Origin of the sequence: Streptomyces natalensis ATCC 27448 (genome assembly GCF_000935125.1) — a bacterium.
Taxonomy (GTDB): domain Bacteria; phylum Actinomycetota; class Actinomycetes; order Streptomycetales; family Streptomycetaceae; genus Streptomyces; species Streptomyces natalensis.
Window position 1 is genome coordinate 1 of record NZ_JRKI01000010.1, and the last position, 57671, is coordinate 57671.

Below are 57671 nucleotides of genomic sequence, written 5' to 3' on the forward strand. Positions count from 1 at the left end.
AGCGCCTGCACCAGATCGGCGGTGTGGCGCTCGTTCTCCGCGTCGCGGCCGTCGGTGTGCACCACGATCCGCCGGGCCAAAAACGCCATGCCCTCGGCCGAGACGGACATGCCCATCGGAGTCAGGGCGTAGATCACAGTGCGGCCCGGATCGGGGGCGGCCATCGCTCCCATGACGGCAGCGGCGGCCGGCAGTGCCCACAGACCGGCGCGGACGATGCGCGGGGAGGACTGTCCCAGCATGGTCAAGCCGAGCAGGACCAGGGCGAGCACGGCGGTGGCGCCCTCACCGGCGGCGAGCGCCCCGAGTGCGGTGCCCTTGCCGTAGGCGTGGCCGATGTTGCTGTACGTGCCGATCCCGCCGAACACGCCCGTGGCCAGCATCGGCACGAACGCGGCCGTCAGGACCCCGATCTGTACCCGGGTCAGTTTGGTGCTGGTCATCGGGCACCCCCGGCGGTGAGCAGGGCGGCGAGGATGAGCAGGGCGCCGCCGGTCAGGGTGAGGTCGACCGCACGGCGCAGGCACGTGAACTTGGCGACCGCGACCCGGGACAGTCCGGCGATGTCGGCGGCCAGATCCCGGGCAACGGCGGCACCGATCTCCTCCGCCGTGAGGGTGGCCCACAGCGGGAAACCGTGCCGGCCACGCAGGTTCGGCCGCACCGACCACAGCAACAGACCGGCCGCCGCAACCAGCACTGCCATGCCGAGCCCGCCCACCACATAGGCGGGCAGGTTCATCGGCAGGTCACGGGCGACCGTCCAGGCGCTGGCGAGTACCGCGCCGACGAACGCCAGCAACAGACCCGTCTTGGTGTCCGTCCGCGCGATCTCCGCTTTCACCTCGGCGTGCGCTGCGGGCAGAGCAGTGTCTACGTGGCTCATGCCTCGGTCTCCTCGGGCTCGTAGACCATGCCCAGGTGCCACAAGTGGCCGCTTGCCAGCTGGAGTTGACCGAGCAGTTCCGACAGGGCCAGGCGTGCATCCAGGAGCGCCAGTTCGGCACCGCGGGCGTGTTCTTCGGGCGCGGTGCCGTCGTCCGGGTCAAGCACACCGGCATCCAGGTCGCGGAACACGCGACCGCTCATGTGCTCGGTCGCCTGGAGTAGCCGCCCGCACATCTCCACCAGGGCGATCACGGCGTGGCTGACCTCGGGCGTGCTGTCGTACCCGCCAGCCATGGCGGCGTGGTTGTGCCGGCGCACTGCTTCGGATGCTGCCTGCATGTGCGCGGCGGGGGTCTTCTTGACGCTCATGCGGCCAGCTCCTTCGAGGTGCCGGTCAGCCGGTAGCGACGGTCGGCAGCCGCATGAGCCGAACGGCAAGCCGTGCACGGGGCCTGGTTCCGCCGCTGGTGGCGGCGGTATCCCCGGTCCGTGCCGCAGCTCGCAGGCTCAGGCTGGTGCTTGGCCTTGGCCGGCCGGGCAAGGCGGTGGGGGAGCCGCAGGTGGCGGGCGATCACGTTCAGGGCGACACCGTGGTCGGCGAGGATCCGTGCGGCCATGAGCTTCTCGTCCGCGGTCATCCCGGCCGGCGGCATGTCGTTGACGGCGCGCTCCACCGCGATCAGATCAACTCCACCGCGGTAGGTCTGTGTCGTGGAGACGTGGACGTACGAATCCAGGACGGGCCTGGAAGTAAGGTCGGACATGGGTCGTGCTCCTCTCGAATGGAACGGCCCGACAGCGGCCCCGGGGTGCGATCCCGGGGCCGCGTGCCGTTGTGGAAGCGGGTTAGAGGGAGCCGCCGGGCTGATGCTGGGGCAGCGGCGGCATCTGGTCGGTGGTGTCCGGTGCCCGGTCGTGCCGGGGCTCGGGCTCGCTCACCGGGCGCTGCCCTGGAGTTCGGCGGCGCGGGCGGCCGCGGCTTCGGCCGCGGCGGCGGCGCGCATGGCTTCCTCGATGCGCTGCTGGGCGAGCGCGTCGGCGGCCTGCTGCTCGGGGTTGCCGTCCATCACCGCGCACCCCCCGCCAGGGCGCGGCGCAGGGCCTTGCCGTTGTCCGGGGCGGAGTCGGCGGGGTGTGCCGTCGGCGTGTGGGGTGTCATGCTGTGGGCGATCACAGGTGTTCCTCCTACGGGTGCCTGTGGCGTGCGCCGTCCGGTTGCCCCCGGGCGGCGCTTTCGCCGTTGCGTCCGGCTGTGCCGGAGTGCCCCGGCCGGGAGTCGAACCCGGCCTTCGACCATCGGGGCGGAGAAACGACCGGTCAGCGGTGGCACGTACGGGCGTGCTTCTCCGCCCACGTGGTGACACGGAATCGCTCACTGCGGCCCGGCTCGTAGACATTGAGCGCGGCCACGTGCGCACGGCATCCCTTGCAGATCGCGTCGATGTCGATCCGGCCGTAGAAATCACGGTCCTCGTGGATCTCGACAGGGTGGCCGTTCTTGGTAGTCGCAACGGTCTTCTTCACGAAGCGCTCCTCAAGGTGTGGGCTCGGGAACATCCCGGCTCCCCTCAGCCCCGCCCGTACGGCAGAAAGCCGGACGGGCGGAGGAGGCAGCCGGCCGCAGCGCAAGCGCTCTGCGGAGCCAGGTAGAGGCGGATCGGAAGTGGTGCAAGCGCCGCCGGCCGATCCGTCACGGCGGCGCCGGGCTATGTCGTCGGTTCACACCGACCTCCCGCAGAGAGCAGGGACACGGCTTTCACCGGTGCGCCGTTGCCACGGAGCACCGATCCCGAGCCGGGGAAATCGGGTGCGTCATCGTCGCTGCTCTGACGCCAGCAGGGCGGCTGCACGGGGTGGCACCCGAAGGTGTTTTCCAGAGCCGGTGCAGTTGGCATGTAGTGCCGCCGACGACATGACCCGGTCGTCTCGGGGGCGATCTGTCTCATCTCGCCACATGCATAGGGCCTGCGCTGTGCTTCCCCACACCCAGACCGGGTGGCGCCTGCCAAGCGCATAGGGGAGAAACGACGTTCATCACGGTGGTTCGCCCCCGGTTGCACCGATGCTTCGGTGGCCTAGACGCCTGCCGCGACCGCCGCTTCCGCGTCAGCCCCGCATGATCACTATTCAGGTAACAACCAACAGCCGTTTCCTTCGGCCCCCTGTCACCGGGGCCTCTGGGCGGTGACATGGTGGTACCTCTGGTCCTTCTGGCCTTGCTGGTACCAACCAGTTGCCAAGATGCTGCACCCGCGAGGTGTGACACGTCAAGCACTTTGGTTCAGCTCGTACCAACCAGTGGTTCAAGCGGGGCATCATGGAGGCATGGCGACTCGTTCAGATCCCCTGTATGTCCAGCTGGCGGACTCTCTTCGCGCGAAGATCGAGAGCGGCGAATACCCGCCCGGTAGCAAGCTCCCCAGTGAGCGGAAGCTCATGGAGCTGCACGACGCCTCTCGCAACACCGTGCGACTGGGTCTCAAACGACTCGTTGCTGAGGGGCTGATCTTCCCCAGTCAGGGGAGGGCCTACATGGTTCACCGTAAAGACGTGTTGATTTACAACGCGTCGCGCTCGGAGGACCAGAACAGGCGATTGGCAGCTGGTGTCGATGCGTGGGTCCAAGACATCCGCGAGCAGGGCCGCACGCCCAGTCAAAAAATCTCCGTCAGCATCGAAAAATCAGATGCAGCAATTGCGGAGAAACTCGCTATCGATCCTGGTGATTTGGTCCTGGTGCGGCGCAGGCTGCGGTTCGTTGACGATCACCCTTGGTCGACTGAGGACTCCTACTACTCTCACGACCTCGTTAAGAACACTCCTATCGCCGAACCGGCGGACATTGCAGAGGGTGTAATCGCCTTCATGGCTTCTATGGGGCATGTTCAGGTTCGATACGTCGACGACGTATCCGCAGCCATGCCGAACCCGAAGCAGGCCGATGAACTGGCAGTCGAGGCGGGCGTTCCGCTGCTGGTCAGGACGCGCGTGGGGTACACCGAAGAGGGTCCGGTCCGGGTGACGGTCACCGCCATGCCGACGGACCGCCATGTCCTCCGCTACGAGCTGGGAGCGGGTAAGCCCAATGTCTAATGGCCTCACTATTCGACCTGCTGTTGCTGGCGAAGAGGATGTCATTGCCTCGATGTGGAGCGAGGCGGCGCAGTGGCTGCACTCCAGAGGAATCAACCAGTGGCAGTATCCGGCAAACGTGGAAAAAATCTCCCGAGATATTGAACATGGAAACGCCTACATATTGGTCGACGTCGCCGATTACCTAGGGACGATCACAGTAGATGAATTCGCCGATCCCGAGTTTTGGTGCCCCGATGATTGCCCCGATGATGCCCTGTATGCGCATCGAGTGATTACTCGCCCCGCAGCTAGAGGGCTTTCATTGGGAGCTGTGATGCTCAACTGGGCTTCACAGAAAGCCGAGAAAGCCGGGAAGCGCTGGCTCCGTGTCGACGCGTGGAAGACAAACGACGACCTTGGCCGCTACTACGAGGCGCAGGGGTTCAAACGGGTCCGGACCGTAGACCTACCGCACCGCCGGTCAGGCGCTCTCTACCAGCGGAGAGCTGGCACAACCGCATAGCGGACGGGCGACTCGCAGCCTTGCGGGCGAGGTGTGGACGTGCGTGCGCGTCCTCCCCGCGGTACTTGGCGGCGACTAATTCCGGGCAGGTCACCGCCCGCCGCGGCATCGGGCCCCTTGACTCGCCGATGCCGCGGGCAGAGTCTCGGGGCAGTCAGACTGCGGGAGGAAGACCATGCCCCACCCCGACGAGATCAATGGCTACGACCTCATGAACGAGGAGGTTGTCAGCGCGCCCGAGCCCGAGCCCGACGAACAAGACGATGGGGACCGCGGGGAATGATCGAGCGCGACGAACATGGGCGACGCTGGTTCGTGCCGTACATCGCCCAGCCGCACAAACCCGCACCCCCCGCCGAGCTTCACTGCCCCGACCACCCCGAGACACGTTTGCTTCGTATCCTGGGGCGAGCATGGACATGCCCCGACTGCGTACGTGCGCAGAGCAAGGCAGGGCCCGCAGAGGGGCCGCAGTAGCGCCATGGCGGGGCCGTCTGTGGGCCGTCCGAGGACAGCCGACAGCAACCAACGACGACCAACGACAACCGCCCGACTGCTGGTCAGAGGGTCCCCGGGTAAAGTTTTCTAAGGTACGAAGGATCATGCATCACTCCCTGCGCAACAAGAAGCAGGAATGGGAGGAGTACCGCTCCGAGGTCACCGCCTTCGAGCTGCGCAAGATGCTGCCCGTGCTCTGAGCCACCGAGAGGCCGCACCCATGGCACTACCCGCTCCCCAGGGACGGCGGAGCAGTACCTTCAGCCGGCTGCTGAGGCACGGGTTCACCGACCCCTCGGCGGCCGCCCGGCTGCTCGACACCCCCGAGTTCTCCCCCGTACGCGACGACTCGGTGCTACTGGAGGCACTGGGCGGCACCGCCGACCCCGACCTGGCGCTGCTGGGGCTGGCCCGGCTGGTGGAGGCCCAGAGCCCGGAGGGGCAGCAGAAACTGCTGAGCACCCTGGTCGCGGCCAAACCGCTGCGCGACCGGCTGCTGGGGGTGATGGGCGCGTCCGAGGCGCTCGCCGACCACCTCGCCCGGCACCCGGGCGACTGGCGTTCGCTGGTCACCTACGAATCGGTGGATCTGCACCCCACCACCCCCGAGTTCGAGCAGGCGCTCGCCGAGGGCATCTGGGGGGAGCGGGGCGAGGGCCGCTCGCGCGCCGATGCGCTGCGCGTCGCCTACCGCCGCAGCCTGCTGGGGATCGTGGCCCGCGATGTGTGCGGGACGACCGATGTCGCCGAGGCCGCGGCGGAGCTGGCGGATCTGGCCACCGCGACCGTACGGGCCGCCCTCCAGATCTCCTACGAGGAGGCGCCCGGCGACGCCGCGGTCTCCCGGCTGGCCGTCATCGCCATGGGCAAATGCGGCGCCCGCGAGCTCAATTACGTCTCCGACGTGGACGTCGTCTTCGTGGCCGAGGCCAAGGAAGGCGTCGAGGAGGCCAAGGCCCTCCAGGCCGCAACCCGGCTCGCCTCCCGCATGATGCGGCTGTGCTCGGACGTCACCGTCGAGGGCACCATCTGGCCGGTGGACGCCAATCTGCGCCCCGAGGGCCGCAACGGCCCGCTGGTCCGCACCCTCTCCAGCCATCTCGCCTACTACCAGCGCTGGGCCAAGACCTGGGAGTTCCAGGCCCTGCTCAAGGCCCGCCCGATGGCCGGCGATCTGGACCTCGGCCAGGCGTATGTCGATGCGGTGGAGCCGATGGTCTGGCAGGCCGCCGAGCGCGAGAACTTCGTCGCCGATGTGCGCCAGATGCGCCTGCGGGTGGTCGAGAACATCCCCGCCGACCGCGTCGAACGCGAGCTCAAACTCGGCCCGGGCGGCCTGCGCGACGTCGAATTCGCCGTCCAGCTTCTCCAGTTGGTCCACGGCCGCAGCGATCCCACCCTGCGCGGCCCCGGCACCCTCGACGCGCTCGCCGCACTGGCGGCCGGCGGCTACGTCGGACGCCAGGACGCCGCCGCCCTGGACACCGCCTACCGCTTCCTGCGGGCGCTGGAACACCGCATCCAGCTCTTCCGGATGCGGCGCACCCATCTGATGCCCGAGGAAGAAACGGATCTGCGGCGCCTGGCCCGCTCATTGGGCTTGTTCACCGAGCCCGTTGACACCCTCCGTAAGGAGTGGAAGTGGCACGCCAGAGAAGTGCGCCGACTGCATGAGAAGCTCTTCTACCGTCCCCTGCTCGATGCCGTCGCCCATCTGGAGCCCGGCGAGACCCGGCTGTCGGCACAGGCCGCAGGTCACCGCCTGGAGGCCCTCGGGTACGCCGATCCGGCCGCCGCGCTGCGCCACTTGGAGGCGCTGGCATCCGGCGTGACCCGTAAGGCCGCGATCCAGCGGACGCTGCTGCCCGTTCTGCTCGGCTGGTTCGCGGACTCCGCCGACCCGGACGCCGGACTGCTCAACTTCCGCAAGGTGTCGGACGCACTCGGCAAGACGCCGTGGTACCTGCGGCTGCTGCGCGACGAGGGCGCCGCCGCCGAGAACCTCGCCCGGGTGCTCTCCGCCGGGCGGCTCGCCCCCGACCTGCTGCTGCGGGCCCCGGAAGCGGTGGCCCTGCTCGGCGCCACCGACGGACTCAAACCACGCGGCAGGGCCGCCCTGGAACAGGAGGTGCTGGCCGCCGTCGGCCGCGCGGAGGGCGCCGAGGCGGCGGTCGCGGTCGCCCGCGGGGTGCGCCGCCGGGAGCTGTTCCGCACCGCCGCCGCCGACGTGATCCGCGCATACGGCACCGAAGGCCGGCCGGCCGAGGAGGACCACGGCCATGCCATCGACGCCGTGGGCTTCGCCGTCTCCGACCTCAACGCCGCCACCCTCGCCGGCGCGCTGCGCGCCGCGGTCCGCGAACAGTGGGGCGACACCCTGCCCACCCGCTTCACGGTCATCGGCATGGGCCGCTTCGGCGGCCACGAGCTGAGCTACGGCTCGGACGCCGATGTGCTGTTCGTCCACGAACCGCGCGACGGCGCCGACGACCACGAGGCCGCCAAGGCCGCCTTCGCCATCGCCAACGAGATGCGCCGGCTGCTCCAACTCCCCTCCGCCGACCCACCGTTGCCCATAGACGCGGATCTGCGTCCGGAGGGCCGCTCGGGCCCCCTGGTGCGCACCCTGAATTCGTACGCCGCCTACTACCGCCGCTGGTCGCTGGTCTGGGAGGCCCAGGCGCTGCTGCGGGCCGAACCGGTCGCCGGCGACGAGGACCTCGGCCGCCGCTTCATCGAGCTGATCGATCCGCTGCGCTATCCGGCCGAGGGCCTGGGCGAGGACGCGGTCCGCGAGATCCGCCGCCTCAAGGCCCGTATGGAAGCCGAGCGGCTGCCGCGCGGCGCCGATCCGACCACCCACGCCAAGCTGGGGCGCGGCGGCCTGAGCGATGTCGAATGGACCGTTCAGCTGCTCCAGATGCGCCACGGCTGGGAGGTCCCCGGGCTGCGCACGCCCCGCACCCGCGAGGCGCTGGCCGCGGCGCACGCCGCCGGACTGATCGGCACCGAGGACGCCCAGATCCTCGACGAGGCATGGGTGCTGGCGGCGCGGGTGCGCAATGCCGTGATGCTGGTCCGCGGCCGCCCCGGCGACACCTTCCCCGCCGACGGGCGGGAACTGGCCGCCGTCGGCCGCTACCTCGGCTACGAGGAGGGCCACGTCGGCGAGATGCTCGACGACTACCGCCGCACGACGCGCCGCGCGCGGGCGGTGGTGGAGGAGCTGTTCTACGAGGGCTGAGCGCGCGCCTACGAAGGCCGAGATGGGTCTACGCGGGCCGACACGGGTCTACGCGGGCCGAGGCGCGGCCGGCCGGGGCGCATCGCCGCCCCCTCCGCGACCTCCCACAGCGGGTCCGGCGCCGACAGATATCGAGACAGGGACCGGGCCCCGGACGGGCCGGCCCCGGTTCCGCGCCGCATACCTATCCGGGCCGCGGTGGGTCATTCGGGTGACGGGGGTGAGGGGCGGCGGGTGCGGCGGGCGCGGCCTCGGCCCGTCTGGACGACGGTGCGCTCTCAGCCCGTCTGCCCGACGGGTGCGCCCTCAGCCCACCCGCGCCAGATTCGCCTCCGGCGCCGCCGCATACCGCGCCAGATGGCTCGGCAGCCTCCCGTACCAGCCCATCGCCACCGTGAACCCGAAGGACAGACACAGCACCCCGCCGACCGCGTCCAGCCAGAAGTGATTGGCGGTGGAGACGATGACCAGCAGCGTCACGGTGGGGTAGAGCAGGGCCACGATCCGCACCCACAGCGGCTTGGCCAGCATCGCGACGGTGATCCCGCACCACAGCGACCAGCCGATGTGCATCGAGGGCATCGCGGCGTACTGGTTGGACATCGAGGCGAGATTGCCGGACGCCATCGAGCCCCAGGTGTCGTGCTCGACCACGGTGTCGACGAAGCCGCCGCCGGACATCAGCCGCGGCGGCGCCAGCGGATAGAAGTAGTAGCCGACCAACGCGACCCCGGTGGTCGCGAAAAGCGCCAGCCGGGCCGCGGCATAGCGGCCCGGATGCCAGTGATAGAGCCAGACCAGCACGCCGATCGTCACGATGAAGTGCAGCGTCGCGTAGTAGTAGTTCATCGACACGATCAGCCACGTCACCGAATTCACCGCGTGGTTGACAGTGTGCTCCACGGCGATTCCCAGCGCATGCTCCGCCTGCCAGACCCAGTCGGCGTTCCGCAGCGCCTTCGCCTTCTGTTCCGGGACCGCATTTCGAATGAGCGAATACGTCCAGTAACTGACCGCGATCAAGAGGATCTCGAACCAGAGACGGGGCGTCCGAGGTGTGCGCAGCCGGGCCCATCGGCAGCCGTCCGACGGGCGGTCCGCGCTCCCCCCAGGGGTTTGCGGGGTGGCGGGCCGACCTTCCAAAGTCCTCACATTCGCATCACCCATAGGCAGACAGTCTGCCAGAAACGGGCATGTCGCCGATCATCCTTCGGTCGGTTATCCGAGGGTCCGTATCCCTTTCGAGAGGGATACGGACCCTCGTACCGCAGCGGGAAAAATCCCGGAAGAATTCAGCGGATCCCCGATACCCGTCTCACGGTGTCAGGAGGTATCGAGGCATACGGACAGGAGGTATCAAGACGTACGGACCGGCCGCGGAATTCCCGCCACCCTGGACGCCGACTTGGGCGCCGAAGCGGTCGATCCGCGCACCACCAGCTCCGGATGGAAAACGAACTCGCTGTGCGGAGCGGGCGTCCCGCCGATCTCCTCCAGCAGCGCGCGCACCGCCGCCTGCCCCATCGCCGTCACCGGCTGCCGGATCGTGGTCAGCGGCGGATCGGTGAACGCGATCAGCGGGGAGTCGTCGAAGCCGACCACGGACATCTCGTTCGGCACGTCCAGCCGCCGCTGCCGCGCCGCCCGGATCGCCCCCAGCGCCATCATGTCGCTGGCGCACACGATCGCCGTCACCCCGCGGTCGATCAGCGCGGTGGCCGCGGCCTGCCCGCCCTCCAGGGTGAACAGCGAATGCTGGATGAGCGGCCCCAGCTCGGCCGGGCTCATGTCCAGCCGGTCCCGCATGCTGCGGACGAACCCCTCGATCTTCCGCTGCACGGGCACGAACCGCTCGGGCCCCAGCGCCAGCCCGATCCGCTGATGGCCGAGCGCCGTGAGGTGGGTGACCGCCAGATCCACCGCGGCCCGGTCGTCGGGGGAGACGAACGGCGCCTGCACCCGGTCGGAGAAGCCGTTGATGAGGACGAACGGCACCCCCCGGCCGCGCAGCTGCGCATAACGCTCCATATCGGCCGAGGTGTCGGCGTGCAGCCCGGAGACGAAGATGATGCCGGCCACGCCGCGCTCCACCAGCATCTCGGTCAGCTCGTCCTCCGTCGAGCCGCCCGGCGTCTGCGTGGCGAGCACCGGCGTATAGCCCTGCCGCGTCAGCGCCTGCCCGATGACCTGGGCGAAGGCCGGGAAGATGGGGTTTTCCAGCTCGGGTGTGATCAGCCCGACCAGGCCCGCGCTGCGCTGCCGCAGCCGTACCGGGCGCTCATAGCCCAGCACGTCGAGGGCGGCGAGCACCAACTGGCGGGTGGTGGCGGAGACACCGGGTTTTCCGTTCAGTACCCGGCTGACGGTGGCCTCGCTGACACCCGCCTGTGCTGCGATATCGGAGAGCCGGGCGGTCATGGGATGGGACTGTACCGGGCGCATGTCAGATTGCCCACCAGGTGCAGGTGTCACCGGGGACGACGGCCGAGGCGCCGTCGATGGTGACGGGGGCGCTGGAGAGCAGCGGCTGCCCCGGCAGCGGGAGTTCGGCCGGGCGGCCGAGAGTGTTGACCGTGCAGAGCACTCCGGGCCGGCGGAAGGCCAGCACCCCCTCGGGCGCGGGCTGCCAGGTCATCTCGCCGTCGCCCAGGCCCGGCAGTCTGCGGCGCAGATCGAGCGCGGTGCGGTAGAGCTCCAGGGTGGAGGACGGGTCACCGGTCTGTGCCTCGACGGTCAGCAGCCGCCAGTCGGCGGGCTGCGGCAGCCAGCTCCCGCCGGGCCCGAAGCCGTACGGGGGCAGATCGCCGGACCAGGGCAGCGGCACCCGGCAGCCGTCGCGGAACCCGTCCTGCCCGTTGGCGCGGAAGAACGAGGGGTCCTGGCGGACCTCGTCGGGCAGATCGAGGACTTCCGGGAGGCCCAGTTCCTCGCCCTGGTAGAGGTAGGCGGATCCGGGGAGGGCGAGCATCAGCAGGGCGGCGGCACGGGCCCGGTCGAGGCCGCCGCCCAGGCGGGTGCGGTGGCGTACGACATCGTGGTTGGACAGCACCCAGGTGGCCGGGGCACCGACCGGGCGCACCGAATCGAGGGACTCGTCGATGACGGTGCGGAGCGAGGCCGTATCCCAACTCGCCTGGAGATAGTGGAAGTTGAACGCCTGGTGCAGTTCGTCGGGGCGGACGTAGAGGGCGAGGCGTTCGGCGCTGGGGGCCCAGGCTTCGGCGACGGCGATCACCTCCTTGCCGCAGGCGTCCCCGTATCCGTCCAGCAGGCGCCGCCAGGAGCGGTGGATGGCATGCACCCCGTCCTGGTCGAAGAACGGCAGGACCTGGCTGCCGATGAGCTGGGCCTGTTCGCCGCGGCCGATGTCGGGCAGACCGGGCGCCTTGACCATGCCGTGGGCGACGTCGACCCGGAAGCCGTCGACGCCCAGGTCCAGCCAGAAGCGCAGGATGGCCGCGAATTCGGCGTGGACGTCGGGGTTGTCCCAGTTCAGATCGGGCTGTTCGGGGGCGAAGAGATGGAGGTACCAGTCGCCGCGGTCGGTACGGGTCCAGGCCGGGCCGCCGAAGATCGACTCCCAGTCGTTCGGCGGCAGCTCGCCGCGCTCGCCCTTGCCGGGCCGGAACACATAGCGCTTCCGGGCCAGTTCGGGGTCCTGGAACCACGGGTGCTGGTCGGAGGTGTGATTGGGGACGACATCGACGATCACCCGCAGGCCCGCGTCATGGGCGGCGCCGATCAGGTCCCGGGCATCCTCCAGATTGCCGAAGAGCGGGTCGACGGCGCGGTAGTCGGCGACGTCGTAGCCGCCGTCGGCCTGGGGCGAGGCGTAGAACGGCGTCAGCCAGACGGCGTCCACGCCCAGCGCCTTGAGATACGGCACCTTGGCGCAGGCGCCGCGCAGATCGCCGATGCCGTCGCCGTCGCTGTCGGCGAACGAGCGGACGTAGACCTGATAGATGACGGCGTCCCGCCACCATCCGGAACCCCGGCCTGGTGCGGTGGTCTGGGGTGCGAGGCCGGGGGAAGTGAGCTCCTGGGTCATCTGCGTCCCTGTGGGGTCATGAGGTGAAGGGGCGTGGTGTCTTCACTGACGTGTCTTCACTGACGTGTCTTCACTGACGTGTCTTCACGGACTCAACGCTCGGGTGGGCCCCGGGTGACGGGGACCGGGGAGTCCCAAGGGTGCCGTTCCGGCCAACCGGTTGCAATTTCTTCCAGTCTCCTTGCAAGGATTTTCCGCAAGGTCTTTCGGTTTGTTTGCAGCGCTGTTACGTTCCTGACCGCCATCTACGGCGATCCCCAAAGGAGTTCACATGCGGCGTGGCATACCCGGCATACGTGGCATCACCGCAACCGCGCTGGTAGCGGGCCTGGCGCTGACGGCAAGCGGATGCGGCGGGAGCGACGGCAACGGCTCGGCCAACAGCGGCGGCGAACTGTCCGGAACCGTTACCTTCTGGGACACCTCCAACGACGCCGAGAAGGCGACCTACCGCAAGCTTGCCGAAGGCTTTCAGAAAGAACACCCCAAGGTCCACGTTCAGTATGTGAACGTTCCCTTCGGCGACGCCAACGCCAAGTTCAAGAACGCCGCCGGCGGCAACTCCGGCGCCCCCGACGTGATGCGCACCGATGTCGCCTGGGTCGCCGACTTCGCCAACCTCGGCTACCTCGCCCCGCTCGACGGCACCCCCGCCCTCGACAAGACCGCCGACTACCTCCCGCAGGCTGTCGGGTCCACGAAGTTCAAGGGCAAGACCTACGCCGCACCCCAGGTCATCGACACCCTCGCCCTCTTCTACAACAAGAAGCTCCTCAAGGACGCCGGCGTCCCCGTTCCCAAGACCTTCGCCGAACTCAAGGCCGCCGCCAAGAAAATCAAGGACAAGACCGGCGCCACCGCCCTCTACCTGCGCGGCGACGACCCCTACTGGTTCCTGCCCTACCTCTACGGCGAGGGCGGCAACACCATCGACGCCCACTCGAAGACCGTGAAGATCGACAACGCCGCCGGCGTGAAGGCCTTCGCCGCCATCAAGGACCTGGTCGACTCCAAGGCCGCCATCACCGACGCCACCGACGGCCAGGAAAACCAGCTCACCGCCCTCAAGGACGGCAAGGTCGCGATGGCCGTCGACGGCCCCTGGGACATCGAGGGCGCCCGCGCCGGCCAGGCCTTCAAGGACAAGAAGAACCTCGGCGTCGCCCCCGTACCCGGCGGCAGCACCGCGCAAGGATCACCGCAAGGCGGCTGGGACCTTTCCGTATACGCCGGCAGCAAGAACCTGCAAGCCGCTTACGCCTTCGTGAAATACATGAGCTCGGCCAAGGTGCAGCAGGAAACCACCGACAAACTCAGCCTGCTGCCCACCCGCAAGTCCGTGTACCAGATCCCGGCCGTCAAGCAGAACGAGATGGTCACGTTCTTCAAGCCCGCCGTCGACCGCGCCGTACAGCGCCCCTGGATCGCCGAGGGCAACTCCCTCTTCGAACCCATCAAGGTCCAGATGAACAAGGTGCTCACCGGCAGCGCCACACCCGAACAGGCCGCCAAGACGACCGGTGCCGCCTACCGAAAGCTGCTCAAGGACTACAAGTGACCCTCGCCGCAGCGCAACGGGGGAGGGTGCGCCGGGCCCTGGGCACCCACTGGTACGCCTGGACGATGGTCGCCCCGGTCGTCCTCGTCATCGGGGTGATCATCGGATTCCCGCTGGTCCGGGGCGTCTTCCTCTCCCTCACCGACGCCAACGAGGCCAACGTCCAGCGGGACATCGGCGTCAACCACATCCCCGCCACCTACAAGTTCACCGGCCTCGACAACTACACCGCGATCCTCTCCGACGACGTCTTCTGGAACCGCCTCGGCTGGACCGTCCTGTGGACCGTCGCCTGCGTCTCACTGACCTTTCTGCTCGGCCTGACGCTCGCCACCATGCTCAACCGCACGCTCCGCGGCCGCACCTTCTACCGCCTCGCCCTCATCCTGCCCTGGGCCGTCCCCGCCTTCATCTCCGTCTTCACCTGGCGGATGCTCTACAACGAAAAGAGCGGCCTGCTCAACAAACTGCTCGCCGGCGGCGGCATCGACGCCATCCCGTGGCTCAACGACCCGACCTGGGCGAAACTTTCGGTCATCGCCGTCAACGTCTGGCTGGGCGTGCCGTTCATGCTGGTCACGCTGCTCGGCGGGCTCCAGTCCATCCCCGGCGAGCTGTACGAGGCCGCCGAAATGGACGGTGCGAACCCCTGGCAGCGCTTCCGGAACATCACCATGCCGGGGCTGCGGTCCGTCAGCAGCACGGTGATCCTGCTCTCCACCATCTGGACCTTCAACATGTTCCCGGTGATCTTCCTGCTCACCAGGGGCGGCCCCGGCGACGCCACCGAAATCCTGGTGACCTACGCCTACCGGCTCTCCTTCGTCGACAGCCCCCGCAACTTCTCCGAGTCCGCGGCCTGGGGCGTCCTGATCCTCGTCCTGCTCTCGGCCGTCGCGGTCGTCTACCGCCGGGCGCTGCGCAAGCAGGGAGAGGTGTGGTGACCATGTCCCGTAAACGCCATCAACGGCATCCCCTGGCCTCCGTGGGGCTGCACCTCGCGCTCGCCCTCGCCGCCGTCATCGCCGTCTTCCCGCCCTTCTGGCTGCTGGTGACGTCCTTCAAACCCCAGAACGACGCCTTCACCACCGGCCTCCTCTCCCACCCCACCCTCGCCAACTACACCCACGTCCTGGCCGACACCGCATTCCTCACGTGGTTCGGGAACTCCGTCGTCATCGTCGGACTGACCACCGTCCTCGGCGTCTTCCTCTCCGCCACCACCGGCTACGCCGTCAGCCGCTTCCGCTTCCCCGGGATGCGCCCGCTGATGTGGCTGCTGCTGCTCACCCAGATGTTCCCGGTGGCCGTGCTGATCGTGCCGCTCTACAACCTGATGGCGACCCTCGGCCTGCTCAACCAGCCCGCCGGACTCGTCATCACCTACCTCACCATCGCGGTCCCCTTCTGCGCCTGGATGATGAAGGGCTTCTTCGACACCATCCCCGTGGAGATCGACGAGGCCGGACGCGTCGACGGCCTCAACCCCTTCGGCACCTTCTGGCGCCTGGTCCTGCCGCTGGCCCGCCCCGGCCTGGCCGTCACCGGCTTCTACACCTTCGTCACCGCCTGGGCCGAAGTCGCCTACGCCTCCGCCTTCATGACCGGCGAGGACAACCTCACCCTCGCCGGCGGCCTCCAGACCTTCGTCAACCAGTACACCAACGACTGGGGATCGATGACCGCAGCCGCCGTGATCATCGCCGTACCGGCCGCGCTCGTCTTCGCGTTCGCCCAGCGCCACCTCGTCGCCGGACTGACCGCCGGCACCACCAAGGGATGACATGACCACTCAGCACAACCCCTCCGGCCCCGGATGGTGGCACGACGCGGTGATCTACCAGGTCTATCCGCGCAGCTTCGCCGACGGCAACGGCGACGGCATGGGCGACCTGGCCGGCATCCGCAGCCGCCTGCCCTACCTGCGCGACCTGGGCGTGGACGCCGTCTGGCTCAGCCCCTTCTACGCCTCCCCGCAGGCCGACGGCGGCTACGACGTCGCCGACTACCGCGCCATCGACCCGATGTTCGGCACGCTGCCCGACGCCGAGGCCGTGATCGCCGACGCCCATGACCTGGGCTTGCGCATCATCGTCGACATCGTCCCCAATCACTGCTCCGACCAGCACGAATGGTTCCGCCGGGCGGTGGCCGAGGGCCCCGGTTCGACCGCCCGCGAGCGCTTCCACTTCCGCAAGGGGCGCGGCCAGAACGGCGAACTGCCGCCCAACGACTGGGAGTCCATCTTCGGCGGCCCCGCCTGGACCCGCCTGTCCGACGGCGAGTGGTACCTGCACCTCTTCGCCCCCGAACAGCCCGACTTCAACTGGGAACACCCCGCCGTCCAGGACGAGTTCCGCTCCATCCTGCGCTTCTGGCTGGACCTGGGCGTCGACGGCTTCCGGGTCGACGTCGCCCACGGCCTCGTCAAGGCTCCCGGCCTGCCCGACATGGGCCACGGCGAACAGCTCAAACTTCTCGGCAATCAGGTCCTGCCCTTCTTCGACCAGGACGGCGTGCACGCCGTCTACCGCGCCTGGCGCGCCGTCCTGGAGGAATACGCGGGGGATCGCATCGCGGTCGCGGAGGCATGGGCCCCCACCACCGCGCGCACCGCCCTGTACGTCCGCCCCGACGAGCTGCACCAGGCATTCAACTTCCACTACCTCAACACCAGTTGGGACGCGGACCGGCTCCGCACCGTCATCGACGAGTCCCTCGATTCGGTGCGCCCGGTCGGTGCCCCGGCCACCTGGGTGCTGTCCAACCACGATGTCGTACGCCACCGCACCCGCCTGGGCGGCGGCCTCGACCGGGCCCGTGCAGCCGCCCTGCTGATGCTCGCCCTCCCCGGATCCGCCTACCTCTACCAGGGCGAGGAACTGGGCCTCCCGGAAGTCCTCGATCTGCCCGACGAGGTCCGCCAGGACCCCTCGTTCTTCCGCGCCAACGGACAGGACGGCCTGCGCGACGGCTGCCGCGTACCCCTTCCCTGGTCCGGCGACGCGGCCCCCTACGGCTTCGGTACCGCCGACCCCTGGCTGCCGCAGCCCGCCGACTGGGCGCCGCTCACCGTCGAGGCGCAGACCGGCGACCCCGACTCCACCCTGGAGCTCTACCGCACCGCCCTCGCCCTGCGCCGCGCCCACCCCGGCCTCGGCGCGGGCGACGCGGTCGAATGGCTCGACGCCCCCGACGGCGTACTGGCCTTCCGGCGCCCCGGCGGCCTCGTCTGCACGGCCAACACCACCGAGGCGGCGGTGACGCTGCCCGAACGGTCCGGCCGCCGCATGCTCATCTCATCGCTGTCATCATTGCCTTCCCTGCCTTCCCTGCCTTCCTCGCCTTCCTCATCGCCGTCGCTCTCCGACTCCTCTTCGCCTTCGCCCGCTGACCTTTCTTACTTGTCGAACACCGACAGTGACGAATTGGTTGCACAAGGCCGCGTGTTGGTTGCACAAGGCGGCGCGTTGGTTGCACAAGGCTGCGTGATTCCGGCCGACACCACCATCTGGTGGGAGGAGTGACCCTGCCGACACCCCGCCCCACCCCGCGCCTCGCCGACATCGCCGCCCAGGCGCGGGTCAGCGAAGCCACCGCCAGCCGCGTCCTCAACGGCAAGGCGGGCGTCGCGGCGACCACCCGCCACCGCGTGCTCGCCGCCCTCGACGTCCTCGGCTACGAACGCCCCGTACGGCTCCAACGCCGCAGCGCGGGCCTGGTCGGCCTCGTCATCCCCGAACTCACCAACCCGATCTTCCCGGCCTTCGCCCAGATCATCGAGCAGTCCCTGGCCGGCCACGGCTACACCCCCGTCCTCTGCACCCAGATGCCCGGCGGCGCCACCGAGGACGAACTCGTCGAGCAGTTAGAGGAACGCGGCGTCACCGGCATCGTCTTCCTCTCCGGCCTGCACGCCGACACCGCCGCCGACCCGTCCCGCTACACCCGCCTGACCTCGCGAGGAGTCCCCTACGTCCTGATCAACGGCTACAACGACCGCATCGACGCGCCCTTCGTCTCCCCCGACGACCGCGCCGCGGCCCGGATGGCCGTACGCCACCTGGCCGAGCTGGGCCACACCCGGATCGGCCTCGCCGTAGGACCCGCCCGCTACGTCCCCTCGCGCCGCAAGGCCGAGGGCTTCGCGGCGGCGCTGGAGGAGTCGTTCGGCCTGTCGAGGGGGCAGGCCGAACGACGCATCCGGCACACCCTGTTCAGCGTCGAGGGCGGCCACGCGGCCGCCACCGCGCTCATCGACGACGGCTGTACGGGCCTGGTCTGCGGCAGCGACCTGATGGCGCTCGGCGCCGTCCGCGCGGCCCGGCAGCGCGGCCTCGACGTTCCCGCCCACCTCTCCGTCGTCGGCTTCGACGACTCGCCCCTCATCGCCTTCACCGACCCACCGCTGACCACGGTGCGCCAGCCGGTCCAGGCGATGGCGACGGCGGCGGTCGGCGCGCTGGTCGAGGAGATCCAGGGGAATCCCGTACGAGGTCCCGTACGCGATCCGCTACGGCATCCGGCACAGCGCAACCCGGCGCCAACACAGCGCACCGAATTCGTCTTCCAGCCGGAGCTGGTCGTACGCGGTTCGACCGGGCCGGTGCGCACTTAGGGCCTGTCCGATGGTCAGACGGCGGGCAGCCCGTAGAACCGGTCCGAGTGGGTGGCGAGGAGCCGGCGCCCCGCCGCCGTGATGTGCCACTGCCCGTCGTCGTGGACACCGTCGTTGTACGTCCAACGGAGCTTGCCCGTACGGGCGTCGAGGGCATAGACGCCGCCGGTGGCGAAGTACGTTGCGCCGTAGAGCACGTCCCCGACCTGCACGAATTCCAGGGGGACGGACCGCTGGCCGAGGTCGTCGGACTTCCACAACTTCTTGCCGGAGGCCGCGTCGACCGCCCACACGCCGTCTTGGTAGACCGAGGTGTAAAGGGTGTTGCCCACGAGAGTCAGCGGAGACTGGAAGGGGTTGCGGTGACCGCTGGGCAGTGACCACCGCGGGGCGCCCGTCTTGAGGTCGAACGCGCGCATCGCCGGACCGCCGATGATGACCTTGTCGCGGTACATCGTGGGCCGCGCCGCGCTGTCGTCCCCCACCGGCTTCGTCCACAGCTGCTCGCCGCTCCCGGCGTCGCGCACCGTGACGTTGTTCTGGTCGTCGGCGTAGACGACATGCCGCCCGTCGGTGGCCGCCGCGACGTCCCAGTCGCCGGCTCCCTTCGTACGTGGCTTCCGCCACAGCACCTGGCGGGTCTTGATGTCCACCGCGGCGATCACGGTGGGGTTCTTCGCGTCTTCGGCGACGACGGTGGCGATGACGAAGACCCTCCGCCCGTCGGCGGCGATCGGGCGCGGGTTGTCGTACTTGCCGCCCAGCCTGCTGCGCCACGCCTCCTTGCCCGTGGCCGGATCGAGACCGACGAAGTCGCCGTCGTACTTGCTGCTGGTGAAGAACAGCAGCCCGGCGGCGTGCACCAGCGGCGCACCGGGCGTCGTCAGATCGGGCACCGACCACTTCTGCCGCCCGGTCGCCACGTCGTGGGCGACGAGCGGGTCACCGCTGGCGATCAGCAGGTTGCCGATCACCATCGGCGGGATCTCGTAGTTCAGGCTGAGGGACTTCGCCTGCGCGTGCCACAGGGTCTTCGGGCTCGTCCCGGCGGGCGGGGTGGTGAAGTCCGCGGGATCGATCGGCTCGTCCTGGTGCTGGTTGTCCCGGTGCCGTGTGTGGTGTGTCGGCCCGCCGCCGAGCCCCTGCAAGGCCCAGGCCGCTCCGCCCCCGGCGGCGACCACCGCGGCCCCCGCCCCCAGCGCGAGGAACCTGCGACGTGACGTGCCGGGTTCCTCCCGTTTCACGGCCTCCGGACGGGTCGGCTCGTGGGCGGCACCCTGATCGAGAGCCGTGGGAGTGCGCACAGCCGCCGCCCGCCCGTCCCGCAGCGGCGTGTCCAGGTCCAGGATGCGCGCCGCATGCTGGGCGATGGACGAGGCGACCGGCCCCGGCAGCCAGCCGTCCAGCGCCGCCGCAACGCCGTCCGGGGCCAGCTCGGCGACCAGCCGCTCGGCAGTGGGCCGCGCCTGCGGATCCTTGGCCAGACACTCCCGGACGAGCACACGCAAGCCCTCCGGTACGCCCGACAAGTCCGGTTCCGCGTGGACGACTTGGTACAGCATGCCGGCCGCCGATCCCGAACCGAACGGCTGGCGCCCGCTCACGGCGTACGCCAGCACGACCCCGAGCGAGAACACATCGCCCTGCGGCCCGGCCACCTCCCCAGTGGCTTGTTCCGGCGGGATGAACCCCGGCGAGCCGACCACGACGCCGGTACTCGTCAGCCGCTCGCCGTCGACCGCCCGCGCGATACCGAAGTCGATGACGCGCGGCCCGTCGGCGGCCAGCAGCACATTCGACGGCTTGAGATCGCGGTGCACCAGCCCCGCCGCGTGGATCCCGGTGAGCGCCGCCGCGAGACCGGCCCCCAGCGGGCGTACGGACGTCTCGGGCAGCGGGCCGTGCCGGTCGATCACGTCGTCGAGGGCCGGACCGAGCACGTAGGCGGTGGCCAGCCAGGGCAGCGCGGCCTCGGTGTCGGCGTCCACGACCGCGGCGGTGTACGGCCCGGACACCGCGCGGGCGATGCTCACCTCGTGCCGGAAACGGCGCCGGAAGCCGGCGTCCTCGGCGAGTTCGGGCCGTACGACCTTGACGGCGAAGGTGCGCCCGCCGGACGTGCGCGCCAGGTAGACCCGGCCCATCCCGCCCGCCCCGAGCCGCGCCATCAGGCGGTAGTTCCCCAGGCTCTGCGGATCATCCGCCTGCAACGGCTGCATGGCACCCCCCGTACGGACCCCTACAAGTCGTGGGCAGCGTACGTGACAAAGGCCGCCCAGGACGCGGCAGGTACCGCCAGCTGCGGGCCGTCCTTGTCCTTGGAGTCGCGGATGTGGATGGTGGTGGACGGGCAGGTGGCCACCTCGACGCAGTCGTCGCCGGAGCCGCCGCTGTAGCTGGACTTGCGCCAGGAGAGGGCGACTTCTACGCAGTCTCCTGAGCCGCCGCTGCTGTAGCTGCTCTTGAACCAGGCCAGTTCGTCGGTGCTCATAGGGCTCCTCGCATCTGCCGCAACAGGCTCACAGAGTCTTCAGAGGTGAGAGCCTGGGATTGCATCCTGGCATACCGCATCTGGAGCATGCTGACCACTTTCGAGTCGGAGGTGAGCACGCCGCTCTCCTGCCCCTCGCAGTAGGCGAACCACTCGTTCTCCGGTGTCTCCAGCAATCGAATAGGCCCGTCTAGCCCGGCGTGCCTCTCGCGCACCAGCGGCATGATCTGAAGGTCTATATTCGGCTGCTGGGCGAGGTCGAGGACGTGGTCGATGAGTTCACGGGTCACCTCAGTCCCGCCTGTGCGGCGCAGGAACAGGTGCTCTTCGAGGATGAAGCTGTACGCGGTGTTCGGCCGCTCCCGCAGCAGGTTCTGCCGCTCTGCCCGCGCCGTCCACTGGACCTCAATCTGGTCCTTGTCCAGGAGCGGTAGCTGGTTCGTGAACAGCGTCCGCGCATACGCCTCCGTCTGCAACAGTCCTGGAATCAGGCGGCATTCGAACGTGTAGAGGACGGTCGCGGCCTCCTCCAGGCTCGCCCACGCCTGGAACCACGAGGCCAGTCCGGGCTTCTTCGACAACCGCTTGGCCGCCTTCCGTAGTACTCCGAGGGCGTCCAACACCTCCTCCGACCGGTCGATGAATGTCTTCGACGGCAGCATCCGCCCCTGCTCCACCGAACCGATGTAGTCCGACGAGTACCGGATCTCCGGCGCCAGGGCCTCCTGCGTAAATCCCCGGCTCTCGCGGAACCCTTGATAGACGGCACCGAACGTCCGGAGGCTGTCGGAGCGTTCGTGGTCTGCGGTCATACGCGCTACCCCCGAGGGTCGTTGTCGGCAGTCCCCGCAAGTCCCCCATGCTTACGGGCCGTTACCGTCCGCGTCCACCCTCCGGGCTCGTAGTCTTCCAGGACTACGAGTTGCCTCCCTGGTCACCGGTGTCGCGGAACCCGACATTCGAGCCATGTACGCCGACACCGACACCGATATCGACACCGGCTCCCTCACCGTACGTATGTTCAGTCAGCGGTTCAGTGCCACTCCCCGGGGCGCCCGCCTCGCCCGGCATCTCGCCGTCCATCAACTCGACGTCTGGGGCTTCCCGTACGGGAGTGAGGTGTCCGAAACCGCCGCCCTGATCGTCGGTGAACTCGCCGCCAACGCCGCCACTCACGGCCGCGTCCCCGGGCGGGACTTCGAGCTGCGGCTCACCCGGCTGCTGGGTTCCGCCCGCCCCGGCATCCTGCACATCGCGGTCGCCGACACCCGTACGGAGCTGCGCCCGCCAGTCCCGGGGGCCGTCGAACTCCCGCCTCCGGACAGCGAATTCGGGCGCGGGCTCGTCCTCGTCGCCGCGCTCTCCGCCTGCTGGCGGGTGGAGGAGCGGCCGCCGGTCGGGAAGGTCGTGGTCGCCGAACTGTTTCTGGAAGGCCGGTCCGGGCGGCCGGGCGCGTAGGGCCCGGGAAGACGAGGGGCCTCCGGCCGGCCGGACCGGCTGTCCCAGCAACTTAACACCCTTGCAATATCTTTCGTAAGGTCTTGCAGGTATCGGGCAACGCGACTAGAACCATCACCCATGTCCTCCACCCACCTCCGCTTCCGGCCGCGCCGGCGTCTGGCCGCCGCCCTCGCCCTGGGCGCGGCGGCCTTGCTCCTCACCTCCTCGCTGCAACCGGCACACGCCGCCCCACCGGACCCGGACAAGGCGGAGGCGCAGTGGATCGACCGCGACACCGTCGTCTGGAAGGGTGCCGAACGGGCCCCGGCGCAGCTGGAGTTCGGCGACGGGGGGCCGACGCACCGCATTCGCCTGACGCCCGGCACCCTCACCCCGGCCGAGCGGGCCGCCTTCCCCCATCTGCAAAACCTTCCCGCCTTCACCGTCGACCCGCGCGACCGCGGTCTGGCCCGCAACGCCTTGCGCAATCGCCTGGTCGCCACCCAGCAACGCGCGACGGACGCGGCCGCGGCCCCCGCCACGGCCCCTGCCACCACCGGCGTCCAGATACCCGGCGTACTGGACGACCTGTACGGGCGCGCCGCCCAACACGCCAGCCTGGGACCGACGTTCGACGGCAGCCACCGACCCACCCTCTCCGTCTGGGCGCCCACCGCCCGTACCGTCGCCCTCGAACTGGACGGCCGTACGGTCCCGATGCACCGCGACGACACCACCGGGGTTTGGCGCGCACAGGGCTCGCGGGACTGGCTCGGCAAGGCGTACCGCTATGTCGTACGGGTCTGGGCGCCCAGCGTCCACGCTTTCGTCACCAACAAGGTCACCGACCCGTACTCCACCGCGCTGACCGCCGACTCGGCCCGCAGTCTTGTGGTGGACCTTGCAGATCCCCGCCTCGCTCCCCAGGGCTGGTCGCGGCTGAAGAAACCCGCTGCGGTCCCGTTGCGCAAGGCCCGCATCCAGGAGCTGCACATCCGCGACTTCTCGATCGCGGACCGCACCTCCCGCCACCCGGGCCAGTACCTCGCCTTCACCGACACCCACTCGGACGGCATGCGCCATCTGAAATCCCTTGCAGCGGCCGGAACGTCCTACGTCCACTTGCTGCCGGCCTTCGACTTCGCCACCGTTCCCGAACGCCGCGCCGATCAGCAAGATCCTGCGCAACAACCCGACTGCAAGCTTGCCGCAATGCCTTCCGACTCCGACCGGCAGCAGGAATGCGTTGGCAAGACGGCCGCCCGGGACGCGTACAACTGGGGCTACGACCCGCTCCACTACACCGTGCCCGAGGGCTCGTACGCCTCCGATCCGAAGGGTCCGCGCCGTACCGTGGAATTCCGGCGCATGGTGCAGGGGCTGAACGGGGCCGTGCTGCGTACGGTCATGGACGTCGTCTACAACCACACGGCGGCGAGCGGCCAGGACCCGAAGTCGGTCCTCGACCGGATCGTGCCGGGCTACTACCAGCGGCTGCTGGACGACGGCAGCGTGGCCAACTCCACCTGCTGCTCCAACACCGCGCCCGAGCACACCATGATGGGCAAGCTGGTGGTCGACTCCGTCGTCACCTGGGCCAAGCAGTACAAGGTCGACGGCTTCCGCTTCGACCTCATGGGACACCACCCCAAGGCCAACATCCTGGCCGTACGCAAGGCCCTCGACGCCCTGACCCCGGCCCGCGACGGTGTGGACGGCAAGGCGGTCATCCTCTACGGCGAGGGCTGGAACTTCGGCGAGGTCGCCGACGACGCCCGGTTCGTCCAGGCCACCCAGCGCAATATGGCGGGCACCGGCATCGCCACCTTCAGCGACCGCGCCCGCGACGCGGTCCGCGGCGGCTCCCCGTTCGACCCCGACCCGCGGGCCCAGGGCTTCGCCTCCGGCCTCTTCACCGACCCCAACTCCTCGTCCGCGAACGGGAATCCGTCCGACCAGCGCGCCCGCCTCCTCCACTACCAGGACCTCATCAAACTCGGCCTGACCGGGAATCTCGCCGACTACACCTTCACCGACACCTCCGGGCGCCGGGTCAAGGGTTCCGAGGTCGACTACAACGGCGCGCCCGCCGGATACGCCGCCGCCCCGGGCGACGCCCTCGCGTACGCCGACGCGCACGACAACGAAACCCTCTACGACGCCCTGGCCTACAAGCTCCCGCCCGGCACCTCACCCGCCGCCCGCGCCCGTATGCAGGTCGTCGCCCTGGCCACCACCGCCCTCTCCCAGGGCCCGTCCCTCTCCCAGGCGGGCACCGACCTCCTGCGCTCCAAGTCCCTGGACCGCAACTCCTTCGACAGCGGCGACTGGTTCAACGCCATCCACTGGGGCTGCACCACCGGCACAGGCGACGCCACCGGCGCCGAAAGCGGAGACGGCAACGGCTTCGGGCGCGGCCTGCCCCCGGCCGCCGACAACAAGGACAAGTGGCCCTACGCCAAGCCCCTCCTCGCCGACCCGGCCCTCCGCCCCTCCTGCGCCACCATGACCGCCACCTCCGCCGCCTACCGCGACCTCCTCCGTATCCACGCCACCGAACCGGCCTTCGGCCTCCCCACCACCGCCGACGTCCGGTCCGCCCTCTCCTTCCCCCTCTCCGGTACGGACGAGACCCCCGGCGTCATCACCATGCGCCTCGGCCGCCTCGTCGTGATCTTCAATGCCACCCCGCACCGCCAGACCCAGCGCCTGCCCTCCCTCGCGGGCACGTCGTACGCCCTCCACCCCGTCCAGGCCCACGGCGCCGACCCGGTCGTCAAGTCGTCGACGTACCAGGCGAGTTCGGGCACCTTCACTGTCCCGGCCCGTACGGTCGCCGTCTTCACCCGGCACGTGTGAGGGTGCTGTTCCCGCCCGCGCCGAGGCCCGCGGCTACTAGCGGCCCGCCGGAGCCAGCCGCTTCTCCAGCAGCGTCACGCCGTAGCGGCTGCCGTCCGGGCCCACCTTGGACGGGTGCTCGCCGACGACCGTGTAGCCCGCGTCCTCGTAGTACGTCCGCAGGCGCGGGTTGCTCGATACGCAGTCCAGTCGGCAGCGCTCGCGGCCCGCTTGTGTGATGCGCTGTTCGGCCTGGTCGAGGAGCGCGCGCCCGGTGCCGGGCGGAGCGGATGCGCGGTCCACCATCAGCCGGTGCACGTATCCGGCCACGGGGGGCTGTTCGCCCCATGCGGGGAGGTCCTCCCACCACAGTTCGAAGCCGCCGACGGTGCGGTCCGCCGTCTCCGCGAGCCAGACCTCGCCCGCCTCGCGCTCCGTTATCCGGCGCCGGAAGTGCTCCGCGTCCTTCTCGCCCGGTTTCCACTGGACGATCCCGTTGTCCTGCATCCAGCGGGCCGCGTCGTCGTAGAGGGCGACCAGGGCGGGCAGGTCGAGGGTGGCGTCGGCGAGCCGGTAAGTGATCATGGTCATGGGGGAATTGTGGCTCACGGGTCGTCGAAATGCCGGGCCGGCCTTTCGGCGACCACGCGTCACACCGGCTGTGGCAGTTCCATCAGCCGGGCCACCAGCTCCGCGAACATGCCGTTCTCCGGCTCGTCCGCCAGCATCCGGCGGAGCACGTCCGCCATGGTCTCGTCGTAGGCGGCGCTCACCGCCGCCAGCGCCGCGAAGTCGTGCACCAGCTGCCGTTCCAGCTCCTCGCGCGGCATCTGCCGGCCGTCCAGCCACAGCAGGGCGGTGGTCTCGGCGAGCGAGATCCACGAGCGGACCACCAGGGTCAGCCGCGGCGGCGGGTCGGCGACGCCGAGATGGGCGAGGATCTGGTCGTGTGCGGCCTGCCGTACGCCGTCTATCAAGGCGCCCGTCCGGCTCTTCGAACCGGTCACCGGGCCGCCCCGCATCAGGGCGGAGAAGCCGGGGCCGTGCTCGTCGACGAAGTCGAAGAAGCGCTCCATGACCCGCAGGAGGCGGGCGCCGAGCGGGCCTTCGTGCGGTTCGACGAAGCGGGCCGACAGTTCGTCGGCGGCGCGCCGCAGTGCGGCCTCGTACAGCTGCTGTTTGCCCGGGAAGTAGTGGTAGACCAGCGGCCGCGATATCCCGGCCGCCTCGGCGATCTCGTCTATCGAGACATCCTCGGGAGAACGATGGCTGAAGAGGTCGAGTGCGACGCCGATGAGCTGCTCGCGCCGCTCCTCGACGCCCATCCTGCGGCGCGCCCCGGTCGTCATGGCCACCACCCTAACGACCCGGGGCGCCCCGCGGTATCACGGCCGGTAGCAGCGGAGACCTGCCGGGACGGCCAGGGCTTGTCCCGGAGGCGGCTGCGGCTCGTCCTAGAGATCGAGGACCAGGCGCCCGCCCTCCCGCGCCCGTGAGACGCAGATCAGCAGCGAGTCGTCCCGCTCGGCGTCCGTCAGCAGCCCGTCGCGGTGCTCCACCTCACCGGCCAGCACCCGTTGTTGGCAGGTGCCGCAGAAGCCCTGTTCGCAGCTGTACGGGAGGTCCGGCAGCGCCTGGTCGCGGATTGCGCGCAGCGCGCTGGTGCCGGCGGGCACGGTGATTGTCCGGCCGGTGCGGCGCAGTTCCACCTCGAACGGGGCGTTCTCGGCGGTGGGGGAGGGGGTGGCGGGAGCGAACCGTTCGGTGTGCAGGGTCAGGCCCTCGGGGGCGTCGGGGAGGAGCGCGGCCACCGCGTCCATCAGGGGCTCGGGGCCGCAGCAGTAGACGGCGGCGTGCGGGGGCGCGCCGGCGAGCAGGGCCGCCAGATCGGGCCGCCCCTCCTCGTCCTCGGCGACCACGGTGACCCGGTCCGCCCCGGCGCCCGCCAGTTTCTCGATCTCCGCCAGGAACGGCATCGAGGCCCGCGACCGTCCGCCGTACAGCAGCCGCCAGGGGATCCCCTCCCGCTCGGCCTGGCGCACCATCGGCAGGATCGGGGTGATGCCGATGCCGCCCGCGATGAACACATAGGCGTGGCTGTCCCGGAGGGGGAAGCGGTTGCGGGGTCCGCGGACCGTCACCTCCGTCCCCTCGTGCAGCAGCTCGTGTGCTTCCTGCGAGCCGCCGCGGCCGTCCTCGATCAGCCGGACGGCGATGGTGTACGAGCCGGGCGTCGCGGGCGATCCGCACAGCGAGTACTGGCGGACCGTCCCCGACGGCAGCACCAGATCGAGATGCGCGCCGGGCTCCCAGTCCGGGAGGTCCGCGCCCTCCAGGCGCAGCCGTATCACGCCCGCGGCTTCCGCCACGCGCTCCACGACCGTCAACCGGTGGGCACGGGCGCCTGCTTGGGCCTCCCGGCCCTGGCCGGATATGGGGTGGTCGAGGGCGGGCATCGGCCACAGAGGGGAGCCCTTGATGCGGCCGCGCAGGGCCCGGCGGGCGGCCAGGGCGGCCGCGGTGACGACGAGGACGGTGCGGAGGCGGGGTGCGTGCGGGATGCGGGGCATTCAGGAACCTCCCTTCGTGCGGGCCTCGGCCGCCGTCGCGGCGGGGGAGCCGGCGAGATAGGCGATGGCCTGTGTGGTGCTGCCGTGCTGGGACGGGTGGTAGGCGCGGCTGAGGTACTGCGGGATGGACCGGGCCATGTCCCCCGCGGTCGGCAGCACGCCCTGCCGCCCGGCGCGGACGAACTCCTTGAAGCTCGCCTTTCCGTCGAGCAGGGTCGGGTCGTTCTCCATGAAGAAGCGGACGCCTCTCTGCCAGAGAAACACCAGCGCGGCGAAAGCGGTTGCCCAGGTCCGTACGCGCCGCCGGTAGCCGCCGTCGAGATGGACGAAGAGATCGAAGGCCACCGACCGGTGCTCGACCTCCTCCGCGCCGTGCCAGCGCAGCAGATCGAGCATGGTGGGATCGGCGCCCCTGGCGTCCAGCTCCTCGGCGTTGAGCACCCAGTCGCCCAGGAAGGCGGTGTAGTGCTCGACGGCGGCGATGATGGCGACCCGCTCCAGCAGCCACCACTTACGTGCCCGGCCCGGCGGCAGCGTCCGGTCGCCGAGCAGCTTCTCGAAGAGCCAGTCGACCTGCGCGGTGTACGGGGCCGGGTCCAGGCCCTGCTCCTTGAGGTGCGGCAGGACGTCGTCGTGCGCCTGGGAGTGCATCGCCTCCTGGCCGATGAACCCGATGACGTCCTCGCGCAACCGGGGGTCGCGTATATGGGGCAGCGCCTGCTTGTAGACGTGCACGAACCAGCGCTCGCCGGCCGGCAGGATCAGGTGCAGCACATTGATGGTGTGGGTGGTGGCGGGGTCGCCGGGTATCCAGTGCAGCGGGGTGTCGGCCCAGTCGAAGGCGACGTTGCGGGGCTTCAGCGGGGTGTGCTCGGACGCGACCGGCTGGGGCCGCAGCGAGGCCGTATTAGACATGGCGTCAATGTACTGAGGGGTAAGGACAGCCGGTACCCCTGGGACCGAAGAAATCCGAGCGATGAGTTCCGAGCGATCAGTTCCGAGCGATGAGTTCCGAGCGATCGGTTCCGAGCGATGAGTTCCGGGCGGTGAGCGCAGCGCCCGCGGCCGCCGTGGTCTCCGTCGCCGCTGCGGCCTCAGCGCAGCGCCTCCACCGGCTGTCCGTCCGCCAGCTGACCCACGAGCTTGGCCCGCGCGCCCGCCGTCGTCCTCACCGCCAGCAGAGGGCCGGGCGCCCGGCCCTGCACCCCTCCGGTGACCGTGAGCGAGACGACCTTCTTGCTGCCCGCGGCCAGCAGCCACCACTGGCCGCCGGTGTCCTTCCACAGGATCCCGGCCAGCGCCTGTGGTGCCCGCGGCCCGCAGGCCGTCGTGCCGTCGGCGCGGGCCGCCACCGTCCCCGGTGCATACGGCCGGCCGGTCGGCGCCGGGGCCAGGAACTGCACCAGCGTCCGGCTGCCCGCCCCGCGCCAGGTCTCCGCCCGGTCGCACACCCACCGGGCGGCGCCCGCGCCCCGGGGCAGCGGCTGGTGCGCGTACTCCCAGGCGTTCACCGTCCGTACGCCCTGCCCGCGCAGTCCCGCCAGCGCGCAGCCGCCGCGCGCCCAGGCCGTCGTGGCCTGCGGCGAAGCGACCTCGCCCGCCGTGCGCGGGCCGCCGTACGTCAGCCGGGCCGGGGCCAGCTCGCCCAGGTCCGTCAGCAGACGGCCGCCCATGCGCAGCGCGGGCCAGGCGGTGCACTTCTCCTCGGGGCGGGGGGTCGGAACGGGGCTGGTGAGGCCGTCGGCCCCGATCGCCACCTGCTGGCCCGCGCCGTCCGGCCGGAGCAGGTCCACCAGACGTGCCGAGGTCACCCAAGGGGCCGCCAGATAGCGGGTGTTGCCCTGCGTGCGGTTCGCCACCAGGGCGCCCGAGGAGGCCGCCTGTGCGCCGTCCGTCCGCGCGAAGTCGAGCGACGCACCGCCGCCCGCCTCCTGGCTCTCGCCGTCCGCCGCCTCGGCATAGCGCACCACCCGCAGGCCGTCGTGGAAGAGCACGACGACGGCGTGGTCGACGACGCCCGCGAACAGCAGCTGCGGGGGCCCGGCCGCGGGGCCCGTGGGGGTGCCCGGCGTCGCCGTCACGGGCACCCGGGCTCCCGGCCGGGCCCAGACCGCGAGCGCGCGGCGCAACAGCACCTTGTCGCCGGTCCGGTCGCCGCGGGCGGGCCAGGTGGCGAAGTCCTGGCGGGTCGCGGTCTTCCAGGCGCCCGGGGAGGCCGCCGTCAGCCTGCCGGGGTCCAGGGCCGCCTCGGCCGCGGCGTTCCGGGCGTACGGAGGCGCGGCGGCGCCGTTCGGTCCCCAGCCCTCCCCGGGCAGCCCCAGCAGCGCGCCGCACACCACCACGGCGGCGCCTGCCGCCAGCGCCGCGCGGACGTGCTGGCGCCGCCGGATCAGATCCGTCGGGCGGGCCTGGAGCGCGCACGGGTCGAACTCCGCGGACTCCAGCAGCGACTGGTCCCGGCTGCCCGCCGGGACCGGGGCCCCGGCGGCCTCGTCCAGCGCCTCATCGGGTGCGGAAACCCCTGCGTCCATAAGGACCCTGACGGTCTCCGGGGCACTCAACCCCTCCAGATCGCGCAGCACGAAGGCCGCCCGGCCGGGTCCGGACAGCGCCGACAGCGTCTGGTCCAGCGCGAGTTCATCGGCACCGCCGGAGCGGGGGAAGAGGCGCAGGCCCCAGACCTGGGGGAGCAGCGGCGGGGGGAGGGGAAGGCGCCGGCGGGGCCGCCCGGCGGCGAGCGCGGCCTTCAGGACCCGGCCGCGCAGGAAGGCGTAACCGGGGTCGGTGGCCGCCTCGTCACCCGCGCGGGGGGCGGGGAGGACGAGGTCGCGGGTGGTGGCGCGCTGGCGGGGGAGGGCGCGCTGCACCAGGGCATGGGCGGCCAGGACCCGTCGGCCGCGGCTGCTGCCGGACGGCAGTAGCAGGTAGGCGAGGCGGACCAGGTGGGGGTAGTGCTCTACCAGGGCGACCTCGGCCTGGTCGATGTCGATGAGGTCGATGAGGTCGATGAGGTCGGGGAGGTCGGGGAGGCCGGTGGGATCGGGGAGGGCGGGGAGATCCGGGACAGCGGGGAAACCGGTGGCGGCGACGGGACCGGGGAGGCCGGTCGCGGGGGCCGGACCGGGGAGGCCGGTCGCGGGGGCGGCGGGCTCGTCGGCGGCGGGCTCGGGGGCGTCGGCCTCCGGCTCACCGGGCTCACCGGCCTCGGCGGCGGTCTCGGCCTTCGTGGCGTCGGGCTCGGGCGCCTCGGCCTTGGATGCACCGGGCTCGTCCGCCTCGGTCCCGGACGCACCCGGCTCGTCGCCATCGGCCTCGGACGCGCCAGGCTCAATGGCGTCGGCCTCGGTGCGCTCGGTCTCGGCGGCCTTGGCGGCCTCGGTCTCGGCGGTGTCCGAGGGCGCGGGGTTGCGGTCACGGTCCGGACGCGGGGATGTCGCCTGCTGCTGCTCCACGTTCAGTGAAACGAGTGAATCCTGTGACGGTCACCGGCGGGCCGACTGCTCGCACCCGCGGGTGACCGCCCAGGTGGGTGCCGCTACTGGAGGTCGAACTCGCCGTCCCGCGCGCCGAGGACGAACGCCCGCCACTCCGCCTCGGTGTAGCGCAGCACCACCTCGGGCTCCTTGGAATTGCGCATCGCCACCGCACCGCGCTCCAGGAACGCGATCTCCACCGCTTCCTCGGCGTTGCCGGGCGGGCGCTGCCATTCGGCGTTCGAGATGTCGAGGCCGTAGAGCCACTCCTTGTCCGCTGCGGTGCCCATACCGATTCCCCTCGCTCGTCATGCGGTTGTGGTGCGCTGTGCTCGTCACGCGTTGTGCTCGCGGTGCGCTGTACTCGTGATGCGCTGTGCTCGTGGTGCGCTGTGCTTGTGGTGCGTTGTGCCGGTGATGCGATCCGGCCAGCCTACGGGGTGGCCGTTCGCGCCTCCAGTGGAGCGCAGGCGGCCGGTCAGGACATCTGCCAGCGGCGGAATTCGGCCGTTCCGCGCGCCCCGGTGGCGGAGTTGGCGGCGCACTGGTGCAGCCCGGCGTCCTGTGCGGCGGCGGCCCCGGGGACGGCGACGGTGGCGACCGTGCGCCAGGTGCCGCCCCCGTCGGTGGAGCAGGCGCCGGCGTACGTGCCCCGGCCGCCGTCGTCCCGGCCGCGGGTCAGCCGGAGCAGCACCGGGGCGGTGATCCCGGCGAGCCGCCGGTAGGTGTCCAGGGCGCCGTCGCCGTTCGCGTCGTAGGAGAGGGCGACCCCGTGGGCGGGCGTCACGGACAGGTTCAGGAAACCGGGGGAGCGCGGTGTGTCCAGGCGGTTGCGGACGATCAGGCCCGCGCGGGCCCAGGGGCCGGTGGACTCGTCCTGGCGGGTCACCTCCACCGTCACCGCGCCGCCCGGCGTGAGCGCGCCCGCCCGGTAGACGGCGCCGAACTCCTCGGTGCCCTGCCACAGATCGGCCCCCGCGCCGTCGATCGCGAAGCGCCCTTCCAACTGGCCGAAAACCGCCCCATTGGTGGTGACGGTCCGGAACGCCTCGTCCAGCGGACCGGCGACGAACAGCGTGCCGCGGCGCACCGCGCGCACCCGGGGCTCGCCCCTGGGCCCGTATTCGACCGTCAGGCTGTACGGCAACGGGCGCAGCGGGTCCGTCAGCGGCCCGGCCGGGGCCGTCGCCCGCCACCGGGCCTCGCCGGTGCCGCCGGGCGGGAGGGACGGCAGGGTGAGGGGGCCGTCGGCGGTGGCTTCCAGGCCGGTCAGCGCGAAGTCGACCCGGCCGGTGGCGCGCAGGCCGCTGACGTTGCGCAGGGCGGCGGTGAGGGTGGCGCGGCCGCCCGGCGGCAGCGCGTGCGGGGTGGCGGTCAGGGAGACGGTGCCCTGGTAGGGCGCGGCGGCGAGGGTGTCGTGGACCCGGCGGGCGGTGCGGTACGGGTCGGCGGTGGGGCGCAGCGGATAGGCGTTGCGCCGCCGGGTCCAGGGCTCCTCCTGCGCGTACCAGTCGAACGGCTTCGGCGGGCGGCCCGCCGCCAGCGCATCGTCCAGTTCGTCCAAGTACGCCTGCCACTGCGGCAGATGGACATCGCCGATCAGGCCGTGCCAGTCGCGGTTGGCGTAGTTGGCGAGCGCGCCGCCGTCGGCGGTGGCCCGGTCCGCCCAGGTGGTGATCAGTGCGCGGGCGCTGTGTTCCAGCCGCGCCGCCTCCGCGTCGTCGGCGGCCATCGCCCTGGCGTCGGCCAGCCAGGGTCCGAGCAGGAAGTGCCGGTGCGCGCCGGTGATCTCGTCGCTCAGCCGCATCAGCCGCAGCCACAGCCGGGACAGGTCCCGGAACGCCGGCCGGTCCTTGTGCCGGTAGGCGTCCTGGAGCTGGGGGATCAGCTGCCAGGAGCGGTTGGCGAGGGCCTGCCGGGCGGCGTCGGTCAGATCGTGGCGATAGGCGTCGCTGTCGCGCAGCGCGGGGGCGACCTTCAGTAACGCGGCGAAGGCGGTGTCGAAGGCGGCCGGGTCGAAGGCCGGGGTGTGGGTGGCGTAGACCGTGCCGGAGTGGGCGGCCAGGCTCGGGCGGGCGGCGAAGACCGAGTCGTGCGGGCGGCCGTCCTTGCTGTCGATGGCGTACGTACTGGTGCGCAGCGCGGCGAACGCGGCGCGGGCGTGCTCGTCGCGGGCGCCGTAGCGCAGATCGGCGTAGCCGTCGAACCACGCCGCCCGCTCCACCGGGCGCTCCCGCCACGCCAGTTCGCAGAACAGCTCGAATGCGGCGGGATCGCGCTGGGCCGCCTCCGGCATATAGGCGGTGCCCGCCAGTCGGCTGCCCTCCTTGTCCCGCCATGTGGTGAAGCGCTTCGCCCACATATGGGTTTTGGCGCCGAGGGTGGTGCGGCCGCCGAAGTTGGGGATGGAACCGAAGGCGTAGGGCACCCCGCCCCAGTCCCGTTCCCGGTCGGTGACCGTCTCCAGATCGCTCAGGCCGTCCACGATCAGCATCCGGTCGTGATCGACGGCGTCCAGCAGATCGCGCCGGGGGTTCGCCTGCCAGCCGAGGATCACCCAGGTGGCACCGGGGCGGGCGGTGCGCAGGGCCTTCTCCACGGCGCGGGCGGCCTCGGGGACCGGTACGTCGCCCGGGTCGCCGCCCTCGTGCAGCAGATCCATCTTGAAGTGGCCTGCGGGGCCCAGGAGCCGGTGCTGGTGACGGTAGAAGGCGGCGGCGACCTCGGCGAAGGCGTCGGTGCGGGGGTCGAGCCAGTCCGGGCGCCGCAGGCCGGACCAGCTGCCCTGGGGGACGGTACGGGCCCCGGGGTTGCGGGCGGCGAAGCCGTCGGGGACGGTGCCGAAGTAGCCGGGGAGCACCGGGTGCATGCCCAGGGAGCGCAGCCGGTCGGTGATCCTGCGACCCAACTCGGCGCGCCGGTCGATCAGTTGACGGCTGGGGGGACCTCCGTAGGTGCTCATGTTCTGGAGCAGCCACCACGGCTGGTGCGAGGGCGCCGGGAGCCAGGTGCGGGCCTCGGCGTCGGAGTAGCCGAAATCGGTCAGCAGACGGTGGTAGACGGCCTCGGCGCCCGGGGTGACCAGCACCTCGTTCACGCCGTGCAGCGCGAGCACGTCGATCAGCCGCTCCCAGCGCGCCCAGGTGGCGTACGGGGCGGTGTAGCCGTCGTGGGTGTCGTTGAGCGCGAAACGGTGCGGCAGCGGGGTGGCGCGCTCGACCGGGGAGGACGGGGCGGGCAGACGGGCGGGCAGGGCCGCCTGGTCGCCCGCCCAGGACAGATGGGCGTGACAGGTGTACTTGAGGTACCAGTGGACGCCGGTCAGGAGGGTGGCGGGGGTGGTGCCCGCCACGGTGATACGGCCCGTGGTGCCGTCGACCCGGAAGCGGTCGGCGGCGCCGCCGGGCGGCAGCGCGCGCAGGCGGAACTGGTCGGCGTGGCCGGGCAGCAGCCGCTCCAGGGCCGCCCGCGCCGGGGCCGTGTCGTACCCGGCCGCCCGCTCCGGCCCGGGGGCCAGGGGCCCGGGGGCCAGGGGCCCGGTCGCGGTGACGGGGGCCGCGGCCCCGAGCGCCGCCCTCGCACCGATCGCTCCGGCGGTCCCCAACAGCGCGCGTCGTGACGGCTGGCTCACGTATGCCCCCCACCTCTCGGCAGTACCCACGGACCCGTGCGTGGAGGGCACGCTAACGGGCGGTCAACCGCCGTCCAAGTAGGCCGCCACGACCGGGATGCGCCGAATGCCGCGATCCGGCCGCACCCGACCCGGGCGGCGGCAACCAGTGTTCTGCGGACCCTCATCCGCAGGCTCCCTGCGCTTCACGCGCCCGGCCGTCGGGCGCGGGAACAGTTTCCCGAGTAGAGAAGGCCAGGTCACTGCGGCAATCCGCAGTTTTCCGGTGGTGCGTACACCACCACCCAAGGAGGGCTTCCATGCGCTCGGCACCGACTGCTTCCGCCGCCATCCCGACACCCGCCACCCCCGTCACCACCGCCTCTCCCGTCCCCGGCTCCGCCCCCGCCGCCGACCCGGCCGCCGCCCCCGGCTACACCGCCGTGATCGCCGACACCCAGGAGCAGATCCGCGCCGCCCAGCGCCTGCGCCACCGCGTCTTCGCCGGGGAAATGGGCGCCACCCTGCACACCCCGCTCGCCGGTCACGACATCGATGCCGTGGACGACCTCGCCGACCACCTCGTCGTCACCCACACCGCCAGCGGCGAGGTGGTCGGCACCTACCGGCTGCTGCCCCCCGGCCGCAGCGCACGCCTCTACTCCGACGGCGAGTTCGACCTCACCGCCCTGGCCCCCCTGCGCTCCTCGCTCATCGAGGCGGGCCGCTCCTGCGTCCACCCCGACCACCGCGGCGGCGCCGTGATCAATCAGATGTGGGCCGCCCTCGCCCGCTACACCCTGCTCTCCGGCCACCGCTATCTGGCCGGCTGCGCCTCCGTCCCGCTCGCCGACGGAGGCACCGCCGCCGCCCACGCCCACGCACTGGGCCGCACCCGCTACGCCGCCCCGGACGGACTCCGGGTCACCCCGCACCACCCCTGGCACCCCACCGTCCCCGCCCCCGAGCGTCCCGGCGTCGGCCAGCTGCCCCCGCTGCTGCGCGGCTACCTGCGCATCGGCGCCGTCATCTGCGGCGCGCCCGCCCATGACCCCGAGTTCGATGTCGCCGACTTCTTCGTCGTCCTGGACATGGAACGGCTCGGGGAGCGCTACCGGCGCTTCTTCCTGGGGGAACGGTGAACGGGCCGGCGGTGAACGGACCGGTGGCGAGGGGGCGGGCGGCGAACGGACCCTGGGACGTGTGGTCGGACTGCACCCCGGGATGCGCCACGCACGGCCTCCCGCGCGTCCGGGCGGCCGAAACCGCCCGCCGGCTCGCCGCGTTCGCGCGGGCGGTGCGGCGCGCGCTGGCGGACGGCGAGCGGCTGGCCGATCCCGTACGGCTGCGCGCCCACGCCCGGGAGCTGATCGCGGCGCTGGGCATACGGATGGCGGGCGCGAGCCTGACGGAGCGCCTGTCCGTCCCCGGGCCCGTGGGCGGCCCCGGCACCCTCATAGTCCTCAACCACATCTCCTGGCTCGACATCCCCGCGCTGCTCGCCGTGGAACCGGTCGTCCTGCTCGCCAAACGCGAGGTCGGCGGCTGGCCGGTCGTCGGCGGGCTGGCCCGCAGAGCCGGTACGCACTTCATCGACCGCACCGACCCCCGCCAACTCCCGCACGCGGTGGCCGAACTGACCGCGCTGCTGCGCTCCGGCCGTTCGGTCGCCGTCTTCCCGCAGGCCACCACCTGGTGCACCGCCGACCAGGGCACCTTCCGCCGGGCCACCTTCCAGGCCGCCCTGGACGCGGGCGCCCCGGTCCGCCCGGTGAGCCTCGGCTACACCCAGGGCGGCCACCCCAGCACGGTCGCGGCGTTCTGCGGCGAGGACACCTTCGCCGCCTCGCTGCGGCGGGTGCTGGCGGCCCGTGCGCTGGCCGTACGGGTCACCACGCATCCGCCGCTGACGGGCGACGGGCCGGGCGGGTGCGGCGGGCTCGACCGGCGGCGGCTGGCGGCGCTCGCCGAGGGCGCCGTACTGGGCGGCGGCGCGGGCCGTGTCCCGGGCCTCGTTCCCGGCCAGGTCCCGGGCCACGTTCCGGGCCGTGGCCGGGCCGCTCCCCGACCGCTGCCGCAACAGCCGGTCCGACACCATGTCTGACCAGCTGGTTTCCTGGGCGTATGTGGACCAGCTGGACCTCCTCGCCGAGCCGCTCCGGGGGATGCTGCATTCGCCCTGGCTGTGGCTGGTCGTCCTGCTGGTGTCCGCGCTCGACGCACTGCTGCCGTTCATGCCGAGCGAGACGACCGTGGTCCTCGTCGCCGTGCTGATCGGCCCGCACCCGCCGCTGCTCGCGCTGCTCGCCGCCGTCGCAGCGACCGGCGCCCTGGCGGGCGACTGCCTCGGCCATGCGCTCGGCCGCTGCGCCGGCCCCCGCGCCACGGCCTGGCTGCTGCGCGGCGAACGCGGCCGCGCCCGCCTCGCCCGCGCCCTGACGACGGTCGAACGCCACGCCGCCACCCTCGTCATCGCCGGCCGCTTTCTGCCCGGCGGGCGGGTGGTCGCCGCGCTCGCCACCGGGACCGTCCGCTTCCCGCTGCGCCGCTTCGTCCTGCTGGACGCGATGGGCGCCGCCCTCTGGGCGCTGTTCAGCACGGCCGTGGGCGGCCTGGGCGGCGCGGCGCTGACCGACTCCCCGGTCACCGGGCTGCTGCTGGCCTCGGGGGCGGGGCTGCTGATCGCGGGGTGTGTGGCGTATCTGCGGCGGCGGGGCGGGCACGGCGGGGGAGTGGTCCGCGTCCGCCCGGGGCCGTGCCGGGGAATACGGGACGGAGCCTGACGCCGCCGTCCCGTACTCCGCGGCTCATGCGGTCGGCACGTACTTGTAGCCGACCCGGCGCACCGTCACGATCGACGACCGGTGCGCCGCACCCAACTTGCGGCGCAGCCGGGCGACATGGACGTCGACGGTGCGGCCGTCGCCGACATGGCCGTAGCCCCACACCGTGGTCACCAACTGGTCGCGGGTGTGCACCCGGTGCGGATGCGCCACCAGATGGGCCAGCAGCTCGAACTCCAGGTACGTCAGGTCCAGCGGGCGGTCCTGGACCTGTGCGGTGCGCCGCTCGGGGTCGATCCGTACGGTCCCGTCGCTGTTCGACGCCCCGGGGGCGGGGGCGGGGACGGGGGTGCGGGCGGGCGGGGGCGCGGGTGACAGCGTGGCCGTCGCCCCCGCCAGGGCCGCCGCCGTGGCCGCCGTGACCGTGGCGGCCGCCGTCGGGTCGGCGACGGGCTCCGGGTCGCCGGTCCGGGGGGCCTGTTCGGCCGGTACGAGGACGAGGTAGCCGACCATCGGCGGCTGGCCGGGCAGCACGGGCAGGCTGTGCTGGGGCGCCGGAATCCAGGTGGCGCCGGCCTCCAGCAGCTCCGCGACGGTCTGGATGCCGTGGCGCGCGGGGGGTCCGCCCGGCCGGAGGCCGGGGGAGCCGCTACCCGGGGCGGTGGCGGGAGACGGCAGGGCTTCGTGGGGCGCCACGGCGCGCAGGCGGTGGCGGTGCGGGGCGGTCGGGGCGGACAGGGGGGCCGTCGCGGAAGTGGCAGGCAGGGTACGGACGTTCGTCATCGGGATCAGCTCTTTCGCGCAGAGGGTCGTCGGGGACGTCATGCGCGCGGGCAGGGCCGGAAACGCCGGTCAGCGGCGTCGGTGAGGCGTGTGCGGGCCCGCGCTCAGTGCGCGCGGCAACACAGACGGTCGAAAGCGTGCGCCTGCCGGGACGGCCAGAAAGGCTCGAGGTCGCTGCGACCCGTCGCGGTGTGAGGAAGGCTGGCCATACCCCTATTCAACCAGACGGCCGACGCGCGAGGGAACGGAGTTGACCGACGTCACGGCCCCGTTCCGCATCGTGGACAGCACCGTTGGCCGCCTCCCTCATCGGCTCCCCGTCCGTATGCCCGCCCGGGCCCCGGCCCGTATCGCCGCGCCCATCGCCAGTCCGAGGGCCAGCGCGGTCAGATGGCCCGCGTCGGTGAACGTCCGCTCCCGGCGGAGCACCGGCCGTATCCCCAGCGCCAGCAGGCCGGCGCTCGCCGCGGTCCGCGCGCCCCGGTGCGGGACGGCGGCGGCCAGGGCGCCGAGCGTGGCGTTCCAGCCGTAGCTGGCGCCGACGTCGACGGCCCGCGCCGTCCCGTCCGGCGGATCGAGCCGCACCTGGCCGCGCAATGCCCCGTAGACCAGCAGGCTCGCCCCGATGTGCCCCGCGCCGAACACCCCGGCCGCGCGCCCGGTGCCCCACCGCGCCTCGGCCGTACCGAGCGTGGCCAGCAGTGCGGTGGCGTACGGCACCGCCAGCGGCTCCTCGACGAGCGCCGCGCTGGTGAGCAGGGTGTACCCGCGCCCGGCCCGCAGATTCGCGACGTTGGTGGACTGCGCCCGCAGCACCTGCGTACGCCGCTCCCGGGGCAGCCGGGCGAGGGCGTACGCGCCGAGCTGGATGCCACCGACATACAGCATCGCGGCCCACGGCACCCCCGGTTTCCTCCGTGTCCTCGCCATGCGGTCCCTCCCCATGCGGTCCCTCCCCGTTCCGTCGCTCCCCGTCTCAGGCGTTCGTCGGCAGGCGCTTGCGCCAGTCCAGCGGGGTGACCTCGATGACGTTGTCGGGGCTGCCGTCCCATTCCACGGGCAGGCCCGCCCCGGTCAGCGCGGCCGCCACCGTCCGTCCGACCAATGCGCGGTCGCGCCCGGAGTCCGGGTAGGCGCCGTAGCGGACCGAGAGGCCGCCGCCGTCCGCGGCCGCGTCGGTGTCCTGGTAGTGGAAGAAGACGAAGCCGTGGTCGCCCTCGGTGCGCTCGCCGCCCATCTCCGCCAGCCCGCAGCCGCTGCAACAGGTGAAGTTCATCCGCGCCGTGAGCCCCTGGCGCCCCAGTGCCGCGAATGCCTCCGCAACCCGGTCCGCGTCGGTCACCTCGGGCCAGGTCTCCTGCTCGGCGAGCCGCTCCTCCCACAGGCCGCCGACGATCCTGCGGGCCTCGTCCAGCGAGACCGGGGTGTCGGCGGGGTCGAGGAGGTCGCACACGCCCTGCGCGACCTGATGGAAGCCCCAGAAACCGGCCCGGATCTGCTGACGCGCCCGCTCCTCGGCCTCGGCGCGGGTCTCCGGCGCCAGCCCGGGGGTGCCGTACAGATCCGCGGGCCGCCACTCCAGCGCCGTACGCCACGTCTCCCCGCCGCGCGCCCAGTCCGCGAACACCGCTATGACCCGGTCGGCATCGGCGCACTCCGCGCTGAAGTGCCGCTCCGGCCCGCCCTCGCGGTACTCCACCGCGAACGGCCCGTCGCCCTCCCGCCAGGTCTGGAGGAAGACCTGGTCCTCGCCGGGGATCCGCTCGACGACCGCGAAATGGTCGTCGTCGGCCCCGATCCGCCGCAGCAGGGCGGCGAGTTCGGCTTCGGTCGGGCGCTTGAGGTCCGGTCCGGTCTCGGTCTGGACGGTGATCGTCAGCATGCCCACAGCGTGCCACCCGCCACTGACAATCGGCCCCGACCAGCCGAAACGCGAAGCGGCGGGCAGGCGAAGAGGCCGGAACGCGCAGCGGCACGACGCGCGGAGGGGCCGGACCGCACCGGTCCGGCCCCAACTCAGCTGCGTCTGCGCGGCGTCAGATCCGTGCGGCGTCAGACCTGCTCGCGCTTGGCCAGCTCCGTGCAGCAGGTGTCCACGATCAGCCGGGTGACCACATAGGGGTCGACGTTGGCGTTCGGCCGCCGGTCCTCGATGTAGCCCTTCTTCTCCACCTCGACCTGCCACGGGATACGCACCGAGGCGCCGCGGTCCGAGGCGCCGTAGGAGTACTGGTCCCAGGGGGCGGTCTCGTGCGCGCCGGTCAGACGGTCCTCGATACCGGTGCCGTACTGGCGCACGTGCTCCAGCGGCTTGTCGCCCTGGCCCAGCGCCTCGCAGGCGGTGATGATCGCGTCGTAGCCCTCGCGCATCGCGCGGGTGGAGAAGTTGGTGTGCGCACCCGCGCCGTTCCAGTCGCCCTTGGCCGGCTTGGCCTCCAGCGACGCGGTGACGCCGTACTCCTCCGCCACCCGGTGCAGCAGCCAGCGCGCCACCCACATGTGGTCCGAGACCTCCAGCGCCGGCAGCGCGCCGACCTGGAACTCCCACTGGCCCGGCATGACCTCGGCGTTGATGCCGGACAGGCCGAGGCCGGCCGCCAGGCACAGGTCGAGGTGCTTCTCGACGATCTCGCGGCCGAAGATCGCGTCGGCGCCCACACCGCAGTAGTAGTCGCCCTGCGGAGCCGGGTAGCCGCCGCCCTCGGGGAAGCCGAGCGGGCGGTCGCCCTGGAGGAAGGTGTACTCCTGCTCGATGCCGAAGATCGGCTCCTGCGCGGCGAACTTCTCCGCCACCGGGCGCAGCAGCGCACGGGTGTTGGAGGGGTGCGGGGTGAGGTCGGTGTGCAGCACCTCGCACAGCACCAGCAGGTGGTCGCCGCCGCGGATCGGGTCCGGGCAGCTGAACACGGGCTCCAGGACGAGGTCCGAGGAGTGGCCTTCGGCCTGGTTGGTGCTGGACCCGTCGAAGCCCCAACGCGGCAGCGTGCTCGCGTCCGTGAGGATCTTGGTCTTGGAACGGAGCTTGGCGGTCGGCTGGGTGCCGTCGATCCAGATGTACTCGGCCTTGATGGTCACGGGGTCCTCATATACGGGTAGGTGCGGGTACGCGTGCGGGCGTACCGCTGCACTTTCGCAATCGGCCGTTTCCCGTCCGTTGCCCGTATGTGAACCACAGGTTACTCAATCGGACATCCTTCGATTCTGTGGCTTTCTGGTGCTCTACGCCTTGCTTTTTTGGCCGTGAGGCGCGTGAAAGCTCAGATATGCGCCTTCACCAGCTCCTCGAATCCCAGCTGCCGGATCCGCCGGGCCAGCTCCGGGACGGTGATCCCCATGGCCGCCGCGGTGGCGCCCAGGTGCCAGTCGTGCGCTGCGAGCCGGTCCAGTACGTGCCCGCGCCGTACCTGTTTGTCGGAGAGCCGGAACGTCTTGAGGTAGGCGACCCGGCCCTTGCCGTCGGTGATCATCTCGCCGATGTGCTGCGCACGGTGCAGCGCGAACGGCGGCAGGAAGCGGGACAGCCGGAAACGCCCCATCCGGTGGACCTGGCGTACGGAGTAGGACTCGTCCAGCAGCTCGCCCGCCATCAGGTCGTGATGCTGCTCCGCCCACTCCCTCTGCCGCCGCACCGCCGCCGCGCGCAGATCCGCCACCGAGGCGATGTACTCCGGGTCGATCCGTACGGGGACGTCCGGCACCGTACGGGGGCCGTACCGCCCGTACTGGTGGATCAGCTCGCCGTACAGGTCGTGAACGAGCGACGGGTGCAGCGCCCGGTAGTCGTCGGGATGGGGCACCACGAAGGCGGCCGCCAGGGCGTCGGCGACATACACCAGCACGCCGCACTGGGCCGGATGGATCTCGAAGATCCGCAGCGCATCGGCGAGCCCGCGGACCCGCCCGCCCCGGTAGGCCGTCTCCGCCCGCGGCGACAGCCCGTCGCGCACCGCCCGGCGGGTCCACTCCTCCCACACGATCGGCGGGCCGCCGAAATGCAGCGCCAGATAGCCGTCGAGCGCCAGGTGGAGCGGCAGAAAACGCAGCCCCGACGGGCCGTCGCCGGACCGGCCGGACCGGGGCATGCGCTGGGTCAGCTTGCGCGGCAGGTGCAGCGGTGCGCACTCCACCGGGGCGCGCCCGTCGCCGAACTGCGAACCGTACGCGGCGGCGGGGCCGCCCTCGCCCGTCCAGTTCGCCACGAAACCATGCGGAATGTACGAGGTGTACGCGGTACGCCGGCCGGCCGCCACCGTGGTCGCGCCCCCGGACGTGCTCGGTGTACCTCCCGCCGCACCCTTGTCGTAGATCTCGCGGTGCAGCCGCAGATCGGTGAGCGGTTCCGCGCGCATCAGCGGGACCAGCCGCACGGCGCCCCACACCTGCGCCGGGCCCGTGCTCAGCCCCTCCATGTCCAGCCGGCTCACCGTGCCTCCCCTCGTCCGGTGCCCGCGTCCTCCAGGAAGCGCCGGACCCGGTCGTCCAGGTGGGCGCGAAGCTCCGCCAGGCCGGTGCGGCCCTCGGCGAACCGGGCGAGCTGCACCAGCGCCGGCAGATCCTCGGCATTGCGCACCCCCGCCGTCGGCACCGAGGCCGACAGCCGCCGGACGGCGAAGTCGTCCGCGTCGTATACCGGATTGAGGTGGACGACGGCGGTACGGCCCCGGGGGTCCAGCGAGGTCCGCCAGGCACGCAGGACCTCACCGGCCAGCCCCGGAGGCGCGTTGTCCCAGCCGTCCGAGACGATCACCAGCCGCTCCGGGGCGGACTCCAGCGCGTCCAGCAGGCGCATGCCCAGCGGCGTCGCCCCGTAGGGGTAGGCCAGCAGCGCGTCCTGCCGCCCCGAGGTCCACAGCGGCAGATACGTCCCGGCCAGCGCCTCCAGCAGGAAATGGCAGGCCAGCGCGACCGCCAGCGGACGCTGCCGCTTCTGCCGTGACCCGGTGGCGGAGAAGCTGTCGTCCAGGACGGCCGCCACCCGCCCCCAGGTCCCGGCCTGCCCGCCCGCCGTACGGCGCGCCGCGGCCCGCAGCGCACCCGTCAGTTCGGCGCGGCGCGCCACCCGGTCGTCGAGGGACAGCCCCAGGACGTACGAGGCGAGCCGGGTCAGCGGCATTCCGGTGAGGTCTGCGCCCACTTCGGCGCGGTGCGTACGGGCCGACTCCTGGAGGCGCAGCCGCTCCAGCCGCGTCATCCGGGGCGCGATCCGCTCCAGGAAGGTGCGGCGGTCGATCCCGCGTCGGGCCGCGAATCCTTCGGCCACCGTGAACGGCAGCTCGTACAGGGCGCCTTGTTCGTAGTGGGCCCGTCGCCAGGCGTCCAGCAGGGGGGTGGTGAAGTGCTTGCGGCGGCCCGGTGCGAAGAGGAAGTCGCCCAGTTCGCCGTCGTCCTCCTGGCCGGTGCGCGTGGTCAGGGGCAGATGGGCGTGGCGGGCGGTGCACTTGAGGCCGGTGCGGTACTTGAGGGCGTCCAGGGCGGGGTCGGGGCGCGCGGCGAGCCAGTCGCGCATGATCGCGCGGGTGCGGCGGTTGTTGACCCGGGCGGCGCGCAGCGCGCGGAACAGCCGGTAGACGCGCGGCGCCGGGAGCCGCGCCAGACGGGCCGCGATCAGCCGCCCCTCCACCCGCCGCTGCTCGGCGTCCGCCTCGCCCGCGGTCTCCAGGAGGTGCCGCACGATCAGCGCCGCGTTGTGGTCGTTGATGTCCAGGGCGAGCGAAGCAGCGTACAGGGGACGGTAGTTGACGCGTACGTAGGCGTGCAGGAAGTCCAGCGACATGTGCTGGGCGTGTTCGCCGGAGTGGAATTCGCGCTGCCCCGTGGAAGTGATCGCGGCATTGACGAACAGCAGCACATCCTCGGCCGCCACCAGATCCGCATGCGTCGTCGCCGGCTCGGCGCGCGTCGCCATCCCGTCCTCCCCCGTAGCTGAGATGCCGGCCGGGGAATGGGGGCGCGAACAGCGAATCGTTGCTTTGCAGAGCAGGTCCGGAAGTCGCACCGGAGTCCCGCGGCCGGCCCGGGAAACGTAACATCCGCGGGGCGGTGCGGGCCTGGGGAATTCGGGCCGGGCGGGGCCGGGGGACGGGCCGTGGGGGCGCGGAGGACGGCGGGACGGCGGCCCGCCGGGGCGTTGTCAGTGGTGCAAGGGACACTTGGCGCATGACGACTGCGGACCTGAATCCGACCCCGGCGGAGACGTCGGCCCCGGCCGAGACCCCGGCTTCGGACGCAACCCCGGCCCCGGCCCTGCGTATCGGGCTGTTCGGCACCGGGCCGTGGGCGCGGCGGGTGCACGCCCCCGTCCTCGCCGCCCATCCCGGCGTCGAGCTCACCGGCATCTGGGGGCGCCGGGCCCCGGCCGCCGCCGAGCTGGCGCAGGCGCACGGCACCCGGGCGTATGCCACCCCCGACGAGCTGTTCGCCGCCTGCGACGCCGTCTCCTTCGCCGTTCCGCCGTCCGTCCAGGCGCCGTTGGCGATACGGGCCGCGCAGGCCGGCCGTCACCTCCTCCTGGACAAGCCGGTCGCGACCACGGTGTCCGAGGCGCGCGCCGTGGCCCGTGCCGCCGAGCGCGCCGGGGTCGCCTCGGTCGTCTTCTTCACCGCCCGCTTCGGGGAACGGGAAGGGGCGTGGATCGCGGACCAGGCGGCGGCCGGCGGGTGGTTCACCGCGCATGCCGACTGGCTGGGCTCGGTCTTCGCGGAGGACGGGGGAGACAGCCCGTATGCCGCTTCGCCCTGGCGCCGCGAGAAGGGCGCCCTGTGGGACGTCGGCCCGCACGCCCTGTCAGTTCTGCTCCCGGTCCTGGGCGACGCCGAGTCCGTCACCGCCGCCCGGGGCCCGGCCGACACGGTGCTGCTGGCCCTCCGCCACCGCAGCGGTGCGGCCAGTTCGGCGACGCTCAGCCTGACCGCCCCCAGGGCCGCGTCCGGCGTCGAGGTCACCCTGCGCGGCACCACGGGCACCGCCGCCCTGCCCCGCCGCGAGGCCGGCCCGGAGCCGGCCTTCCGCCGTGCCGTCGACGCCCTGATCGCCGGCGCCCGTACGGGCCGGCCGCATCCGTGTGATCTTGGTTTCGGGGTCCGGGTGACGGAGATCCTGGCGCAGGCCGAGCAGGCACTGGGGGGAGCGGACGGCCAATGAGGGGCTTACGGGGGACGGTTGGCCGCTTCGTACGGTGGCTGGGCGGCTGCGTACGGCCGCTTGCCCGCCCCGTACAGCGGCCTGCCCGCATCGTGCGATGGGTGGTGGCCCACCGGCTACTTGATCACCGCATTGGCGCCCGCGATCAGCACCCCCAGGGCCAGGTCGGCCGCCCCGACCAGGACGGCCCCGCCGCGTCCGTACCCGCTGCGCCGCGCCGCCAGCACGCCCAGCCCGAACAGCATCGCCGCATCGACGCCCAGCCCCGCCAGCGTGCTGGGCTCCTCCGGCCAGTCGAACGCCCCGGACGCCAGCAGCAGCACCACCGTCGGCACCGCGGCCGCCACCAGCGGCCACTCGTCCCACAGATGGCGCAGCAGGCCCTGCCAGCGGTGCCCGGCCGTCTCCTTGCGATGGGTGGCCATATGGTTCGCATAGCCGTGCGCCAGCGCCGCCGTGGTGGCCGTGACCAGCACCCACACCGCGTCGTAGTACGGCGTGTACTGGTCACCGTCCCGTTGCAGCGCCGCCAGCAGCGCGCTGGCCAGCACCGTGCCGTACACGGCGCTGTACAGCTCGCGGGACGTGACGGTGGGGGACTGGGACGGTGTGGCGTGGGACGTCATGGGGCGGCCTCCGATCTCGCAACGCGTCTGCGCTCCGCCGTCCGATCCTCCGGGCCACCCGCGCCAGGCGGCGCGCGCCGCGCGTCACCCCGCCAAAGTGGCCCGGATCGGAGGGCACCGCGGCCCGCCCGCGGCCCGCCCCGAGGCATGAGCACACCGCCCCGCCGCCACCGCCCTGCCGTCAGACACGACTCCGGCCGCCCGCACGACGGCCGCCGACCCGAGGACCCGCACCCCATGACTGCCACCCCGCACACCACCGGATCCGGCCCCCTCACCGCGCCCGCCGTTCCCGCCGCGCCCGCCAGCTATGTCGAACCCCTCCTGGCCGCCCTGGCGCAGGACCCCGACCGCCCCGCCCTGATCGACGCGGACCGGACCGAGATCACCGCCGGGGCCCTGCACGCCACCGTGCACCGTATGGCGGCCGTCCTCACCGCACGGGGCATCGGCCGCGGCCGCACCGTCTCCCTCCTCAGCAACAACCGCCCCGAGGTGCTCGCCGCCCGCTACGCCGCCAATCTGGTGGGCGCCCGGGTGGTCTTCCTCTACGTCGGCACGGCCCCCGAGGTCCTGGCCCGGATCGCCGGGAGCGTGGACACCGCCCTGCTCCTCGTCGACCCCGATCTGTACGACGCCGCGCGGGCGCTGCTCGCCCACCTTCCGGGGCCGGCCCCCGAGGTGATGACCTTCGGCCCGGTGCCCGCGCCCGCAGGCGACGTGTCCGCGGACACCGCCGCGTTGGGCCCCGACCTCATCGCCGCCTGCGGTGCCCTCTCGTCCCCCGAGCGCACGGAAGCGGGCCCGAGCCCCGTCCCCGAGATCGCGTGCGCCGCCCGCCCCGAGGACGAGTGGTGCATCCGCCACACCGGCGGAACGACCGGAATCCCCAAGGGAGTCCGGATGGTCAACGCCCCGTACGCCGCGATGCTCGCCCAGCAGCTGTCGGCCCCTGCCGGCGAGCGGCCCCGCTTCCTCGCCTGCACCTCGCTCGCCCACCTGGCGGGCATCTTCGCCGACACCACGCTCACCTCCGGCGGCACCGTCGTCCTGCACCCCGCCTTCGACCCGGCCGCGGTGCTCGCCGCCATCGCCCGTGACCGCATCACCCACCTGTGGCTGCTGCCCCCGCTCCTGCACCGCCTCCTGGACGACCCCGCCCTCCCCGCCACCGACCTCGGCTCGCTCACCAGCATCACCTACGGCGGCTGCCCGGCCTCCCCCTCCCGGCTGGCGCAGGCGGCCGAGGTCTTCGGCCCGGTGCTGTACGGCATGTACGGCATGTCCGAGGCGATGCTGATCAGCGTCGCCGGCCCGGAGGAGCACACCGTCACCGGACCCGGCGGCCGGGTCACGGTCGGCCGCCCGCTGCCCGGGGTGGAGCTCGCCGTCCGGGACACTGAGGGCCGCGCCCTGCCGCCGGGGGAGCAGGGCGAGGTCCACGTACGCTCCGCCGGGGTGATGCCCGGGTACTGGCAACAGCCCGAAGCGACCGCCCAGGTCCTGGGGGAGGACGGCTGGCTGCGCACCGGTGACATCGGCTGCCTGGACGACGAGGGGTACCTCTTCCTCGTCGACCGCAGCAAGGACGTGATCATCGTCGTCGGCGGACATGTCCACCCGGCGGAGGTCGAGGACCTGTTGCACGCCCATCCGGCCGTCGCCCAGTGCGCGGTGTACGGCGTACGCACCGCCGACGAGACCGAGCAGGTGCACACCGCGATCGTCCCCGCGCCCGGCCACGACATCGACCCCGACGACATCCGCGCTTTTGTGGAAGCCCACAAAGGCACGCTCTACGTCCCGGCGGCCGTCCACGTCCTCGACACCCTGCCGCTGACCCCGGTGGGCAAGCCCGACAAGAACCGTCTGCGGGCCGCCGCCACGCCCTCGTGAACGGCCGCCCGCCGACGCCCCGGGCCGGCCCGTCTCGCGTCCCCAAATACCCGCTGGCCAGGGGCTTTTGTCAGTGGCGGGCAGTAGAATGGGAACCAGTCAGTGAGGGTTCACCCAGCACTCCAGGAGGTCGCCGATGGCCGCTGCCGCACTCAAGACGAAGCCTCTCCCGAGCCACCCCCTGCCCAAGAAACCGCTGCCCGCCGGCTGGCCCAGGGAGCGGTATGAATCCCACAACCGCCGTCTGAAGGCGATGCGTCTGGCCATAGCCCTGCTCGACACCGGCGTCTACCGCCCCGAGCAGGCCCACAACCGCACCATCCGCAGCACCGCGGCCGCCATAGGCGTGCACGCACCGTCCGACACGACCTGCCGCCTCGTCCGGGCCCTGCTCTACGACAACTGCTGATGCCGACGGGCGGCCCGGGGCTATGCCCCGGGCCGCCCGCCCGTCTCCGTATCCCCTATGTCCCCGACCTCCGCCAGCGCCTCCTCCAGCCACGCCACCCAGAAGGTCTCCAGCCCGATCCCGGCCCGCAGGACGAGGCGCCGCAGCCGGTCCTCCGGATCGGCAGCGGCCGCGAAATCGCGGCTCTCGATCGCCTCGTACTGCGTCAACTGCCGCCGGTGCACGGCCAGATGGCGCCGCAGCTCGTCGTCGAGCCCTTCGCGTCCGACCACCGCCGCGGCCCGCAGCCGCAGCAGCAGCGCATCCCGGATGGGCTTGGACTCCTGTTCGCGCGACGCCCACTGGGCCAGCTCCGCCCGCCCCGCGGGCAGCACCTCGAACTCCTTCTTCTGCCCCCGCGCGGGCCGCTCGGACGGCAACGCCCGAATCAGCCCGCCCTGCTCCAGCTTCCCCAGCTCGCGATAGATCTGCTGATGCGTGGCCGACCAGAAGTACCCGATCGACCGGTCGAACCTGCGCGTCAGCTCCAGCCCGGACGACGGCTTTTCGAGCAGGGCGGTGAGAATCGCATGGGGGAGGGACATGAAGGAATCCTAGGCGCGGCGCGGGTGACGTCCCCGTCCCTCACAGGGCCGCCGCCAGCTCCGTCCCCTGCTTGATCGCGCGCTTGGCGTCCAGTTCGGCCGCGACGTCCGCGCCGCCGATCAGATGCACCGCACGCCCCTCGGCCCGCAGCTCCTCGTACAGATCCCGCCGCGGCTCCTGCCCCGTGCACAGCACGACCGTGTCGACGGGCAGCGTCCGCGTCGTGCCCTCGACGCTGACATGCAGCCCCTCGTCGTCGATCCGCTCGTACGTCGCCCCGGCGACCATCGTCACGCCCCGGTGCCGCAGCTCCGTACGGTGGATCCAGCCGGTGGTCTTGCCCAGCCCGGCGCCCACCTTCGACGTCTTGCGCTGGAGCAGATGCACCTGACGCGGCACCGCGGGCCGCTCCGGCGCGCGCAGCCCGCCCCGCTCGCCGTACGTGGTGTCCACACCCCAGGCCCGGAAGTAGGTCTCCGGATCCCGGCTCGCCCCGTCCCCGGCGTCCGTCAGGAATTCCGCCACATCGAAGCCGATGCCCCCGGCGCCGATGACGGCGACCCGCTCGCCGACCGGTGCGCCGCCGCGCAGCACATCGAGGTAGCTGACCACGCTGGGGTGGTCGATCCCCTCGATCTCCGGCACCCGCGGCGTCACTCCGGTCGCGACGACCACCTCGTCGTACGCACCGAGGTCCCCGGCCGTCACTGCCGTGCCCAGGCGCACCTCCACGCCCTTGAGGCGCAGCTGCGTACGGAAGTACCGCAGCGTCTCGTCGAACTCCTCCTTGCCGGGCACCCGCTTGGCGACGTTCAGCTGGCCGCCGATCTCCTCCGCGGCGTCGAACAGCGTCACCTCATGCCCGCGCTCGGCCGCCGACACGGCACACGCCAGCCCCGCGGGACCGGCCCCGACCACGGCAATCCGCTTGCGCAGCCGCGTCGGCGACAGCACCAGCTCGGTCTCGTGGCAGGCCCGCGGATTCACCAGGCAGGAGGTGATCTTCCCGCTGAAGGTGTGGTCGAGGCATGCCTGGTTGCACCCGATGCAGGTGTTGATCTCCTCGGCGCGCCCCTCGCTCGCCTTGGCCACGAACTCCGGATCGGCGAGGAACGGCCGCGCCATCGAGACCATGTCCGCCCGCCCGTCGGCGAGCAACTCCTCGGCCACCTCGGGGGTGTTGATCCGGTTGCTGGTCACCAGCGGTACGGACACCGCGCCCATCAGCCGCTTGGTCACCCAGGTGTACGCCGCGCGCGGTACCGACGTCACGATGGTCGGGATACGCGCCTCGTGCCATCCGATCCCGGTGTTGATGATCGTGGCCCCGGCCGCCTCGATCTCCTTGGCGAGCGCGACGACCTCCTCCAGCGTCGATCCGCCCGGCACCAGATCCAGCATCGAGAGCCGGTAGATCAGGATGAAGTCCGCGCCGAGGCGCTCCCGCGTCCGCCGCACGATCTCCAGCGGGAAGCGCACCCGGTTCTCGTACGGCCCGCCCCACCGGTCCGTGCGCCGGTTGGTCGCCCCGGCGATGAACTCATTGATCAGATACCCCTCGGACCCCATGATCTCGACGCCGTCGTACCCGGCGGCCCGGGCCAGCTCGGCCGCCCGCACATAGTCCTCGATGGTCTGCTCGACCTCGTCGTCGGTGAGCTCGTGCGGGGTGAAGGGGCTGATCGGCGCCTGGAGCGCGCTCGGTGCCACCAGATCCTGATGGTACGCATAGCGCCCGAAGTGCAGGATCTGCATCGCGATCCGCCCGCCCTCGGCATGCACCGCCTCGGTCACGACCCGGTGCTGCGCCACCTCCTCCTCGGTGGTGAGCTTCGCCCCGCCCTCGTACGGCCGCCCCGCGTCGTTCGGTGCGATCCCGCCGGTCACCATCAGCCCCACGCCGCCGCGCGCCCGGGCGGCGTAGAAGGCCGCCATCCGCTCGAACCCGTTCTCCGCCTCCTCCAGGCCGATGTGCATCGATCCCATGAGCACCCGGTTGGGGAGCGTGGTGAACCCGAGGTCGAGGGGGTTCATGAGGTGCGGGTACGGGGTCACGGGGGCCTCCTTGGACGGCGGTCGTCAGTGACGTTGTAGACCACCGGAAGGCATTCTGCAACAAGGTGCAAAATACTGGGGCCGCGAGGAAGGTCACACCCCCGGGCGGCGCGGCCGTCCTCCCGCGCGGGTTGTGGATTTTCCGTGCGGACATACATCTCTTCAGGGCCGGAAAGGGGAACCGGCAGGGGGACACGTCGGAGGGGGACGCGTGCGAGGGCAGACGGCACACGGCAACGGGACGCCACAGGACAACGGGACGGCTCACGGCAACGGGACGGCACACGGCGGCAACGAGATCAGCGGGATGGTGCGGGGCCCCAGCGTGCAGGCCGACGCCGTCCACGGCGGCATCCACATCAGCACCGCGGCGCCCGCCCCGCCGCACCGGCCGTGGCAGCTGCCGCCCGCGGTGCCGCTGACCGGCCGGACCGCGGAGACCGCCCTGCTGGAAGGCCATCGCGACCGCGCCGCACGGGCGGGCCGCCCCGTCCTGGCGGCCGTGAGCGGACTGGGCGGGGTGGGCAAGACCGCCCTGGCACTGGCCTGGTTACACACCCTGCGTCCGGACTTCCCCGGCGGTCAGCTCTACGCGGACCTCGGAGCCCGGTCGCCGCAGGGCCCGGCGGACCCGGCCGAGGTGCTGAGCGGCTTTCTGCGCGGTCTGGGAGTGCCCCCGCAGCACGTTCCGGCCACCGTCGCCGAGCGGGCCGCGCGCTACCGTTCCCTGACCGCGGACCTGCGGATCGTCGTGCTCCTCGACGATGCCGACACCGCCGCCCAGGTACGGCCCCTCCTCCCGGGCGGCCGCAACGTCACGCTGGTGACCAGCCGCCGCCGGATGTCCGGCCTGACGCTCGAAGGCTGCCACCACCTCCCCCTGGCACCGCTGGGCCCGGAGGCATCGGTCGAGCTGCTGGCCGACACCCTCGCCGACGACCGGGTCGCCGCCCAGCCCGACGACGCCCACGCCCTCGCGGAACTGTGCGCGGGCCTGCCGCTGGCCGTCCGCCTGGTCGGCGCCCGGCTCGCCGCCCGCCCCCGCCGCCGTATCACCACCATGGTCCACGCCCTGAGCGAGGAACACGGCCGGCTGGACGCGCTCGCCCTCGACGGCGACCGCAGCGTACGGGCCGCCCTGGACCTGACGTACCAGGCGCTGCCCGACGCCGCGGCCCGGCTCTACCGGCTGCTCGGCCTGCACCCGGGGCCGGAATTCGGCAGCGCGGTGGCGGCCGCGGTGCTGGCCTGCGGCACCGAACCGCCGCACACCGCGCACGACGCCGCGGCCGGTCTGCTGGACGCCCTCTACGACTGGAATCTGCTGCTGGACACCGGCGAGGACCGCTACCGCTTCCACGACCTCGTACGCCTGCACGCCGCCGCCAAGGCACAGGAGACCGACGCCCCCGAGGACCGCACCGCGGCCCTGCGGCGCATCGCCGATCACTACCTGGCCACCGCCATGGCGGCCGAGAAGATCCTCGATCCGCAACACGCCACCCTGCCCCGCCCGTTCGGCCCGGGACCGGTGGTCGCCGAGGACCTGGGCGACGACGCCGAGGCGGCGCTCGACTGGCTGGAACGGGAGCTCACCAATGTGATGGCCCTCGTGCGCAGCGCCCGGACCGCCGGTTTCCCGCAGCTCAGCTGGCAGCTCACCGACGCGATCTGGCCGCTCTTCCCCCGCCGCAAGCATTATGACCAGTGGCGCGCCGCCCATGCCGAAGGGCTGGCCGCGGCGCAGGAGTTGGGGGACCGGGCCGCCGAGTGCCGGATGCTCACCTCCGGCGGCCTGGGCGAGCTGGGCCGGGGAAGCCACCGCACCGCCCTGGAGATGTTCGAGCGGGCGGCCCGCCTCTTCGCGGCCGACGGGGACACCCTGGGCCACGCCCGCACCCTGAACTACCGGGGACTGGCTCAGCAGCGGCTCGGCAATCCGGCCGAGGCGGCCGCCCTGTTCGCGCGGGCCGCGGCCGAACTGCCCGCCTGCGGGGACCACCGCGCCGGCGGCCTGGCCCGCCTGAACGCGGCGGACATCGCCCTCGCCGCCGGGCAGTGGGAGCGGGCGGCCGAGGACGCCGACGCGGCGCGTACGACGCTGCGGGCGGCCGACGACGCGTACAACGCCGCCCGGGCGGCCACCCTGCTCGGCCGGATCCGGCTGCGCCAGGGCCGGCCCGACGAGGCGGAGAGCCGGCTGACCGAAGCGCTGACCGTGCTGCGCGCCATGGCCGCCGGGTACGAGACGGCCCGCGCCGTGGAGGCCCTGGCCGAGCTCGCCGCGCTGCGCGGGCAGCCGGAAGAGGCCAGGGACCGCTATCGGGAGGCGCTGGATCTCTACACCGCGGTGAACCGCCCGGAGTCGGCCGCCGCCGTGCACGACCGGCTGCGTCTCCTGGACGAGGACGCCGCGGACTGAACGGCCCGCTCCCGCCCCGTCAGCTGCCGCACGGTCACCGAGGCCAGCGCGGCGGCGGGCAGCCCGGCCACCAGCCAGGCATGGGCCAACGACGCCCAGACCGCCCAGGAGACCGCGCCCGGCCCGCGCCGGTGCAGCCCCAGCAGCACGCTGTCGTAGCCGTCGCCGTAGCCGCCTCCGTACGGACCGAGCCGCAGCCGGCACCTGACGGCGTCGCGCGCCACGGCCACCACTGCGGCCCCCGGGTACGCGGCCGCCGTCCCGTCGGCCGCCGCGGCGTGCGTACCCGCGGCCACCACGACGTCCGCGAGCCGCGGCCAGGGCGGCGGGGCCTGCGCGCCGACCCGCAGATGGTCGTCCACGACCGGTCCGCGGCCACCGCCCCGCAGCGTCACCCGGACGCGGTGTGCGCACGACGGCCCCGGCCCGGCGGACACCCCGGGCACCGGGGTCTCGCGGACCGTGACCCGCAAGGACCCCGGACGCCCCGGTACCGCCACCGCCAGCAGCAGCGCGCTCACCGCGCCGCCCCGTCCCGCGCGCCGTGCCACACCGTGACCGGCAGCCGCGCCGGCTCCGCCGTCAGCCGCGCCGCCGGTGCCCGCAACCGGAGCTTGCGGTAGATCAGCGCGCGCATCCGGCGGGCGAAGCGGCCCGGCTCGGAGGTGATCCGGGCCGCGATCCGCGCGTAGTGCTCCGGGCGCTGCGCCGCGGCGGCCCGCCGCAGCTGACGGCGCAGCGGACGGTCCCGGCGCAGGCGCGGGGCGAGCGCGCGCAGTTCGGCCATCGGAGACCCGGGGGCCAGCTCCACGTCCGGCGAACCGGCAGCCAGGAGCCGCGCGCCGGTCATCGTCCCGTACAGCCCGACGGAACCGTGGTCCGCCACCAGGAAGTCGCAGGCGACCACCGGCCCGCACCAGTCCGCGTGCTGGCTGATCACGCTGACGCCCGCGCGCCGCAGCCCGGCGAACCAGCTGCGGATCTGCCACTCCCCGTGGGCGTTCCACACATGGGGGTGCAGCAGGACCGCGATCCGGAACTCCTCCCGGGGAAGGTCGCAGGCCAGCCGCTCCAGCAGCTCCCACTCCTGCCCCAGCAGCGATTCCGGGCCCCAGGTGGAGCAGAGCAGGACCAGCTCCTGTCCCGGCCCGGTGTGCAGCGCCTCCCGGTACAGGGCCCGCGACGGCAGGCTCGCGGTGATGCGGTCGAAGCAGGGGTCACCGACCACCTCGGCCACCGGCAGCGCCTCGGGGCACTCCTGGCCCAGGCGCGTCAGCTCCTCCTGATGGGACAGCACGATCGCCTCGGGCACCACCACACCGTCGCGGACCAGCCGCTGCCGGCTCAGCCCGTACACCCCGCGGTCCGCCGCCACCGGAGCCGGACCGCGGCGGCCGGTGGGGGCGGAGACGAACTTGTTGTGCCCGGCGCCGTGCGGCAGCACGATCACCGGCGCGTGCAGCTCGTGCAGCCCGCCGTGGCCGGCGGCCAGCGCCAGGTCGAAACGGGTGTGCACGGCCTGGCTCCAGGGCAGCACCAGGGCCCGGGTCTCCTCCAGGAAGGCGTCCACGCCATGGCTGAAAACGTCCGGCGCCGCCGTGAAGACGACCTGCACCCGGGGGTCCCCGTCCAGCAGCCGGACCGCCTCCAGGAGCCGCTGCCCGGCGGTCACCGTGTGGACCACGGCCAGCACCCGTTTCCGTACCCGGCGGGTCGCCCAGCGCTCCCCGTCCAGGCGCAGCGGCACATGCCGCCACTCGACGTCCGCAAGCTTCGCACTCACATGAACTCCCCCGTTCGAGTAGTGAAGTGACTTCGTGAAGCGACCTCGTGTATCGATGTATCGACTTCGTGAGGTGACTTCGTGAAGTGACTTCGTGCAGTGATGGGTTCGCATGGAGAACGGTGCCCCCGTGGGCTTGCAGCGTGACTTGCAAGTACCTTGCATCCCGCCTGCACGGCGGTCCCGGGCGCGGTCCGGACCCGCCCCGCCCGTGCGCCCCGTGCGCGACGGTGCGCCCCGGCCCGCTCCCTCCGGCGTCCCGGGGAGTGCCGCGAGAGTTAGTTGAATGCCGCGTGCACATGCACGGGAGCCTGCCGGGGCGGCAGAGAAGAAGGCGAACCATCAGGGGGGCGATGGTGGAACTTCTGGCGCTGGGACCTCTCGAACTGTGGCATCAGGGCCGTCAGTGCGCGCTCGGCTCGCCCAAGGAGCGCTGTGTGCTGGCGGCGCTGGTATATGCCCAGGGCAGTCCGGTTGCCGTGGACACCCTCGTCGCCCGGGTCTGGGAGGACGACGACCTTCCCGCAACTCCCGTGGAAACGCTCTACAGCTACCTCTCCCGACTGCGCTCCCGGCTCCAGCGCGCGGTCGGCGATCTGGCCATGGTCGAACGCTGCCCTTCCCGCCGCTACCGGCTGTGCGTCAACGACGAGGAGGCCGTGGATCTTTCACGCCTTCGACGGCTGCGCCGAGAGGCCCGTACGGCGGCCGGCCGCGGCGACCGGGAACGCGCCGTCGGCCTGCTGCACCGGGCCGAGGCGCTGTGGCGGGGGGAGCCGTTCGCCGAGTTCAGCGGCGCGTGGGCGGCCGCCGCCCGCTCCCGGCTGGCCGAGGACCACCGGCGGGTACGCGAGGAGCGCATCCAGCTCGAACTGGAACTGGGCCGCCACGCCGACCTGATCGGCGAACTCCAGGAACTGGTCTCCCACAATCCGCTCGCCCAGCAGGCCGTCGCCGCCCTGATGCTCGCCCTCTACCGCTGCGGCCGCGACGGCGAGGCCCTGGCCCTCTACCAGCACACCCGCCGCCGCCTCAACGACGAACTGGGCATCGACCCGGGCGCGGACCTTCAGGACCTGCAACGGCGGATTCTGGCGCAGGACCCGTCGCTGCTGACCGTCGACGCCCCGGACGGCGCCGTAGCCCTCGGACCCGCGGCACCGCAGCACCCGCGGCCGAGCGCAGACCGGGCCGGGACCGCGGCCCGGGACGTGACAGCGGCGGAGTCGCAGGCAAATGACACCGGCCCCACCGCCGGTAGCGGGCCCACCACCAGCAACGCCCCCACCACCAGCAACGCCCCCACCACCAGCAACGCCCCCACCCCCGGCAACACCCTCCCCCGCGACACCCGCGACTTCACCGGCCGCACCGGCGAACTGCACCGCCTGCTCGACTGCCCGGCCGACACCGACGGCAGCGCCACGGCCCTGCCCCTCACCGTCGTGCACGGGATGCCGGGCGTCGGCAAATCGGCCCTGATCGTGCATGCCGCGCACCAGATGCGGCGCCGCTGCCCCGACGGCCGCTTCTATCTCGACCTGCGGGCCTACAGCGACCATCCGGCATACGAACCGGCCGAGGCGCTGGCGTCCCTGCTGCACAGCGCCGGAGTGCCAGGGCCGTTCCCGGCCACGCTCGACGAACGCGCCGCCTGGTGGCGGGAGTGGACCGCGCACCGCCGGGTGCTCCTGGTCCTCGACAACGCCAGGGATGCCGAGCAGGTACGCCCGCTGCTGCCCGGCACGGCGACCTGCTGCGCGCTCGTGGCCAGCCGCAACCGCCTCGCCGAACTGGACGGCGCGGCCTTCCTCCACCTGGACGTCCTGCCGGTATCGGAGGCGTCGTCCCTCTTCACCCGGATCGTGGGCGGCAACCGCGCCTCCGACGCCGCCGCGCTCCGCCGCGTCGTGGAACTCTGCGGCTGCCACCCGCTGAGCGTGCAGTTGCTCGCCGGCCGGTTCCGGCACCGGGACACCTGGGACCTGGAATACGTCGCCGACCGCCTGACCCACGCCACCGACCGCCTGGAGGAATTCGACGACCGGGTGGCGGCCGCGTTCCGGCTCTCCTACGCCGACCTCGACGCGCCCGCCCAGCGGCTCTTCCGGCGCCTGGCGCTCCACCCCGGACCCGACATCACGCTCGCGGCGGCAACCGCCCTGTGCGGTACGGACCCGACCGAGGTCCGCCGCGCGGCCGACCAGCTGCTGGACCGCCACCTCCTCGACGAGCCCGTCCGCGACCGGTACCAACTCCACGATCTGGCACGGGCGTTCGCGGGGCGGCTGCATGCCCGCGAAGAGACCGGACCG

The 57671-nt window shown here is 72.2% G+C and carries 47 protein-coding genes and 2 pseudogenes (1 of these 49 running past the window's edge); 19 read left to right on the forward strand and 30 right to left on the reverse strand.

Going from position 1 to position 57671, the window contains the following annotated elements:
* From SNA_RS08440 to SNA_RS08460, 6 genes and pseudogenes are all read right to left on the reverse strand, one after another.
* A pseudogene (locus SNA_RS08440) lies at positions 1-443 on the reverse strand (conjugal transfer protein); the annotation flags it as partial.
* Positions 440-886, reverse strand: a complete 447-nt coding sequence (locus SNA_RS08445; RefSeq protein WP_044364152.1) for a Pycsar system effector family protein — start codon at positions 884-886, stop codon at positions 440-442. The gene SNA_RS08445 and the pseudogene SNA_RS08440, both read right to left, overlap by 4 nt.
* Complete coding sequence (locus SNA_RS08450) at positions 883-1257, reverse strand: hypothetical protein (protein WP_030062810.1); 375 nt, start codon at positions 1255-1257, stop codon at positions 883-885. Before SNA_RS08450 ends, SNA_RS08445 begins: the two co-directional genes overlap by 4 nt.
* Positions 1254-1652, reverse strand: coding sequence for a hypothetical protein (locus tag SNA_RS08455; protein ID WP_044364154.1), 399 nt, complete (start codon positions 1650-1652; stop codon positions 1254-1256). Before SNA_RS08455 ends, SNA_RS08450 begins: the two co-directional genes overlap by 4 nt.
* 171 nt (positions 1653-1823) lie before the next feature.
* Positions 1824-1955 (reverse strand): hypothetical protein, encoded by a 132-nt coding sequence (locus SNA_RS44660; protein ID WP_275041987.1) that lies wholly within the window; start codon positions 1953-1955, stop codon positions 1824-1826.
* A gap of 250 nt (positions 1956-2205) precedes the next feature.
* On the reverse strand, positions 2206-2412 hold the full coding sequence (locus SNA_RS08460; RefSeq protein ID WP_044364156.1) for a hypothetical protein: 207 nt from the start codon (positions 2410-2412) through the stop codon (positions 2206-2208).
* Between the two features lie 801 nt (positions 2413-3213).
* Here SNA_RS08460 and SNA_RS08465 point away from each other — a divergent pair.
* The 4 genes and pseudogenes from SNA_RS08465 (at position 3214) to SNA_RS08475 (ending at position 8228) form a co-directional block, all read left to right on the forward strand.
* A complete protein-coding gene (locus SNA_RS08465) occupies positions 3214-3981 on the forward strand; it encodes a GntR family transcriptional regulator (RefSeq protein ID WP_030066471.1) in 768 nt (255 codons plus the stop codon).
* A complete protein-coding gene (locus tag SNA_RS39275) occupies positions 3974-4486 on the forward strand; it encodes a GNAT family N-acetyltransferase (protein WP_078969773.1) in 513 nt (170 codons plus the stop codon). The genes SNA_RS08465 and SNA_RS39275 overlap by 8 nt, the downstream gene beginning before the upstream one ends.
* Positions 4487-5100: 614 nt before the next feature.
* Positions 5101-5184 (forward strand): annotated as a pseudogene (locus SNA_RS08470) (glutamine synthetase); the annotation flags it as partial.
* A gap of 20 nt (positions 5185-5204) precedes the next feature.
* Positions 5205-8228, forward strand: a complete 3024-nt coding sequence (locus SNA_RS08475) for a bifunctional [glutamine synthetase] adenylyltransferase/[glutamine synthetase]-adenylyl-L-tyrosine phosphorylase (RefSeq protein ID WP_044364159.1) — start codon at positions 5205-5207, stop codon at positions 8226-8228.
* 306 nt (positions 8229-8534) lie between these two features.
* Here SNA_RS08475 and SNA_RS08480 read toward each other — a convergent pair whose 3' ends face one another.
* The 3 genes from SNA_RS08480 to SNA_RS08490 form a co-directional block, all read right to left on the reverse strand.
* Positions 8535-9395: a phosphatase PAP2 family protein gene (locus tag SNA_RS08480; RefSeq protein WP_030066469.1), complete on the reverse strand. Its 861-nt coding sequence runs from the start codon at positions 9393-9395 to the stop codon at positions 8535-8537.
* A 189-nt stretch (positions 9396-9584) separates the two neighbouring features.
* Positions 9585-10646 carry a LacI family DNA-binding transcriptional regulator gene (locus SNA_RS08485; protein WP_030066468.1) on the reverse strand — a complete coding sequence of 354 codons (1062 nt, stop codon included), beginning with the start codon at positions 10644-10646 and terminating at the stop codon, positions 9585-9587.
* A 25-nt stretch (positions 10647-10671) separates the two neighbouring features.
* Entirely contained in the window at positions 10672-12276 is a 1605-nt protein-coding gene (locus SNA_RS08490; RefSeq protein WP_044364160.1) for a glycoside hydrolase family 13 protein, read from the reverse strand.
* 271 nt (positions 12277-12547) lie between these two features.
* Between SNA_RS08490 and SNA_RS08495 the strand changes: the two genes are divergently transcribed.
* The 5 genes from SNA_RS08495 to SNA_RS08515 all read left to right on the forward strand — a co-directional run bounded on the left by SNA_RS08495 (position 12548) and on the right by SNA_RS08515 (position 18452).
* Positions 12548-13834 carry an extracellular solute-binding protein gene (locus SNA_RS08495; protein WP_030062751.1) on the forward strand — a complete coding sequence of 429 codons (1287 nt, stop codon included), beginning with the start codon at positions 12548-12550 and terminating at the stop codon, positions 13832-13834.
* Positions 13835-13899: 65 nt separating this feature from the next.
* On the forward strand, positions 13900-14778 hold the full coding sequence (locus SNA_RS08500) for a carbohydrate ABC transporter permease (RefSeq protein WP_104531941.1): 879 nt from the start codon (positions 13900-13902) through the stop codon (positions 14776-14778).
* 2 nt (positions 14779-14780) lie between these two features.
* Positions 14781-15617: a sugar ABC transporter permease gene (locus tag SNA_RS08505; RefSeq protein WP_030062753.1), complete on the forward strand. Its 837-nt coding sequence runs from the start codon at positions 14781-14783 to the stop codon at positions 15615-15617.
* A 1-nt stretch (position 15618) separates the two neighbouring features.
* Positions 15619-17361 (forward strand): glycoside hydrolase family 13 protein, encoded by a 1743-nt coding sequence (locus tag SNA_RS08510; RefSeq protein ID WP_044364161.1) that lies wholly within the window; start codon positions 15619-15621, stop codon positions 17359-17361.
* Positions 17358-18452 (forward strand): LacI family DNA-binding transcriptional regulator, encoded by a 1095-nt coding sequence (locus tag SNA_RS08515; RefSeq protein ID WP_030069083.1) that lies wholly within the window; start codon positions 17358-17360, stop codon positions 18450-18452. Before SNA_RS08510 ends, SNA_RS08515 begins: the two co-directional genes overlap by 4 nt.
* A gap of 14 nt (positions 18453-18466) precedes the next feature.
* Here the strand turns inward: SNA_RS08515 and SNA_RS08520 are convergent, their stop codons facing one another.
* Genes SNA_RS08520 through SNA_RS08530 form a run of 3 tightly spaced genes read right to left on the reverse strand, consistent with a single transcriptional unit; the run spans position 18467 to position 21755 of the window.
* On the reverse strand, positions 18467-20671 hold the full coding sequence (locus SNA_RS08520) for a protein kinase domain-containing protein (RefSeq protein WP_030069082.1): 2205 nt from the start codon (positions 20669-20671) through the stop codon (positions 18467-18469).
* 20 nt (positions 20672-20691) lie between these two features.
* Positions 20692-20943, reverse strand: coding sequence for a DUF397 domain-containing protein (locus SNA_RS08525; protein WP_030069080.1), 252 nt, complete (start codon positions 20941-20943; stop codon positions 20692-20694).
* Complete coding sequence (locus SNA_RS08530) at positions 20940-21755, reverse strand: helix-turn-helix domain-containing protein (RefSeq protein WP_030069078.1); 816 nt, start codon at positions 21753-21755, stop codon at positions 20940-20942. Before SNA_RS08530 ends, SNA_RS08525 begins: the two co-directional genes overlap by 4 nt.
* 154 nt (positions 21756-21909) lie before the next feature.
* Here SNA_RS08530 and SNA_RS08535 point away from each other — a divergent pair, with 154 nt between their 5' ends.
* Both SNA_RS08535 and pulA read left to right on the forward strand, forming a co-directional pair.
* The gene (locus SNA_RS08535; protein WP_044364164.1) at positions 21910-22401 is read left to right on the forward strand and encodes an ATP-binding protein; all 492 of its coding nucleotides are present in this window, start codon (positions 21910-21912) and stop codon (positions 22399-22401) included.
* A gap of 120 nt (positions 22402-22521) precedes the next feature.
* Positions 22522-25242: a pullulanase-type alpha-1,6-glucosidase gene (gene pulA / locus SNA_RS08540; protein ID WP_078969776.1), complete on the forward strand. Its 2721-nt coding sequence runs from the start codon at positions 22522-22524 to the stop codon at positions 25240-25242.
* 36 nt (positions 25243-25278) lie between these two features.
* Here pulA and SNA_RS08545 read toward each other — a convergent pair whose 3' ends face one another.
* The 7 genes from SNA_RS08545 to SNA_RS08575 all read right to left on the reverse strand — a co-directional run bounded on the left by SNA_RS08545 (position 25279) and on the right by SNA_RS08575 (position 34895).
* Entirely contained in the window at positions 25279-25812 is a 534-nt protein-coding gene (locus tag SNA_RS08545; protein ID WP_044364167.1) for a GNAT family N-acetyltransferase, read from the reverse strand.
* Positions 25813-25871: 59 nt separating this feature from the next.
* A complete protein-coding gene (locus SNA_RS08550) occupies positions 25872-26570 on the reverse strand; it encodes a TetR/AcrR family transcriptional regulator (protein ID WP_078969777.1) in 699 nt (232 codons plus the stop codon).
* 105 nt (positions 26571-26675) lie between these two features.
* A complete protein-coding gene (locus SNA_RS08555) occupies positions 26676-27791 on the reverse strand; it encodes a PDR/VanB family oxidoreductase (RefSeq protein WP_030069065.1) in 1116 nt (371 codons plus the stop codon).
* Positions 27792-28706 carry a metal-dependent hydrolase gene (locus SNA_RS08560; protein WP_030069063.1) on the reverse strand — a complete coding sequence of 305 codons (915 nt, stop codon included), beginning with the start codon at positions 28704-28706 and terminating at the stop codon, positions 27792-27794.
* A 179-nt stretch (positions 28707-28885) separates the two neighbouring features.
* Positions 28886-30799 (reverse strand): hypothetical protein, encoded by a 1914-nt coding sequence (locus tag SNA_RS08565; RefSeq protein WP_044364324.1) that lies wholly within the window; start codon positions 30797-30799, stop codon positions 28886-28888.
* A 527-nt stretch (positions 30800-31326) separates the two neighbouring features.
* Positions 31327-31554 carry a DUF397 domain-containing protein gene (locus SNA_RS08570; RefSeq protein WP_030069061.1) on the reverse strand — a complete coding sequence of 76 codons (228 nt, stop codon included), beginning with the start codon at positions 31552-31554 and terminating at the stop codon, positions 31327-31329.
* A 188-nt stretch (positions 31555-31742) separates the two neighbouring features.
* Positions 31743-34895, reverse strand: a complete 3153-nt coding sequence (locus tag SNA_RS08575; protein ID WP_044364179.1) for an alpha-N-acetylglucosaminidase — start codon at positions 34893-34895, stop codon at positions 31743-31745.
* A gap of 299 nt (positions 34896-35194) precedes the next feature.
* On the opposite strand from SNA_RS08575, the gene SNA_RS08580 reads away from it, so the two are divergent.
* From SNA_RS08580 to SNA_RS08590, 3 genes are read left to right on the forward strand one after another with little or no spacing between them, the layout of a single operon-like run.
* Complete coding sequence (locus tag SNA_RS08580) at positions 35195-36016, forward strand: GNAT family N-acetyltransferase (protein ID WP_030069056.1); 822 nt, start codon at positions 35195-35197, stop codon at positions 36014-36016.
* Positions 36017-36027: 11 nt separating this feature from the next.
* The gene (locus SNA_RS08585) at positions 36028-36978 is read left to right on the forward strand and encodes a lysophospholipid acyltransferase family protein (RefSeq protein WP_241779582.1); all 951 of its coding nucleotides are present in this window, start codon (positions 36028-36030) and stop codon (positions 36976-36978) included.
* Positions 36971-37657, forward strand: a complete 687-nt coding sequence (locus tag SNA_RS08590; RefSeq protein WP_078969798.1) for a DedA family protein — start codon at positions 36971-36973, stop codon at positions 37655-37657. The genes SNA_RS08585 and SNA_RS08590 overlap by 8 nt, the downstream gene beginning before the upstream one ends.
* A 24-nt stretch (positions 37658-37681) precedes the next feature.
* On the opposite strand, the gene SNA_RS08595 is transcribed toward SNA_RS08590, so the two are convergent.
* The 6 genes from SNA_RS08595 to SNA_RS08620 all read right to left on the reverse strand — a co-directional run bounded on the left by SNA_RS08595 (position 37682) and on the right by SNA_RS08620 (position 44345).
* A complete protein-coding gene (locus SNA_RS08595; RefSeq protein ID WP_044364182.1) occupies positions 37682-38440 on the reverse strand; it encodes a winged helix-turn-helix domain-containing protein in 759 nt (252 codons plus the stop codon).
* A gap of 306 nt (positions 38441-38746) precedes the next feature.
* Complete coding sequence (locus SNA_RS08600; RefSeq protein WP_198535000.1) at positions 38747-39370, reverse strand: rhomboid-like protein; 624 nt, start codon at positions 39368-39370, stop codon at positions 38747-38749.
* A 46-nt stretch (positions 39371-39416) separates the two neighbouring features.
* On the reverse strand, positions 39417-40322 hold the full coding sequence (locus SNA_RS08605; protein ID WP_030073258.1) for a DUF6891 domain-containing protein: 906 nt from the start codon (positions 40320-40322) through the stop codon (positions 39417-39419).
* A 170-nt stretch (positions 40323-40492) separates the two neighbouring features.
* Positions 40493-41515 carry a glutamine synthetase gene (gene glnII / locus SNA_RS08610; protein WP_030073256.1) on the reverse strand — a complete coding sequence of 341 codons (1023 nt, stop codon included), beginning with the start codon at positions 41513-41515 and terminating at the stop codon, positions 40493-40495.
* Between the two features lie 182 nt (positions 41516-41697).
* Positions 41698-42864, reverse strand: a complete 1167-nt coding sequence (locus tag SNA_RS08615; protein ID WP_044364189.1) for an ARPP-2 domain-containing protein — start codon at positions 42862-42864, stop codon at positions 41698-41700.
* Positions 42861-44345: a hypothetical protein gene (locus SNA_RS08620; RefSeq protein WP_044364191.1), complete on the reverse strand. Its 1485-nt coding sequence runs from the start codon at positions 44343-44345 to the stop codon at positions 42861-42863. The genes SNA_RS08615 and SNA_RS08620 overlap by 4 nt, the downstream gene beginning before the upstream one ends.
* Positions 44346-44683: 338 nt before the next feature.
* Between SNA_RS08620 and SNA_RS08625 the strand changes: the two genes are divergently transcribed.
* Complete coding sequence (locus SNA_RS08625; protein WP_030073243.1) at positions 44684-45580, forward strand: Gfo/Idh/MocA family protein; 897 nt, start codon at positions 44684-44686, stop codon at positions 45578-45580.
* A gap of 116 nt (positions 45581-45696) precedes the next feature.
* On the opposite strand, the gene SNA_RS08630 is transcribed toward SNA_RS08625, so the two are convergent.
* The gene (locus SNA_RS08630; protein WP_044364194.1) at positions 45697-46206 is read right to left on the reverse strand and encodes a hypothetical protein; all 510 of its coding nucleotides are present in this window, start codon (positions 46204-46206) and stop codon (positions 45697-45699) included.
* 237 nt (positions 46207-46443) lie between these two features.
* Here SNA_RS08630 and SNA_RS08635 point away from each other — a divergent pair, with 237 nt between their 5' ends.
* Together SNA_RS08635 and SNA_RS08640 are read left to right on the forward strand one after the other, a co-directional pair.
* Positions 46444-48102: an AMP-binding protein gene (locus tag SNA_RS08635; RefSeq protein ID WP_078969778.1), complete on the forward strand. Its 1659-nt coding sequence runs from the start codon at positions 46444-46446 to the stop codon at positions 48100-48102.
* A 136-nt stretch (positions 48103-48238) separates the two neighbouring features.
* Positions 48239-48511 carry a hypothetical protein gene (locus tag SNA_RS08640; RefSeq protein WP_030073240.1) on the forward strand — a complete coding sequence of 91 codons (273 nt, stop codon included), beginning with the start codon at positions 48239-48241 and terminating at the stop codon, positions 48509-48511.
* A gap of 20 nt (positions 48512-48531) precedes the next feature.
* Here SNA_RS08640 and SNA_RS08645 read toward each other — a convergent pair whose 3' ends face one another.
* Positions 48532-49095 (reverse strand): PadR family transcriptional regulator, encoded by a 564-nt coding sequence (locus SNA_RS08645; RefSeq protein WP_044364196.1) that lies wholly within the window; start codon positions 49093-49095, stop codon positions 48532-48534.
* A gap of 40 nt (positions 49096-49135) precedes the next feature.
* Complete coding sequence (locus SNA_RS08650) at positions 49136-51151, reverse strand: NADPH-dependent 2,4-dienoyl-CoA reductase (RefSeq protein WP_030073238.1); 2016 nt, start codon at positions 51149-51151, stop codon at positions 49136-49138.
* 307 nt (positions 51152-51458) lie between these two features.
* Between SNA_RS08650 and SNA_RS08655 the strand changes: the two genes are divergently transcribed.
* A complete protein-coding gene (locus SNA_RS08655) occupies positions 51459-53573 on the forward strand; it encodes an ATP-binding protein (protein ID WP_044364198.1) in 2115 nt (704 codons plus the stop codon).
* Here the strand turns inward: SNA_RS08655 and SNA_RS08660 are convergent.
* Positions 53492-54094, reverse strand: a complete 603-nt coding sequence (locus tag SNA_RS08660) for a hypothetical protein (protein WP_198535002.1) — start codon at positions 54092-54094, stop codon at positions 53492-53494. The two genes, SNA_RS08655 and SNA_RS08660, sit on opposite strands and share 82 nt — an antisense overlap.
* A complete protein-coding gene (locus SNA_RS08665; RefSeq protein ID WP_044364201.1) occupies positions 54091-55356 on the reverse strand; it encodes a hypothetical protein in 1266 nt (421 codons plus the stop codon). The genes SNA_RS08660 and SNA_RS08665 overlap by 4 nt, the downstream gene beginning before the upstream one ends.
* 353 nt (positions 55357-55709) lie before the next feature.
* On the opposite strand from SNA_RS08665, the gene SNA_RS08670 reads away from it, so the two are divergent.
* Positions 55710-57671 carry the 5' portion of an AfsR/SARP family transcriptional regulator gene (locus SNA_RS08670; protein WP_044364203.1) on the forward strand. 1449 nt of this gene lie beyond the right edge of the window, so 1962 of the gene's 3411 nt are visible here — the first part of the coding sequence; the start codon lies at positions 55710-55712; its stop codon lies off the right edge, out of view.

What these genes read in the sequence shown, in the direction of transcription:
- SNA_RS08445 (WP_044364152.1), bottom strand. Translation starts at nt 886, where the DNA reads ATGAGCCACGTAGACACTGCTCTGCCCGCAGCGCACGCCGAGGTGAAA.
- SNA_RS08450 (WP_030062810.1), bottom strand. Translation starts at nt 1,257, where the DNA reads ATGAGCGTCAAGAAGACCCCCGCCGCGCACATGCAGGCAGCATCCGAA.
- SNA_RS08455 (WP_044364154.1), bottom strand. Translation starts at nt 1,652, where the DNA reads ATGTCCGACCTTACTTCCAGGCCCGTCCTGGATTCGTACGTCCACGTC.
- SNA_RS44660 (WP_275041987.1), bottom strand. Translation starts at nt 1,955, where the DNA reads ATGGACGGCAACCCCGAGCAGCAGGCCGCCGACGCGCTCGCCCAGCAG.
- SNA_RS08465 (WP_030066471.1), top strand. Translation starts at nt 3,214, where the DNA reads ATGGCGACTCGTTCAGATCCCCTGTATGTCCAGCTGGCGGACTCTCTT.
- SNA_RS39275 (WP_078969773.1), top strand. Translation starts at nt 3,974, where the DNA reads ATGTCTAATGGCCTCACTATTCGACCTGCTGTTGCTGGCGAAGAGGAT.
- SNA_RS08475 (WP_044364159.1), top strand. Translation starts at nt 5,205, where the DNA reads ATGGCACTACCCGCTCCCCAGGGACGGCGGAGCAGTACCTTCAGCCGG.
- SNA_RS08480 (WP_030066469.1), bottom strand. Translation starts at nt 9,395, where the DNA reads ATGGGTGATGCGAATGTGAGGACTTTGGAAGGTCGGCCCGCCACCCCG.
- SNA_RS08485 (WP_030066468.1), bottom strand. Translation starts at nt 10,646, where the DNA reads ATGACCGCCCGGCTCTCCGATATCGCAGCACAGGCGGGTGTCAGCGAG.
- SNA_RS08490 (WP_044364160.1), bottom strand. Translation starts at nt 12,276, where the DNA reads ATGACCCAGGAGCTCACTTCCCCCGGCCTCGCACCCCAGACCACCGCA.
- SNA_RS08495 (WP_030062751.1), top strand. Translation starts at nt 12,548, where the DNA reads ATGCGGCGTGGCATACCCGGCATACGTGGCATCACCGCAACCGCGCTG.
- SNA_RS08500 (WP_104531941.1), top strand. Translation starts at nt 13,900, where the DNA reads ATGGTCGCCCCGGTCGTCCTCGTCATCGGGGTGATCATCGGATTCCCG.
- SNA_RS08505 (WP_030062753.1), top strand. Translation starts at nt 14,781, where the DNA reads ATGTCCCGTAAACGCCATCAACGGCATCCCCTGGCCTCCGTGGGGCTG.
- SNA_RS08510 (WP_044364161.1), top strand. Translation starts at nt 15,619, where the DNA reads ATGACCACTCAGCACAACCCCTCCGGCCCCGGATGGTGGCACGACGCG.
- SNA_RS08520 (WP_030069082.1), bottom strand. Translation starts at nt 20,671, where the DNA reads ATGCAGCCGTTGCAGGCGGATGATCCGCAGAGCCTGGGGAACTACCGC.
- SNA_RS08525 (WP_030069080.1), bottom strand. Translation starts at nt 20,943, where the DNA reads ATGAGCACCGACGAACTGGCCTGGTTCAAGAGCAGCTACAGCAGCGGC.
- SNA_RS08530 (WP_030069078.1), bottom strand. Translation starts at nt 21,755, where the DNA reads ATGACCGCAGACCACGAACGCTCCGACAGCCTCCGGACGTTCGGTGCC.
- SNA_RS08535 (WP_044364164.1), top strand. Translation starts at nt 21,910, where the DNA reads ATGTACGCCGACACCGACACCGATATCGACACCGGCTCCCTCACCGTA.
- pulA (WP_078969776.1), top strand. Translation starts at nt 22,522, where the DNA reads ATGTCCTCCACCCACCTCCGCTTCCGGCCGCGCCGGCGTCTGGCCGCC.
- SNA_RS08545 (WP_044364167.1), bottom strand. Translation starts at nt 25,812, where the DNA reads ATGACCATGATCACTTACCGGCTCGCCGACGCCACCCTCGACCTGCCC.
- SNA_RS08550 (WP_078969777.1), bottom strand. Translation starts at nt 26,570, where the DNA reads ATGACGACCGGGGCGCGCCGCAGGATGGGCGTCGAGGAGCGGCGCGAG.
- SNA_RS08555 (WP_030069065.1), bottom strand. Translation starts at nt 27,791, where the DNA reads ATGCCCCGCATCCCGCACGCACCCCGCCTCCGCACCGTCCTCGTCGTC.
- SNA_RS08560 (WP_030069063.1), bottom strand. Translation starts at nt 28,706, where the DNA reads ATGTCTAATACGGCCTCGCTGCGGCCCCAGCCGGTCGCGTCCGAGCAC.
- SNA_RS08570 (WP_030069061.1), bottom strand. Translation starts at nt 31,554, where the DNA reads ATGGGCACCGCAGCGGACAAGGAGTGGCTCTACGGCCTCGACATCTCG.
- SNA_RS08580 (WP_030069056.1), top strand. Translation starts at nt 35,195, where the DNA reads ATGCGCTCGGCACCGACTGCTTCCGCCGCCATCCCGACACCCGCCACC.
- SNA_RS08590 (WP_078969798.1), top strand. Translation starts at nt 36,971, where the DNA reads ATGTCTGACCAGCTGGTTTCCTGGGCGTATGTGGACCAGCTGGACCTC.
- SNA_RS08595 (WP_044364182.1), bottom strand. Translation starts at nt 38,440, where the DNA reads ATGACGAACGTCCGTACCCTGCCTGCCACTTCCGCGACGGCCCCCCTG.
- SNA_RS08600 (WP_198535000.1), bottom strand. Translation starts at nt 39,370, where the DNA reads ATGGCGAGGACACGGAGGAAACCGGGGGTGCCGTGGGCCGCGATGCTG.
- SNA_RS08605 (WP_030073258.1), bottom strand. Translation starts at nt 40,322, where the DNA reads ATGCTGACGATCACCGTCCAGACCGAGACCGGACCGGACCTCAAGCGC.
- SNA_RS08620 (WP_044364191.1), bottom strand. Translation starts at nt 44,345, where the DNA reads ATGGCGACGCGCGCCGAGCCGGCGACGACGCATGCGGATCTGGTGGCG.
- SNA_RS08630 (WP_044364194.1), bottom strand. Translation starts at nt 46,206, where the DNA reads ATGACGTCCCACGCCACACCGTCCCAGTCCCCCACCGTCACGTCCCGC.
- SNA_RS08635 (WP_078969778.1), top strand. Translation starts at nt 46,444, where the DNA reads ATGACTGCCACCCCGCACACCACCGGATCCGGCCCCCTCACCGCGCCC.
- SNA_RS08640 (WP_030073240.1), top strand. Translation starts at nt 48,239, where the DNA reads ATGGCCGCTGCCGCACTCAAGACGAAGCCTCTCCCGAGCCACCCCCTG.
- SNA_RS08645 (WP_044364196.1), bottom strand. Translation starts at nt 49,095, where the DNA reads ATGTCCCTCCCCCATGCGATTCTCACCGCCCTGCTCGAAAAGCCGTCG.
- SNA_RS08655 (WP_044364198.1), top strand. Translation starts at nt 51,459, where the DNA reads ATGGTGCGGGGCCCCAGCGTGCAGGCCGACGCCGTCCACGGCGGCATC.